The organism is Saccharopolyspora sp. NPDC002578, assembly GCF_053592695.1.
Window position 1 is genome coordinate 57,672 of record NZ_JBSFWJ010000004.1, and the last position, 57,671, is coordinate 115,342.

At 71.6% G+C, this 57,671-nt stretch carries 43 protein-coding genes, 1 pseudogene and 1 riboswitch (2 of these 45 cut by a window edge); of the genes and pseudogenes, 18 read left to right on the plus strand and 26 right to left on the minus strand.

What is annotated here, in order from left to right; all coding sequences use genetic code 11:
• From ACWD38_RS03645 to ACWD38_RS03660, 4 genes and pseudogenes are all read left to right on the plus strand, one after another.
• Positions 1 to 1,457, plus strand: the 3' portion of a protein-coding gene (locus ACWD38_RS03645; protein ID WP_450123279.1) for a CocE/NonD family hydrolase. 127 nt of this gene lie to the left of the window's left edge; only the last 1,457 of its 1,584 coding nucleotides appear in the window; its start codon lies off the left edge, out of view; its stop codon occupies positions 1,455 to 1,457.
• Entirely contained in the window at positions 1,454 to 2,413 is a 960-nt protein-coding gene (locus ACWD38_RS03650) for a R2-like ligand-binding oxidase (protein ID WP_450123280.1), read from the plus strand. The genes ACWD38_RS03645 and ACWD38_RS03650 overlap by 4 nt, the downstream gene beginning before the upstream one ends.
• A gap of 289 nt (positions 2,414 to 2,702) precedes the next feature.
• On the plus strand, positions 2,703 to 4,022 hold the full coding sequence (locus tag ACWD38_RS03655) for a PucR family transcriptional regulator (protein ID WP_450123281.1): 1,320 nt from the start codon (positions 2,703 to 2,705) through the stop codon (positions 4,020 to 4,022).
• 56 nt (positions 4,023 to 4,078) lie between these two features.
• Positions 4,079 to 5,245 (plus strand): annotated as a pseudogene (locus tag ACWD38_RS03660) (MFS transporter); the annotation flags it as partial.
• 98 nt (positions 5,246 to 5,343) lie between these two features.
• Here the strand turns inward: ACWD38_RS03660 and ACWD38_RS03665 are convergent.
• From ACWD38_RS03665 to ACWD38_RS03680, 4 genes are all read right to left on the minus strand, one after another.
• Positions 5,344 to 6,429 (minus strand): alpha/beta hydrolase, encoded by a 1,086-nt coding sequence (locus tag ACWD38_RS03665; RefSeq protein ID WP_221315897.1) that lies wholly within the window; start codon positions 6,427 to 6,429, stop codon positions 5,344 to 5,346.
• Between the two features lie 131 nt (positions 6,430 to 6,560).
• Complete coding sequence (locus tag ACWD38_RS03670; protein ID WP_450123282.1) at positions 6,561 to 8,120, minus strand: acyl-CoA carboxylase subunit beta; 1,560 nt, start codon at positions 8,118 to 8,120, stop codon at positions 6,561 to 6,563.
• Complete coding sequence (locus ACWD38_RS03675) at positions 8,117 to 14,566, minus strand: SDR family NAD(P)-dependent oxidoreductase (RefSeq protein WP_450123283.1); 6,450 nt, start codon at positions 14,564 to 14,566, stop codon at positions 8,117 to 8,119. The genes ACWD38_RS03670 and ACWD38_RS03675 overlap by 4 nt, the downstream gene beginning before the upstream one ends.
• Positions 14,559 to 16,298 (minus strand): fatty acyl-AMP ligase, encoded by a 1,740-nt coding sequence (locus ACWD38_RS03680; RefSeq protein ID WP_450123284.1) that lies wholly within the window; start codon positions 16,296 to 16,298, stop codon positions 14,559 to 14,561. Before ACWD38_RS03680 ends, ACWD38_RS03675 begins: the two co-directional genes overlap by 8 nt.
• A 550-nt stretch (positions 16,299 to 16,848) precedes the next feature.
• On the opposite strand from ACWD38_RS03680, the gene ACWD38_RS03685 reads away from it, so the two are divergent.
• Together ACWD38_RS03685 and soxR are read left to right on the plus strand one after the other, a co-directional pair.
• Positions 16,849 to 18,090, plus strand: a complete 1,242-nt coding sequence (locus tag ACWD38_RS03685; RefSeq protein WP_450123319.1) for a lipase family protein — start codon at positions 16,849 to 16,851, stop codon at positions 18,088 to 18,090.
• Between the two features lie 146 nt (positions 18,091 to 18,236).
• Positions 18,237 to 18,695 carry a redox-sensitive transcriptional activator SoxR gene (gene soxR, locus ACWD38_RS03690; RefSeq protein WP_221315898.1) on the plus strand — a complete coding sequence of 153 codons (459 nt, stop codon included), beginning with the start codon at positions 18,237 to 18,239 and terminating at the stop codon, positions 18,693 to 18,695.
• Between the two features lie 19 nt (positions 18,696 to 18,714).
• Here soxR and ACWD38_RS03695 read toward each other — a convergent pair whose 3' ends face one another.
• Together ACWD38_RS03695 and ACWD38_RS03700 are read right to left on the minus strand one after the other, a co-directional pair.
• Complete coding sequence (locus tag ACWD38_RS03695; RefSeq protein ID WP_184481273.1) at positions 18,715 to 19,398, minus strand: response regulator; 684 nt, start codon at positions 19,396 to 19,398, stop codon at positions 18,715 to 18,717.
• Positions 19,395 to 20,990 (minus strand): sensor histidine kinase, encoded by a 1,596-nt coding sequence (locus ACWD38_RS03700; RefSeq protein WP_450123285.1) that lies wholly within the window; start codon positions 20,988 to 20,990, stop codon positions 19,395 to 19,397. The genes ACWD38_RS03695 and ACWD38_RS03700 overlap by 4 nt, the downstream gene beginning before the upstream one ends.
• Positions 20,991 to 21,146: 156 nt before the next feature.
• Here ACWD38_RS03700 and ACWD38_RS03705 point away from each other — a divergent pair, with 156 nt between their 5' ends.
• Together ACWD38_RS03705 and ACWD38_RS03710 are read left to right on the plus strand one after the other, a co-directional pair.
• Positions 21,147 to 22,526 carry a cation:dicarboxylate symporter family transporter gene (locus tag ACWD38_RS03705; RefSeq protein ID WP_184481277.1) on the plus strand — a complete coding sequence of 460 codons (1,380 nt, stop codon included), beginning with the start codon at positions 21,147 to 21,149 and terminating at the stop codon, positions 22,524 to 22,526.
• A 63-nt stretch (positions 22,527 to 22,589) separates the two neighbouring features.
• On the plus strand, positions 22,590 to 23,519 hold the full coding sequence (locus ACWD38_RS03710; protein WP_450123286.1) for an alpha/beta hydrolase family esterase: 930 nt from the start codon (positions 22,590 to 22,592) through the stop codon (positions 23,517 to 23,519).
• A 41-nt stretch (positions 23,520 to 23,560) separates the two neighbouring features.
• Here the strand turns inward: ACWD38_RS03710 and ACWD38_RS03715 are convergent, their stop codons facing one another.
• Genes ACWD38_RS03715 through hisD form a run of 4 tightly spaced genes read right to left on the minus strand, consistent with a single transcriptional unit; the run spans position 23,561 to position 26,824 of the window.
• Entirely contained in the window at positions 23,561 to 23,713 is a 153-nt protein-coding gene (locus tag ACWD38_RS03715) for a hypothetical protein (RefSeq protein ID WP_184481281.1), read from the minus strand.
• Positions 23,714 to 24,346, minus strand: coding sequence for an imidazoleglycerol-phosphate dehydratase HisB (hisB, locus tag ACWD38_RS03720; RefSeq protein ID WP_266092438.1), 633 nt, complete (start codon positions 24,344 to 24,346; stop codon positions 23,714 to 23,716). It abuts the gene before it with no gap.
• On the minus strand, positions 24,343 to 25,473 hold the full coding sequence (locus ACWD38_RS03725; protein WP_450123287.1) for a histidinol-phosphate transaminase: 1,131 nt from the start codon (positions 25,471 to 25,473) through the stop codon (positions 24,343 to 24,345). The genes hisB and ACWD38_RS03725 overlap by 4 nt, the downstream gene beginning before the upstream one ends.
• A gap of 22 nt (positions 25,474 to 25,495) precedes the next feature.
• Positions 25,496 to 26,824, minus strand: coding sequence for a histidinol dehydrogenase (gene hisD / locus ACWD38_RS03730; protein ID WP_450123288.1), 1,329 nt, complete (start codon positions 26,822 to 26,824; stop codon positions 25,496 to 25,498).
• A 197-nt stretch (positions 26,825 to 27,021) separates the two neighbouring features.
• Between hisD and ACWD38_RS03735 the strand changes: the two genes are divergently transcribed.
• Both ACWD38_RS03735 and ACWD38_RS03740 read left to right on the plus strand, forming a co-directional pair.
• The gene (locus tag ACWD38_RS03735; protein WP_450123289.1) at positions 27,022 to 28,242 is read left to right on the plus strand and encodes a M14 family metallopeptidase; all 1,221 of its coding nucleotides are present in this window, start codon (positions 27,022 to 27,024) and stop codon (positions 28,240 to 28,242) included.
• Positions 28,243 to 28,397: 155 nt separating this feature from the next.
• Positions 28,398 to 29,201, plus strand: a complete 804-nt coding sequence (locus ACWD38_RS03740; RefSeq protein ID WP_343071719.1) for an SAM-dependent methyltransferase — start codon at positions 28,398 to 28,400, stop codon at positions 29,199 to 29,201.
• Between the two features lie 10 nt (positions 29,202 to 29,211).
• Here the strand turns inward: ACWD38_RS03740 and ACWD38_RS03745 are convergent, their stop codons facing one another.
• From ACWD38_RS03745 to ACWD38_RS03760, 4 genes are all read right to left on the minus strand, one after another.
• Positions 29,212 to 29,769, minus strand: coding sequence for a sugar O-acetyltransferase (locus ACWD38_RS03745; protein WP_184481293.1), 558 nt, complete (start codon positions 29,767 to 29,769; stop codon positions 29,212 to 29,214).
• 69 nt (positions 29,770 to 29,838) lie between these two features.
• Positions 29,839 to 31,251 carry a DUF222 domain-containing protein gene (locus ACWD38_RS03750; protein WP_450123290.1) on the minus strand — a complete coding sequence of 471 codons (1,413 nt, stop codon included), beginning with the start codon at positions 31,249 to 31,251 and terminating at the stop codon, positions 29,839 to 29,841.
• Between the two features lie 250 nt (positions 31,252 to 31,501).
• Positions 31,502 to 31,663 (minus strand): hypothetical protein, encoded by a 162-nt coding sequence (locus ACWD38_RS03755; protein ID WP_184481298.1) that lies wholly within the window; start codon positions 31,661 to 31,663, stop codon positions 31,502 to 31,504.
• 391 nt (positions 31,664 to 32,054) lie between these two features.
• Positions 32,055 to 32,732, minus strand: coding sequence for a DUF2848 domain-containing protein (locus ACWD38_RS03760; protein WP_184481300.1), 678 nt, complete (start codon positions 32,730 to 32,732; stop codon positions 32,055 to 32,057).
• A 99-nt stretch (positions 32,733 to 32,831) separates the two neighbouring features.
• On the opposite strand from ACWD38_RS03760, the gene ACWD38_RS03765 reads away from it, so the two are divergent.
• Positions 32,832 to 34,130 (plus strand): MFS transporter, encoded by a 1,299-nt coding sequence (locus ACWD38_RS03765; RefSeq protein WP_184481302.1) that lies wholly within the window; start codon positions 32,832 to 32,834, stop codon positions 34,128 to 34,130.
• Here the strand turns inward: ACWD38_RS03765 and ACWD38_RS03770 are convergent.
• Positions 34,102 to 34,728 carry a GntR family transcriptional regulator gene (locus ACWD38_RS03770; RefSeq protein WP_184481304.1) on the minus strand — a complete coding sequence of 209 codons (627 nt, stop codon included), beginning with the start codon at positions 34,726 to 34,728 and terminating at the stop codon, positions 34,102 to 34,104. The genes ACWD38_RS03765 and ACWD38_RS03770 overlap by 29 nt on opposite strands.
• Before the next feature lie 91 nt (positions 34,729 to 34,819).
• On the opposite strand from ACWD38_RS03770, the gene ACWD38_RS03775 reads away from it, so the two are divergent.
• Complete coding sequence (locus ACWD38_RS03775) at positions 34,820 to 35,611, plus strand: carbon-nitrogen hydrolase family protein (protein WP_450123291.1); 792 nt, start codon at positions 34,820 to 34,822, stop codon at positions 35,609 to 35,611.
• A 15-nt stretch (positions 35,612 to 35,626) separates the two neighbouring features.
• On the opposite strand, the gene nadC is transcribed toward ACWD38_RS03775, so the two are convergent.
• Genes nadC through nadA form a run of 3 tightly spaced genes read right to left on the minus strand, consistent with a single transcriptional unit; the run spans position 35,627 to position 39,107 of the window.
• Positions 35,627 to 36,514, minus strand: coding sequence for a carboxylating nicotinate-nucleotide diphosphorylase (gene nadC / locus ACWD38_RS03780; protein WP_184481308.1), 888 nt, complete (start codon positions 36,512 to 36,514; stop codon positions 35,627 to 35,629).
• Positions 36,511 to 38,106 (minus strand): L-aspartate oxidase, encoded by a 1,596-nt coding sequence (locus ACWD38_RS03785; RefSeq protein ID WP_450123292.1) that lies wholly within the window; start codon positions 38,104 to 38,106, stop codon positions 36,511 to 36,513. The genes nadC and ACWD38_RS03785 overlap by 4 nt, the downstream gene beginning before the upstream one ends.
• Positions 38,103 to 39,107, minus strand: a complete 1,005-nt coding sequence (nadA, locus tag ACWD38_RS03790) for a quinolinate synthase NadA (protein ID WP_450123293.1) — start codon at positions 39,105 to 39,107, stop codon at positions 38,103 to 38,105. Before nadA ends, ACWD38_RS03785 begins: the two co-directional genes overlap by 4 nt.
• Positions 39,108 to 39,248: 141 nt before the next feature.
• Here nadA and ACWD38_RS03795 point away from each other — a divergent pair, with 141 nt between their 5' ends.
• From ACWD38_RS03795 to ACWD38_RS03805, 3 genes are all read left to right on the plus strand, one after another.
• Positions 39,249 to 39,905, plus strand: coding sequence for an NUDIX hydrolase (locus tag ACWD38_RS03795; RefSeq protein ID WP_221316656.1), 657 nt, complete (start codon positions 39,249 to 39,251; stop codon positions 39,903 to 39,905).
• Between the two features lie 63 nt (positions 39,906 to 39,968).
• A complete protein-coding gene (locus ACWD38_RS03800) occupies positions 39,969 to 40,646 on the plus strand; it encodes an LON peptidase substrate-binding domain-containing protein (protein ID WP_184481314.1) in 678 nt (225 codons plus the stop codon).
• A 198-nt stretch (positions 40,647 to 40,844) separates the two neighbouring features.
• Complete coding sequence (locus ACWD38_RS03805) at positions 40,845 to 41,705, plus strand: hypothetical protein (RefSeq protein WP_450123294.1); 861 nt, start codon at positions 40,845 to 40,847, stop codon at positions 41,703 to 41,705.
• Between the two features lie 16 nt (positions 41,706 to 41,721).
• On the opposite strand, the gene ACWD38_RS03810 is transcribed toward ACWD38_RS03805, so the two are convergent.
• Positions 41,722 to 42,312 carry a DUF2567 domain-containing protein gene (locus tag ACWD38_RS03810; RefSeq protein ID WP_246457045.1) on the minus strand — a complete coding sequence of 197 codons (591 nt, stop codon included), beginning with the start codon at positions 42,310 to 42,312 and terminating at the stop codon, positions 41,722 to 41,724.
• 220 nt (positions 42,313 to 42,532) lie between these two features.
• On the opposite strand from ACWD38_RS03810, the gene ACWD38_RS03815 reads away from it, so the two are divergent.
• Complete coding sequence (locus tag ACWD38_RS03815; protein ID WP_450123295.1) at positions 42,533 to 44,485, plus strand: arabinofuranosyltransferase; 1,953 nt, start codon at positions 42,533 to 42,535, stop codon at positions 44,483 to 44,485.
• Positions 44,486 to 44,635: 150 nt separating this feature from the next.
• Here the strand turns inward: ACWD38_RS03815 and ACWD38_RS03820 are convergent, their stop codons facing one another.
• Together ACWD38_RS03820 and dnaE are read right to left on the minus strand one after the other, a co-directional pair.
• Positions 44,636 to 45,856 (minus strand): cytochrome P450 family protein, encoded by a 1,221-nt coding sequence (locus ACWD38_RS03820; RefSeq protein ID WP_450123296.1) that lies wholly within the window; start codon positions 45,854 to 45,856, stop codon positions 44,636 to 44,638.
• A 174-nt stretch (positions 45,857 to 46,030) separates the two neighbouring features.
• On the minus strand, positions 46,031 to 49,621 hold the full coding sequence (gene dnaE / locus ACWD38_RS03825; RefSeq protein ID WP_184481321.1) for a DNA polymerase III subunit alpha: 3,591 nt from the start codon (positions 49,619 to 49,621) through the stop codon (positions 46,031 to 46,033).
• A gap of 350 nt (positions 49,622 to 49,971) precedes the next feature.
• On the opposite strand from dnaE, the gene ACWD38_RS03830 reads away from it, so the two are divergent.
• Both ACWD38_RS03830 and ACWD38_RS03835 read left to right on the plus strand, forming a co-directional pair.
• Positions 49,972 to 51,057: an AsnC family protein gene (locus ACWD38_RS03830; RefSeq protein ID WP_450123297.1), complete on the plus strand. Its 1,086-nt coding sequence runs from the start codon at positions 49,972 to 49,974 to the stop codon at positions 51,055 to 51,057.
• 161 nt (positions 51,058 to 51,218) lie between these two features.
• The gene (locus ACWD38_RS03835; protein ID WP_450123298.1) at positions 51,219 to 51,860 is read left to right on the plus strand and encodes a DedA family protein; all 642 of its coding nucleotides are present in this window, start codon (positions 51,219 to 51,221) and stop codon (positions 51,858 to 51,860) included.
• A 5-nt stretch (positions 51,861 to 51,865) separates the two neighbouring features.
• On the opposite strand, the gene ACWD38_RS03840 is transcribed toward ACWD38_RS03835, so the two are convergent.
• The 5 genes from ACWD38_RS03840 to ileS all read right to left on the minus strand — a co-directional run.
• Positions 51,866 to 52,279, minus strand: a complete 414-nt coding sequence (locus ACWD38_RS03840; protein ID WP_184481327.1) for a hypothetical protein — start codon at positions 52,277 to 52,279, stop codon at positions 51,866 to 51,868.
• Between the two features lie 80 nt (positions 52,280 to 52,359).
• Entirely contained in the window at positions 52,360 to 53,277 is a 918-nt protein-coding gene (locus tag ACWD38_RS03845; protein ID WP_184485610.1) for an RluA family pseudouridine synthase, read from the minus strand.
• A gap of 11 nt (positions 53,278 to 53,288) precedes the next feature.
• Positions 53,289 to 53,999 (minus strand): signal peptidase II, encoded by a 711-nt coding sequence (gene lspA, locus ACWD38_RS03850; RefSeq protein ID WP_450123299.1) that lies wholly within the window; start codon positions 53,997 to 53,999, stop codon positions 53,289 to 53,291.
• Between the two features lie 43 nt (positions 54,000 to 54,042).
• The gene (locus tag ACWD38_RS03855; RefSeq protein WP_184481331.1) at positions 54,043 to 55,404 is read right to left on the minus strand and encodes an aminotransferase class V-fold PLP-dependent enzyme; all 1,362 of its coding nucleotides are present in this window, start codon (positions 55,402 to 55,404) and stop codon (positions 54,043 to 54,045) included.
• A 38-nt stretch (positions 55,405 to 55,442) separates the two neighbouring features.
• Positions 55,443 to 55,557, minus strand: a riboswitch (SAM riboswitch).
• 127 nt (positions 55,558 to 55,684) lie between these two features.
• Positions 55,685 to 57,671: the 3' portion of an isoleucine--tRNA ligase gene (gene ileS, locus ACWD38_RS03860; protein ID WP_450123300.1), read on the minus strand. Its footprint extends 1,217 nt past the window's final position; the window shows 1,987 of its 3,204 coding nt (coding positions 1,218-3,204); the start codon falls outside the window, past its right edge — the gene reads right to left on this strand; it ends in the stop codon at positions 55,685 to 55,687.

The window sequence follows — 57,671 nt, forward strand, 5'->3', positions numbered from 1 at the left end:
GCACCGCACTGCGCGCCGCGGTGTGCGAACCCGCCGACCCCGGCCCGCACCCGGTGGCGGTGCTCGTGGCCGCGTGGGGCGGCGGCAGCACGCAGAACATCATGCCCTGCCGGGCGCTCGCCTCCCGCGGCTACGTGACGGTGTCCTACGGCGCGCGGGGCTTCGGCGAATCCGGCGGCGAAGTGGAAGTGGCCGGCCCGGACGACATCAGCGACGTCTCCAACGTGATCGACTGGACGCTGGCCAACACCGAGTCCGACCCGGCGCGGATCGGCGTCGGCGGCATCTCCTACGGCGCCGGGATCAGCGTGCTCGCGTCCGCGTTCGACCCGCGGATCCGCGCCGTCGCCTCGATGAGCGGCTGGGCGGACCTGGTGGAATCGCTGTTCGGCAACAGCACCCGGCGCGCCGCGGTCGCCATGGTGCTGCGGATCTCCGGGGAGCAGAACGGGAACCTCTCCGACGAGAGCCGGGAGATGCTGGACAAGTACATCACCGGCGAGGACCGCGACGCGGTGACCGAATGGTCCCGGCAGCGCTCACCTTCGTCCTACGTGGACCGGATCAACCGTAACCGGCCCGCGGTCCTGATGCTCAACACGTGGAGCGAGACGGTGTTCCCGCCCGGCCAGCTCGCCGACTTCCAGCAGCGGCTGAGCACACCGAGCAAGCTGGAACTGATCCCCGGCGAGCACGCGGCGGCCGAGACCAGCGGACTGCTCGGGCTCCCGAACGACGCCTGGAACGACACCTACCGCTGGTTCGACACCCACCTGCGCGGCGCCGAACCCGACGGCGCCCCCGTCGTGCTGCAACCGCGCGGCGCCACCGACCGACCGCGCGAGCAGTACCCGGACTGGCGGCACATCGCGACCCGCACGGACCGGTACTTCCTGTCCGCCGAGGAAGAACTCACCACCGACGCGCCCGCCGAGTGGAGCAGCACGCTCCACAGTGGACGTGACACGATCGCGAACGGCGGGGTGCCGCTGGTGACCTACACGCTGGAGGCGCTCACCGGGAACCCGCCGACGGCGTTCCTGCCCGCGCTCGACCCGACCGCTGCCGCGCGGTGGACCGGCCCCGAACTCGCGGAACCCGAAGTGCTGCGCGGAAGTCCGCGGTTGCGGCTCACCGCAGTGCCGCCCACCCCGGAAGGCATGCTCGTCGCCTACCTCTACGACGTGGACGCCACCGGCACCGGGCGGCTCATCTCCTACATCCCCTACTCCTGGGAGGGCGCGACGCCCGGCGCGCCGCTGCGGATCGACACCGCACTGCCGCCCACCGCCTACGACGTGCCCGCCGGGCACCGGCTGTCGCTGGTCGTCGACACCGAGGACCCGCTGTTCTTCCTCGACCACAACACCGACGGAGCCCCGCTCGAACTGCGCGGGGACGCCGCGAACCCGGCGACGCTGGAACTGGCGTCGCGCGACGGAAAGGAGCTGCCGTGACCACCACCCGACACGACCGCAGACCCTCCCACCCCGACCGGGCCCGGATCAACCCGGACGCCCTGCCGTTCCGGTTGTGGGAGAAGGGGAATCGGAAGTTCTGGGACCCCGCCGCGATCGACTTCTCGCAGGACGCCGCGGACTGGCGCGGGCTCACCGACGAGCAGCGGTTCGCCGCGACCATGCTCTGCGCCCAGTTCATCGGCGGCGAAGAGGCCGTCACCGAGGACATCCGGCCGTTCCAGGCCGCGATGGCCGCCGAAGGCCGGCCCGCCGACGAGCTCTACCTGAGCCAGTTCATGTTCGAGGAGGCCAAGCACACCCAGGGCTTCCGGCGCTGGCTCGACGCCGTCGGCGTGCGCGACGACCTGCACCCGCACGTCGCCGACAACCCCGGCTACCGGGCGATCTTCTACGAGGCGCTGCCGGAGGCGCTGCACGCGCTCAGCGACGATCCGAGCCCCGCCAACCAGGTCCGCGCCTCGGTCACCTACAACCACCTCGTCGAAGGCGTGCTCGCGCTGACCGGCTACTTCCTGTGGAACACCACCTGCAAGCGCAACGGGATCCTGCCGGGCATGCAGGAGCTGATCCGCCGGATCAGCGAGGACGAGCGGCGGCACATGGCGTGGGGCACCTTCACCTGCCGCAGGCACGTGGCCGCCGACGACGCGAACTGGGAGATCGTGACGACGCGGATGGAGGCGCTGCTGCCGCACGCGATCGCGCAGATCGAGCACTCGCTGGGCAACTGGGACGACGATCCGTTCGAGATGCGGATCGAGGGGCTGTTCGAGTACGCGGCGGACCGGGCCGCGCGGCGGATCAAGGCCATCGAGTCGGCGCGCGGCACGCCGGTGGAGCGCGTCGACGTGGACCACGCGCCGGAGCGGCTGGAGGAGGAGTTCGGCGCGGAGGACGAATCGGCGCTGCGCGACAGCGCGGCCACCGGCTAGCCGGTCACTACATCGATGCGGACCACGCGCCGGGCGAACGGCGGCCGAATTCGCGCCGAGAGGACGTACCCATTGCGCGAAAGCAGCTTGCCGGGAAATAATTAGGCGAATTTCTTTCACATTGACTGGGCGTAACTGGACCCACTTTCGTATTCACTCAAATTGACGGTTGGGACGAGCGCGCCGCGATCACTAAAGTCCCTACTCGCGAGTAGGTACTTGAGGGCGGCGCAGCCCACCGGCTCTTCCTGCCGGTTCGGGCGCCCGCCTCCGGCAGGAAAAGAGGATCATGCTGACGAAGGCGATCCATCCCCAGGCCCCGGATCTGTGGGCGGCCCTGCCCAGCGAACTGGCTCCGATCCTGCGTCCCGAGATGAACAGCCTGGCCACGCAGATCCTCAGCGAGATCCAGCGACGCATCCCCGAATACGCCAGGCCGATGGACGACAAATACGTGCACGCCATCCGCCGCGGCGTCGAAGAGGCGCTGAGCCAATTCGTCGACCAGATCGCCGACCCCACCGCGCCACCGGAACGCTGCGCCGAAGTGCACCGCGCGCTCGGCAAAGCCGAAATGCACGAAGGCCGCAGCCTCGACAGCCTGCAAGCCGCCTACCGGCTCGGCGCCCGCCTCGCCTGGCGGCGCACCGCCCGCATCGGCGAACGCGCCCGCGTCGCGCCCCGCACGATGCTGCTGCTCGGCGAAGCGATCTACGCCCACATCGACGAACTCGCCGCGCTGTCGGTCGAAGGCTTCGCCGAAGCGCAGGCCCGCGCCGCCGGAACCCAGGCGCGGCGCAGGCGGCGGCTGCTGGAGCTGCTGCTGACCGACCCCCAGCCACCGCACCGAATCCTGGAAGAAGCCGCCGCCGCGGCCCGCTGGAAATGGCCCCGCACCGTCATCGTCGCCGCGTTGCAACGCGCCGACCGGCACGAACCGCACAGCAACCCGCTGGCGCGGCGGGAAGCGCTCGTCGACCTCGAATGCGCCCAGCCGCACCTGCTGCTGCCCTGCACCGACGACCCGCCCGGCGACATCCCCTGGGAACAGCAGCTCACCGGCTGGCGGATGGTCATCGGGCCACCCGTGGAGATCTCGCAGGCACCGCACGCGCTGCGCTGGGCGCGGCGGCTGCTGGAACTGTCCAACGCGGGCGTCGTGCCGCACGAGCCGGTGCTGCACTGTAAGGACCACCTCTCCAGCCTGCTGCTGCTCAGCGACGAGAACCTCACCCGGCAGATCGTGCACACCCGGCTGGCGCCGCTGGAGCAGCTCAAGCCGAAGCAGCAGGTCCGGCTGGCCGAGACGCTGCTGGCGTGGTTGCAGACCCGCGGCGGCGCACCGGAAGTGGCCCAGCGGTTGCGCGTGCACCCGCAGACGGTGCGCTACCGCCTGCACCAGCTCGAAGACCTCTTCGGCGCGGACCTCAACGATCCGCAGGCGCGGTTCGAGCTGGAGATGGCGCTGCGGGCCGCCGGGCGGCTGCTGCCCTACGGCGCGCTCACCGAGGAGCACGCCGCCGGACCGGACCGGCGGGCCACCGCACCGATGCCGGCGCCCCCGGTGGCGCCGAACGGCGCCCGGAGCGCCGAAGGCGGCCCGACGTGAGCGCGGAGACGGCGAGCGCACCGGTGCGGCAGGCACCGGTGCTGCTGGCCCTCGCCGTGGCCGGGTTCGTCACGGCGCTGGACAACAACGTCGTCAACGTCGCGCTGCCCACCGTGCAGACCGAGCTCGGCGCGACCGTCCCGCAGCTGGAGTGGATCGTCAGCGGCTACGTGCTGGCCTTCGCGAGCCTGCTCATCGTCGGCGGCAGGCTCGCCGACCTGGCCGGGCGCAGGAGGATCCTGCTGATCGGGCTCGCCGCGCTGATCGTCACCTCCGTCGCGGCCGGGTTCGCGGAGTCCGCCGAAGTGCTGATCGCGGTGCGGTTCGCCCAGGGCGCCTCCGCCGCGCTGGTGATGCCCGCGTCGCTGGCGGTGCTCGCCGCCGACATCGACCGGGAGCACCGGGACCTCGCCGCGGGCATCTGGACGGCGTCGCTGGCGGTGGCGCTCGCGCTGGGGCCGGTGGTCGGCGGCGTGCTCACCGAACACCTGCACTGGAGCTGGATCTTCTTCCTGCACCTGCCCACCGGCCTGGTCACGATGGCGCTGGTGTGGTGGGGACTGCCCGACACCCGGCCGCGCACCGGGCGGATGCCGTTGCGGCACTTGGACCCCGCCGGGCTCGCACTGTCCACAGTGGTGCTCGCGGCGGGCAGTTTCGCGCTCGTGGAAGGGCAGAGCCTCGGGTTCGGCGCCCCGCTGATCATCGGCGCGGCGGCGGTGGCGGTGGCGGGCGTGCCGGTGCTGATCGCCGTGGAACGGCGGGTGGCGGAACCGATGCTGCGGTTGTCGCTGGTGCGCAACAGGGTCTTCGGCGGCGGCACCATCGCCCAAGTGCTGTGGGGCGTCGGGGTGAACGGCACGCTGCTCTACACCTCGCTGTTCCTGCAGGACGTGCTGGAGCTGTCGCCCAGCGCCGCCGGGCTGGTGTTCGTGCCGCTGGCGGGACTGCTGGTGCTGTGCGTGCCGCTGGTGCCGCCGCTGAGCGCCCGGTTCGGCGCGCGCTGGATCGTGACGACCGGGATGGCGCTGGTGGCGCTCGGGCTGTGGCTCCTGGCGCAGTCGGACGCGCAGAGCTCGGTGTGGGGGCTGATGCCGGGGCTGCTGTCCATCGGCGTCGGCTCGGCGCTGATCACGCCGTTGACCTCGGCGGTCCTGTCGGCGGCGCCGCCCGGCACGGCGGGCGTGGCCTCGGCCATGATCAGCGCCGCGCGGGAGGCGTCCGGGGTGCTCGGGGTCGCGATCGTCGGCGTCGTGCTCTCCGCGTGGAGCGGCGCCGCGCTCGCCGGCGGCGCCACCGCGGACGCCGCCTACACCAGCGGCTACTCGGCGGGCATGCGGATGGCGGCGGGGCTGGTGCTCGTCGGCGCGGTGGCCACCGCGTTCGCGCTCGCGCCCGAGCGCTCCACGCCCAAGCGCTCGGCGAACATCGGCCAGGCGCGGTGGAGCTCCCGCTCCCAGTAGGGCCAATCGTGCAAGCCGGGGCCGTAGAAGTCCTCGGTGACGGGAATGCCCAAGTCCTTGAGCCGCGAGGTCATCACCTGCGAGGTCGACAACGCGGCGGGCTCCAGCGGGTCGGGCAGCGAGCCGGGCTCGTCGAGCGGGCCGGGCAGCCCGTTGCCGCCGGACACCCAGAGCGCGGTGCCGCGCAACTCCTCGGCGTGGTCGAACGGGTTGCGCTGCGACCAGGTCCGGTGGTCCAGCACCTCGTCGCCCCACATCGCGAACGGGTTCTCGCCCTCCCGCACCAGAATCCCCTTGATCACACCGGGCACGGCGGGTTGCAGGGTGTTGAGCAGGCCGCTGAAGGAGGCCGCCGCCTGGAACAGTCCCGGATTCCGGAAGGCGTAGGCGAACGCCCCGTAGCCGCCGACCGACAGGCCCGCCACCGCGCGCCGCTGCCCCGCGCCGTAGTGGCGCTCCAGGATGCCGCGCAGCTCCCGCAGGTGGAACGCCTCCCAATCCGGCCCGCCCGCGCCGAAATCGCTCCAGCGGGTGTAGAAACCCGCGGGGCCGCCGCTGGGCAGGACGGTCAGCACGTCCTTGTCCGCCATGAACTCCCGCACGTCGGTGAACTCCGTCCACGCCCGGTAATCCGCGTCCTCGCAGCAACCGTGCAGCAGGTACAGCACCGGCCACGTCCGGTCCGGGTTCCGCGACCACCCCTCGGGCAGCAGCAACCGCACCGGCGCGCTGGTGCCCAACGCGGGTGAGTAGATCAGCAGGTCGACGGTGCGGTCGTCGAGCCGGTTCTCCTGCAGCACCCGCGCCCCGTCGGCCACCGCCGGCGCAGGCGGGCCGCCCCGCTCCGCCGCGAGCGGCGGCGCCGCCACCGACCCGCCGAGCAGCGCGGTGCTCACCACCACCGACCACGCCACCGGCCGCCGCAACCACCGTGCACTGCGCATGCGCTGCCCTTCGCCGAACCTCACGTCGGCGCCGCCCCGGCCGAAGCCGAGGCGGCGCCCTTTCCTTGCCGCACCGGGGTTTTCCGCCGCGCCCTGCGCACGACCGGGCCCTCCGGCCCGTCGCGCGCGACCTACAACGGCATGGTGCTGTGCTTCTTCGGAGGGACCTCCTGGCGCTTGTTCGCCAGCAGCCGCAACGCCCGGCTCAGCTGCGCGCGCGTCGCCGACGGGCGGATCACGGCGTCGACGTAGCCGCGTTCGGCCGCGACGTAGGGCGTGGCCAGCGTCGACCGGTACTCCTCGACGAGCTTCGCGCGCACCGCCTCCTCGGTGCCGTTCGCCGCGGCCTCCGCGAGCTCCCTGCGGTGCAGCAGGCTCACCGCGCCGGACGCGCCCATCACCGCGATCTCCGCCGTCGGCCACGCCAGGTTCACGTCCGCGCCCAAGTGCTTGGACCCCATCACCGCGTAGCCGCCGCCGTAGGCCTTGCGCACCACGACCGTCACCTTCGGCACCGTCGCCTCGGAGTACGCGTAGATCAGCTTCGCGCCGCGGCGGATGATGCCCCGGCGCTCCTGCTCCAGCCCCGGCAGGTAGCCCGGCACGTCGGCGAACGTGAGCAGCGGCAGGTTGAACGCGTCGCAGAAACGCACGAACCGCGCCGCCTTCTCCGAGGCGTCGATGTCGATGGTGCCGGCGTTGTGCAACGGCTGGTTCGCGACCACCCCCACGCTGCGCCCGTCGATCCGGCCGAACGCGCAGAGCATGCTGCGCCCGAACAACGGCTGCACTTCCAGGAAATCGCCCTCGTCGAGGACGAGTTCCAGCACCCGGCGCATGTCGTAGGCCTCGTGCGGCTCGTCCGGTACCAGCGCGTCCAGTTCGGCCGCGCGGCCCGGATCGCCGGCCGGCTCGTAGTCCGGCAGCGAATCCTGGTTGTTCGACGGCAGGAAACCCAGCAGCGTGCGGGCCCAGTCGATCGCGTCCGCCTCGTCCTCCGCCAAGTGGTGGGCGTTGCCGGAGAGCTCGCTGTTGATCTGCGCGCCGCCGAGCTCCTCCGCGCCGGTGCGCTGGCCCGTCACCGACCGCACCACCTCCGGCCCGGTGACGAACATGTGCGCGGTGCCGCGCACCATCACCGTGAAATCGGTGATCGCGGGCGAGTACACCGCGCCGCCCGCGCACGGCCCCATGATCAACGACAGTTGCGGGATCACACCCGAGGCCAGCGAATTGCGCCTGCCCAGTTCCGCGTAGTACGCCAGCGACACCACGCCCTCCTGGATGCGGGCGCCCCCGGAATCGTTGATGCCCACCATGGGACAGCCGATGCGCATCGCCAGGTCCATGACCTTGAGCACCTTCTCCCCGCACACCTCGCCCATGCTGCCGCCGAACACGGTGAAGTCCTGCGCGAACACGCACACCGGCCGCCCGTCCACGGTGCCGTGGCCGGTGACCACACCGTCGCCGTAGGGCCGCGGCTCCCCCGGTGCGTACGACGTCCCCCGGTGCGCGGCGAACTCGTCGAGCTCCACGAAGGAGTCCTCGTCGAGCAGCAGCGCGATGCGTTCGCGGGCGGTGAGCTTGCCCTTCGCGTGCTGCTTGATCCGCGCCCGCTGATCGGCCTCGTGCACCGCCTCACCGTGCCGCCGCCGCAGGTCCTCGATGCGTTCCGCCGTGCCGGTCATGCGCCCTCCCTGGTCAACCGCGGTGCTTCCAGGTCCAGGACCCGCGCGAGGTGCGCCGTGATGACGTCCACGTTCGGCGGGTCGATCATCGAGAGGTGGTTGCCGGGAACCCGGACCACGTCGAGCCCCGGGACGATCTCGTCCCAGCCCAGCGCCTCATCGGTGCGCAGGTAGCGGGGATCCAGCGTGGTCGTGGTGGTCTCCACCTCCTGCGCGCGGTAGAGCAGCACCCGGCCGTCGAACGGCTCCGGCCGGTACCGCTCCGCGATCCGGGCGTCCACATAGGACGTATATTGGTGGTGCAGCACGCCCGCGCCGATGCCGATGTCCGATGAGGACAGTGCCGCCATCACCCGCCGCATCTGCTCGTCCTCGTCGAGTTCCGCCATCTCCTGCCACGGCAGGTCCAGCGCCACCCCGTAGGTGCGCTCGACGTGCTCGGCGAACCGCTCGTAGCGGCGCAGCACCAGTTCCGCCTGCGTGGCGCCCGGATCGGGCAGCGGCAGGATGGTGTCGATCAGGGCGACGAACTCGACCCGCTCGCCCAGCGCCGCGAACCGGCGCGCCGTCTCGTAGGCGAGGCAACCGCCGAACGACCAGCCGCCCAACCGGTACGGGCCCTCCGGTTGCCGCTCGCGGATCAGCTCCACGTAGCGCTCGGCCTTGAGCTCCACCGTGCCCAGGTCGTCCAGCCGCTCCAAGCCGAAGCACGGCTGGTCCGCGCCGAGACCCGCCACCAGCGGCTGGTACACGCTGGTCGGCCCGCCCGCCGGGTGGAACAGGAACAGCGGGCGCCGCGCACCGGACTCGCGCAACGCGCGCACCGGCCCGTCCGCGCCCTCGAAGCGGTGTCGCAGCCGGTCGGCCATCGCCGCCACCGTCGGTGCCGCGAACAGCTCCGCCACCTCCTCGCGCGAGCCCAAGCGCTCCCCGATCCGCTCCGCGACCCGCTCGGCCTGCTCCGGCGTGCCGCCCAGCGCGGCGAACTCGTCGGTCACGCCGAACTCGACCGCGCCCAGCACCTGCGCCCACAGGTGCGCGAGCCAGCGCTCCGTCGCGTCCCGCGGGCCGATCGTCGTCGGCCCCGCGGCCTCCGGTGCGGCGCCGAGGTCCAACTCCGCCGCCAAGTGCCGGGCGAGCTCGTCCAGGTTCGCGCCGCGCAGCAGCAGCGCCGCCGGCAGCTGCACGCCGAAGTCGCGCTCCACCGCGTTGCGGGCCCGGGTCGCCATCAGCGAGTCCAACCCGAGCATCGTCAACGGCGTCCGCGGATCCAGCTCTTCCGCCGCACCGCCCAGGATTCCGGCGATCTCACCCACCAGGTGCTCGGTGACGGCCCGCACCGCGGCGGCCGGATCGTCCGGCAAGGCGGCCACGTCGAACCTGCTCTCCGCGCCGCGCGCCGCGGTCGTCAGCAGCGGCCCGAACACGGGCCTGGAGCGCAGCGCCGGGAAGTGCTCCACCGCCCGGTCCGCGTCGAACCGCACCACCGCGGTCTGCGCCCGGCCCGACTTGAGCACCGCCTCCCACGCCTCCAGGCCCTCCGCCGGGCGCAGCGGGTCCAGCACCGCCGCCAACGGGGACGTGGTCGCGCCGCCGACCTCGCTCCACGGGCCCCACTGGATCGTCTCCGCCGCCAGCCCCTGCTCGCGACGCGCCCGCACCAGCTCGTCCACCCAGCCGTTCGCGGCGGCGTAGGCGGCCTGACCGGGCGAGCCGAGCAGCGCCGCCGCCGAGGAGAACACCACCCACCAGTCCAGCTCCAGGTGCGCGGTGGCCTCGTGCAACCGCCACGCGCCGCGCGCCTTCGGCCGCCACACCTCGGCCATCGCGTCCTCGTCCAGCTGCGCGATCGGCCCGTCCCGCAGCACCCCGGCGGCGTGCACCGCGCCGTGCAGCGGCATCCCGCCCTCGGTGGCGGCGGCGACCAGCCGCTCGGCGACTCCCTTCGCCGCGACGTCACCGCCGACGACGCGGACCTCGACGCCCGCGTCCTCCCAGCGCGCGATCTCGGCCGCGGCCGCCGCCGACGGGGCGCTGCGACCGCCCAGCACGACCCGGCGCGCACCGCGTTCCACGAGCCGGCCCGCGACCGCGCGGCCCAGACCGCCGAGCCCGCCGGTGATCACGTAGGCGCCGGGGCGCACCACACGACCGGGACGCGGGCGGACCGGTTCGGCCCGGTGCAGCCGCGCCACCGTCCGCTCGGTGCCGCGCCAGCGGACCTCGTCCTCCGGGGAGTCGGCGAGCAGTTCCGCCGCCAGCGACGCGGGCACCGCGCCGTCCGAATCCACCAGCGACGCCCGCAACTCCGGGTGTTCCAGCGCCAGCACCCGGATCAGCGAGCGCAGCCCCCAACCCGCGGGGTCCGATGTGGACATCCACAGCCGGACTCCCGCGTCCCGCGCGACCAGTTCGCGCACCACCCCGGCCACCACGAGCACGTGCTGCCTGCGGCGCCCCACCGGCCCGCTCTCCCCGTCGACCGCCAGCACCACGCCGCGCGGCGGGTGCTCGGCGTCCCCGGCGAGCAGGTCGAGCCCGGTTCCGGGCCTGCGGGCGTTGCCGTGCACCACGCGCTGCCCGGCGTCGCGCAACGCCCCGGCGACCTGGTCTCCGTCGCCGAGCACCAGCCAGCTGCCCGCACGCGCACCGGCGCTCGGCGGCAGCTGCGCCGACTCCCAGCGCAACTCCAGGAAGGCCTCCTCGAGCGGTCGCGGCGGGGCTTGCAGGGCACGGGCGCGGACCTCGGCGATCTCCAGCACCGGATCGCCCGCCACGTCGGTGACCAGCACCGATCCGACCGGTTCCGCTCCACCCGCGAGCAGCCGCGCGTGGCAGCGCACCTCGTCGGGCACCGCGCGCAGCACCCGCACGCCCCGCAGTTCGACCGGAACACCGATGCCGGTGCCGTCCGGCTCGACACCGCCGCCGGGGCCGATGCCCGCGGCGATCAGGGCTTGCAGGCAGGCGTCGACCAGCGCCGGGTGCGCGGTGAACCGCTCCGCGTCGTCGGCCTCGGCGGGCAGCGCGACCTCGGCGACCGCGACTCCCCCGGCCGCCCGCGCCGCGCGCACGCCCCGGAACGCCGGGCCGTAGTGCTGACCGGCCGCGCGCAGGAACCCGTAGAGCTCGACCGGATCACCGTCCACATCGGACTCCACTGCGGGCCGGTCCTGCCCGGCCCGGCTCAGCACGGCCGCCGCGTGGCAGGTCCAGCTCCCGGCGAGCGACCGGGTGTGCACCTCCACGCGCGCCGACCAGGCGTCGTCCGGCCGGAACGTGGTCGTGACCGGCACCGACGCCGCCAGCGGCAGCACCCGGTGCAGCTCCAGCGACTCCACGCTCAGCTGGACCGGTTCGACGTCGAGCACCTCGGCCGCCGCCGCCAACACCATCTCCAGGTACCCGGTGGCGGGCAGCACCGGCGTGTCGTGCACCCGGTGGTCCGCCAGCCACGGCAGCCGCTCGACACCGACGTCCCCGCGCCACGCGCAGCCGCCGTCGGGCAGGTCCACCCGCGCCCCGAGCAGCGGATGCCCCGGCAACGCGGGCGTCGAATCCCGCGCCACCCAATGGGATTCGTGCTGCCAGGACGGCAACGGCAGATCCACCAGCCTGCCGCGCCGGTACGCGGTCGGCGGGACCCGTCCCGCGGCGTGCAGCTCGGCGAGCGCCGAGCGGAAGGTCACGGTGTCGTCAGTGCCGCGGCGGCCGGTGAACACCACCACCGGATCCACCACGCCCGCCGCGGTCAGCGTCTCCTCGATCGCCGACGCCGCCACCGGATGCGGCGCCAACTCCACCACCGCGTCGAAACCGGCCTCCGCGGCGGCGCGCACCGCCTGCTCGAACAGCACCGGGCTGCGCAGGTTGCGCACCCAGTACCCGGCGTCGAACGCGGGCGCCGCGGCGGGATCCACCGTGCTGAACACCGCCGTGGCCGGTTCGCGCGGAGCGAGCCCGGACAGCTCCTCCCGCAGCCGGGCCAGCACGCCGTCCACCGCCGAGGTGTGGCCCGCGCCCGCGACACCGAGCGCGCGGGCCATCCGGCCGTCCCGCTCGACGTGCGACACCGCGCGCGCCACCTCATCGGCGGGGCCCGCGATCGTGCAGCGGCGCGGCGCCGCGCGCACGGCGACGGTCACGCCGGAGAACAGCCGCGACAGCTCCGCGGCCTCCGCCTCCGTCGCCTCCACGGCCGCCATCGCCCCGGCACCGGAAGAGTCCACTTCGGACAGCAAGCCGGACCGGGCGATCATCACCCGCAGCCCGTCGGAAACGTCCAACGCACCGGACACGACCGCCGCCGCCACCTCACCGAGCGAATGCCCGATCACCGCGGCCGGTTCCACGCCGTGCGCGCGCCACATCGCGGCGTAGGCGACCTGCAGGCCGAACAGCACCAGCTGCGTGCGCCGCACATCCCCCGCTCCGTCGTCGTCGAGCAGCGTCGCGCGCAGCGAAAACCCGCAGCGCGCCCGGTAATCCGGGTCGAGCCGGTCGACCTCGGCGGCGAACACCGGCTCGTCCGCCAGCAACTCGCGGGCCATGCCCGTCCACTGCGACCCGTAACCCGAGAAGACCCACACGACGCCCTTCGCCCGGGGCGCCCCGCGGCCACGCACGCCACCGGTGCCCGCCGCGAGGCCGCGCAGACCCGCCACCAGCTCGTCCCGGCCGCGGCCCACGACCACTCCGCGCTCCGCGTGCCGGGCGCGCCGCCAGGTCAAGGTGTGGCCGACGTCGTTGAGCGACGCCGCACGCCCCACCGGTGTGTCCAGCCAGTCCGCCAGATCCGCCGCCGCACGGCGCAACCGGTCGTCGGTGGCGCCGGACACGAGCAGGGAATGCACCCCCGGGCCGTCCGGTTCGCGGCGCCGCGACGGCATCCGCCGCCACCCCTCCAGCACCACGTGGGCGTTGGTGCCGCCGAACCCGAACCCGGACACCCCGGCACGGGCCGCGCCGGAGTACTTCGGCCAATTCCGCGGCTGCGCCACCACTTCCAGCTTCGCCTGCTCGAACGGGATGTGCGGATTCGGATTCGCGTAGTGCAGGCTCGCGGGCAACCGGCCGTGGTGCATCGACAGCACCACCTTGATCAACCCGGCGATGCCCGCCGCCGCCTCCAGGTGCCCCAGGTTCGTCTTCGCCGACCCGAGCAGCAGCGGACGCTCCTGCCCGCGACCGCCCGCGAACACCGCGCGCAACCCCTCGGCCTCGATCGGATCCCCGAGCAACGTGCCCGTCCCGTGCGCCTCGACGTAATCCACCACCGACGGATCAAGATCGGCGTGCGCGTACGCCCGGCGCAGCAACTCGGCCTGCGCCGCCGGATTCGGCGCCATCAGACCGTTGGACCGCCCATCGGAGTTCACCGCCGAACCCCGCACCACCGCCAGAATCCGGTCGCCGTCCCGGTTCGCGTCCGCCAAGCGCTTGAGCACGACCACGCCGCACCCCTCACCGCGCACGATGCCGTCGGCCGCGCCGTCGAACGCCTTGCACCGGCCGTCGCCCGCCAGCGCGCCCGCCCGGTGGAAGTTCGCCGTGATCGCCGGGGACAGCAGCAGGTTCACGCCCCCGGCCAGCGCCACCCGGCTCTCCCCCGAACGCAGGCTCGCGCACGCCTGGTGCACCGCGACCAGCGACGACGAGCAGGCCGCGTCCACCGCCATGCTCGGCCCGCGCAGGTCCAAGAAGTACGACAACCGGTTCGCCACGATGGACATCGCCGCCCCGGTCCCCGTCCAGGCGTCCACCGCCCGCAGCTCGCGCGTCGTCAACGCGCCGTACTCCGTCGACGACACCCCGACGAACACGCCCGTCGCGCTACCGCGCAGCGCCGACGGAACGACCCCGGCGTGCTCCAACGCCTCCCACGCGACCTCCAGCAGCAGTCGCTGCTGCGGATCCATCACCGCCGCCTCCGTCGGGGAGACCTCGAAGAACTCGGCGTCGAACTCGTCCACGCCGTCGAGGAAACCGCCCGCCCGCGGCAACTTCGCCAACGCCGGGTCGGCCCCGGCGAACCGCTCCCAGCGCCCCTCCGGCACCTCGCCGATGCCGTGCGCGCCGGACGACAGCAGATCCCAATAGCCCTGCGGCCCCCGAGCGCCGGGGAACCGGCACCCCACGCCGACCACCGCGATCGGCGCATCCGGCTCCGGATCGCGCGGACGGGGCAGCACATCCGGCTCCTCGTCGCCCGCGCCCGCCGACAACGCGTCCACGAGCCGATCGATCGTCGGGTGCTCCCACAGCAGCGTCGGCGGCAACCGGCGCCCCACCAGGTCCTGCACCTGACCCGCCAGCGACACCGCCTGCCGCGACGACAACCCGAACTCCTGGAACGGGCGATCGGTCACGACCTCGCCCGCCCCGATCCCCAGCAACTCGGCGATCCAGCCCACCAGCCGATCGCGGATCTCGGCGCGATCAGGCATGCGCGGCCTCCAAGTAGCGCTCCCGGCACAGCCTGCGCGCGACCTTGCCGCTGGACGTGCGCGGCACCACGTCCGGCTCCACCAGCATCAAGTCCGACACCACCACGCCGTGCTCGGCCGACACCGCAGCGCACACCATCCGCGTGATCTCGTGCTGATCGCGGTCGGCCTCCGAGACGCGGCGGGAGAACTCGGCGACGACCACCAGCCGCTCGCCGTCCTCACCGGTGGTGGAGAACGCGGCGCTGTGGTGCTTGCGCAGCGCGGGATGCGCCTGCTCCACGGTGAGCTCCACGTCCTGCGGGTAGTGGTTGCGGCCGTCGATGATGATCACGTCCTTCATCCGGCCGGTGATGAACAGCTCCCCGTCGTGGATCGCGCCGAGATCACCGGTGCGCAGCCAGTCCGCCGCGGGCAGTTCCGCGGGAGCGCCGACGAGCTCGGCGTGGAAGGTCTCCTGGTCGTCGCGGCCCCAATAGCCCTGGCCGGTGTTCGGGCCGCGCACCCAGATCTCGCCCACCGCCCCGTCCGGCAGCACCGACCTCGAAGCCGGGTCCACCACCACGATCCGCTGCCCCACCGGACGACCGCAGGACACCAGTTCGTTGACCACGTCCACCGGGTCCTGCGGTGGTTCCGCCCGGCCCAGCGCCAGCTGCTCCCGGCCGAATCGGGCGACCTTCGGCTCCGCGCCGGACCCGGTCACCGAGACGAACACGGTCGCCTCCGCCAGCCCGTAGGAGCAGCGGTGCGTCTCCGGGCGCAGCCCGCAGTCGGCGAACGCGGCGTTGAACCGCTGCAACGTCGCCGGCCGCACCGGCTCGCTGCCGTTGATCAACGAGATCACGTCGTCCAGGCGCAGCCACGCCTTCTCGTCCTCGCCGACGCGCGCCGCGCAGAAGTCGTAGGCGAAGTTCGGCGCCGCGCTGATCGCGCCCGGATGGTCCGAGAGCAACCGCAGCCAGCGACCGGGCCGCTGCAGGAACGCCACCGGATCCATCAGCACCGACGGGATCGACCCGACCAGCGGAGCCGCCACCGACAGCACCAGCCCCATGTCGTGGAACAGCGGCAACCAGCTCACCGACACCGCGTCCGGTTCCGTCCCGCCGTAGGCCTCCAGCGCCTGCCGCGCGTTGGCCAGCACGTTCGCGTGCGTCAGCTCGACACCGGCGGGGACCCGGGTCGACCCCGAGGTGTACTGGAGGTACGCCAAGTCGTCCGGGCCGATCTCCGGGCGCCGGTAGTCGTCGGCGAGCGCCGCGGGCAGCGTCTCCACCGCCGCGCAGTGGCGCGCCGCACCACCGCGGATCATCTCCCGCACCTGGTCGAACGAGCCCTTCGAGGTCAGCGCGCAACTCGGGGAGCAGCTGTCCAGCACGCGCTCCAGGCGGTCGGTGTGGCCCGGCAGGTCGGGGGTGAACAGCGGGACCGCGATCAACCCGGCGTGCACCGCGCCGAGGAAACCGACCACGTACTCCAAGCCCTGCGGCGCCATGATCGCCACCCGGTCACCCGGCTCGCAGCGGGCCTGCAGCCAGGCCGCCACCGCCCGCACCCGCTGGTGCAGCTCGAACCAGGACAACGACCACGCCACGCCGTCCCGGCTGGTGTCGAAGTCGACGAAGGTGAGGGCGATCTCGTCGCCCGACTCCTGCGCCGCCGCCACCAGCGGATCCGTCAGCAGCCGGGCCGCGTGGTCGGTGAACGGATCATCGGCCCTCGTCAGCATGAGAACTCCCTTCGCAAGATGTCCGGGATTCGACGCCGGCGGGAGGCGGACACCACCGCCCGACTTCACCGGCGAGCAAGTGAACAGAAATTGTCACGCGAGTTCCGCAGTGTCAAGGAACGACCATTCACCACCCGCACGGAGTCATTCATAGCGAACCCGCGTGACCATTTACGGGAGGATCATTATCACGACCGTGACAATCATCGATGACATCCGAAGCGGAGCCACTCAGCGCGAAATCCTCGTCACGCCGACACCCTGACCAGGTCATACACAAGTTCATACCAGATCAAGCAGCCGGGTCGATTACTCCCATCAGAGTATTGCCAAATCGTACCGGGTATTTCACATTCACATCGCAGAACAGCGCGCTCGAAGCGTTTCCGGCACCATTCCCCGAGTTTCCCGAATCCGGCGGAAGGCCGGAAAACCGGCGGTGCCTCGTTTCACCACGACGCCCGATCCGGACGCTTCGAGGAGCATCAACGGAGATCGCTCGAATGAGCTGGAGGAACGCACGTTGACTTCGAACCGCCGCACCCGCCGAATGCGGGCCGCCACCGGAGCCGCGCTCGCCGCGGCCGTGCTGGCGGTCCTGGCCGCCCAGCCGGTGCAGGCCGCAGCCCCCGGCAACCCCGACACCGGCAGCCCCGCGGCAGGACCGCTCGGCGCCGACCTGCCGCCCGGCCCGTTCGACGACTCCTTCTACCTCCCCCCGCCCGCACCACCGCAAGGACGGCCCGGCGACATCATCCGGTGGCGGCCCGCGTTCCCCGGCAGCAACGCCGCCAACGCCGACGCCTGGCAGGTGATGTACCTGTCCACCGACGCCCGGGGCGAGCGCAACACCGTCGTCGGCACGATCCTCGTCCCCAAGGGGGTCGACGCCGCCCAGGCGCACATCGTCGGATTCGGGCCGGGCACCCAAGGCCCCGCGTTCAAGTGCGCCCCGTCCAAAGCGATGGAACGCGGCACCCTCTACGACCAGCCCGCCATCAACGACGCGCTCTCCGCCGGCTACGCCGTCGCCCTCACCGACTACGAGGGATACGCGCCCGGCGAAGCCAACAAGCCCACCTACATCGTCGGCCGCTCCGAAGGACCCGCGCTGCTCGACGCGGTCCGCGCGGCGCAGCGCCTCCCGCAGGCCGGACTGTCGCCCGACGCCCAGGTCGCCCTCCAGGGCTACTCGCAAGGCGGCGGAGCCGTCATGTGGGCCGGGGAGATGCAGCCGGACTACGCGCCCGAACTCGACCTCGTCGGAGTCGCGGGCGGCGGCGTTCCCGCCGACCTCAACGAAGTGGCCGCGGGCCTCGACGGCTACGTCGGCTTCGGCTTCCTCGCGTTCGCCGCCACCGGCCTGGACTTCAGCTACCCCGACCTGGCGCTGGACTCCTACCTCAACGAGACCGGCCGGGCCGACCTCGCCGACGCCCGCGAGAACGACTGCGTGGTGGAGCTGCTCGCCAAGTACCCGTTCAAGAAGATCAGCGACTACACCCACACCGACCCGCTGCCCACCGCGGAATGGCAGCAGCGCCTCGCGGAGAACAAGCTCGGCCAGGGCCGCATCAACGCACCCGTGTTCCAGTACCACGCCACCACCGACGAGATCGTCAACACGCCGCAAGCCGAGGCGCTGCGCTCCACCTACTGCGCCAAAGGCATGGACGTGACCTGGAAGACCTACCCCAGCGACCACCTCACCGGCATCTTCGCCGGCAACGCCGACGCCGGGCGGTTCCTCGCCGACCGCTTCGCCGGAAAACCCACCACCCCCAACTGCTGACCGCGCACGTGGCGGGGATCCGGCCGCACCGGACCCCGCCACCCGCGTCCTTACCGCTGAGGTTCCGCCACCCGACCCCGACTCAGGCCAAGACCGATCCGCGAATTCTTAGACTTAAGGTTAACTCCAGGGCTACCGTGGAAGGCATGTCGAAACTCCCGCAGCTGCTCACCATCGGCGAAGTCGCCCACCGCAGCGGAGTCGCCCAGACCGCTCTGCGGTTCTACGAGCAACGCGGCCTCATCACCTCCACCCGGACCAGCGGCAACCAACGCCGCTACGAACGCGCCGTGCTGCGCAGGCTCGCGTTCATCCGCGCCGCGCAACGCGTCGGGCTCAGCCTCGAACAGGTCGCCGACGCGCTCTCCACGCTGCCCACCGACCACGCGCCCACCAAAGCCGACTGGACCCGGCTGTCCCGGTCCTGGCGCGACGAACTCGACGCCCGCATCGACGGGCTGCAACGGCTCCGGGACCGGCTCAGCGGCTGCATCGGCTGCGGCTGCCTGTCCCTGCGCACCTGCTCGCTGAACAACGCCGACGACCAGATGGCCGACTACGGACCGGGCTCCCCGCTGCTCACACCGTCCGGAGAACGCGGATGAGCACCGGTGTGACCGGCTCCTACCCGTGCTGCTCGGCCCAGCTGTAGAACATCTCCGGACGACCGACTCCGCCGTAGCGCGGATCGCGGCGCGCCATGCCGTTGTCGACGAGGTACTCCAGGTAGCGGCGCGCAGTCACCCTCGACACACCGGCCAGCTCCCCCACCGCGCCCGCGGCAGCGCCCTCCCGGTGCGCGCGCAACGCCGACACCACGGCGGCCAGCGTCTCCTCCCCCATGCCCTTCGGCAACGACGCGCGATCCACCCCGCGCAACGTGGAGAACGCCCGGTCGATCTCGCTCTGCCCGCTGGCCTCCCGATCATGGCCGAGGCTCTGGCGGAACCGCGCGTAGTGCTCCAGCTTCTCCCGCATCGCGGCGAACGTGAACGGTTTCAGCAAGTACTGCACCACACCGCTGGCGACCGACGCGCGCACCACCTTCAAGTCCCGCGCGGAGGTCACCGCGATCACGTCGGCGTTGCTGCCCGCGTTGCGCAACGCCCGCGCCACCGCCAACCCGTCCATGTCCGGCAACCGCAGATCCAGCAGCACCAGATCCACGTGGGTGTGGTCCAGGAACCGCAACGCGTCCTGCCCGGTGCGCGCACGGCCCGCGACCTCGAAACCGTCCACCCGGTTCACGTACATCTCATGGGCCTCACCGGCCACCGGGTCGTCCTCCACGACCAGCACCGAGATCACGAGGTCACCTCGGGCAGCGGGATCCGCACCGTGAACACCGCCCCCGGCCCACCGGTGACGCGCACCGAGCCGCCGTAGCGGCGCGCGCTGCGCCCCACCAGCGCCAGCCCCAGACCGCGCCCCGACCGCTTCGTGGACCAGCCGCGTTCGAACACCGCCCCGGTCGCCGCCGCAGGCACCCCCGGCCCGTTGTCGGACACCACGACCAGCAGCTGGTCCGCCTCGGAGCGCACGCTGACCTCGACCCGCGGCGACGGGACCTCCTGCGTCGCCTCCACCGCGTTGTCGATCAAGTTGCCCAGGATCGTCACCAGGTCCCGCGAACTGACCCGCTCCACCGCGCGATCATCGACCTCACTGTCCTCGGACAGCACTACCTCCACACCCCGCTCCCGCGCCTCCGCGCTCTTGCCCAGCAGGACCGCCGCCAGCACCGGCTCACCCACGGCACCCACGACCCGATCGGTGAGCTGCTGCGCCAGCTCCAGCTCCGAGGTGGCGAACGCGACGGCCTCCTCGACGCGGCCCAGTTCGATCAGCGACACGACCGCGTGCAACCGGTTCGCCGACTCGTGCGCCTGCGAGCGCAACGACTCCGAGAACCCGCGCATCGAATCCAGCTCGCCCGTCAACGCCTGCAGCTCGGTGTGGTCCCGCAACGTCACGACGCTGCCCAAGTCCCGGCCACCGCTGCGCACGGCGGAAACGTTGACCAGCAGCACCCGATCATCGGTCACGTGCACCTCGTCGCGCACCGGACTCCGCGAGGCGAGCGTGTCCACCAACGACTCCGGAAAACCCAGGTCCGCGGGACGCGCGCCCTCCGCCTCGGCCGGATCCAACCCCATCAGCTCGGCCGCCCCATCGTTGCACAGCGTCACCGCACCCGACGGCGCCACCAGCAGCAACCCCTCGCGGACCGCGTGCAGGATGGCCTCGTGGTACTCGTACATGCGGCTCAGCTCCGCCGGGGCCAGCCCGTGCGTGTGCCTGCGCAACCGCCCCGCCACCAGGTAGCTCGCCAGCCCGCCGAACAGCAGCGCGACAGCACCGACCCCGGCCAACACGAGGATCTGCCCGTTCAGCTCGGCCGTCAGCACCCGCACTGTGATGCCCACCGACACCAACGCCCGCACCCGGCCCGACTCGTCGAACACCGGCGCGACGACGCGCACCGACGGGCCGAGCGTGCCCGCGTAGGTCTCGGTGAGCAGCCGTCCCTGCTGCGCCTGCCCGATGTTGCCCAGGAACCGCTTGCCGATCAGCGCCGGATTCGGATGGGTGTAGCGGATGCCCGACGGGTCCATGATCGTGATGAAGCCGACGCCGGTGGCCGACCGGACCCGCTCCGCCAACGGCTGCAAGGTCCGCGACGGATCACGCTGAGCCAGCGAGCCACTCACTTCGGGTGATACCGCGAGCGTGTTCGCCACCCCGGCGACCTCCTCGGCCGCCGCGTGCTCGGTGCGCCGCTGCGCATCCAGGTACCCGAGCACCACACCCGCCAGCACCACCACGGCCACGACCACCACTTGCAGGACGAACAGCCGCGCGGCGAGGCTCGGTCGCCCGATTCGACGGAAATACGACATGGCGTTGTTGTTGCCCCCGCATGAACTCAATGAACACAACCGTGACGGTCACCACCTGTGAGTCCGATAGTCTCCCCGACGTACTCGTGACCCAAGACACGACCGAATGAGTGATCGCCGACCCCCGTGATCGGTACATCGCAGTAGGAGTTGACCGTGCCAAGCAAAGACGCTGCACCCGAGGCCGCCGGTGCACCGCCGAAGAAGCGGGACCGCACCCACTTCCTCTACATCTTCGTCATCGTGGCGGTCCTGGCCGGCATCGCGGTCGGATTCGCCTTCCCCGACTTCGCCACCGCGCTGAAACCCCTGGGCACCGGCTTCGTCAACCTCATCAAGATGATGATCTCGCCGGTCATCTTCTGCACCATCGTGCTCGGCGTCGGCAGCGTTCGGCAGGCCGCGAAGGTCGGCAAGGTCGGTGGACTCGCGCTCGGCTACTTCATGGTGATGTCGCTGGTGGCGCTCGTCGTGGGCCTCCTGGTCGGCAACGTGCTGCACCCCGGCGAAGGCCTGCAGCTGACCGAAGAGCTGCGCAACAGCGGAACCGAACAGGCTCCCGCCGAAGCCGAAGGGCTCAGCGGATTCCTGATCGGGATCATCCCGAACACCCTGGTCTCCGCCCTCACCGAAGGCGAAGTGCTGCAGACCCTCCTGGTGGCGCTGCTGGCCGGATTCGCCCTGCAGTCCCTCGGCGACAAGGGCGCCCCGATCCTGCGCGGCATCGAGCACATCCAGCGGCTCGTGTTCAAGATCCTCGCCATGGTCATGTGGGTGGCCCCGATCGGCGCGTTCGGCGCCATCGCGGCCGTGGTCGGCGCGACCGGCGTGGACGCCCTCAAGGGCCTCGGCGTCATCATGGGCGGCTTCTACATCACCTGCGTGCTGTTCATCTTCCTCGTGCTGGGGCCGCTGCTGTGGGCCTTCGCGCGGGTCAACGTGTTCAAGCTCCTCGGCTACCTCGGCCGGGAGTTCCTGCTGATCCTGTCCACCTCCTCGTCGGAGGCGGCGCTGCCGCGGCTGATCGCGAAGATGGAGCACCTCGGCGTCAGCAAGCCGGTCGTGGGCATCACGGTGCCGACCGGGTACTCGTTCAACCTCGACGGCACCGCGATCTACCTGACGATGGCATCGCTGTTCATCGCTTCGGCGATGGGCCAGCCGCTGTCGATCGGCGAGCAGATCTCGCTGCTGGTGTTCATGATCATCGCGTCGAAGGGCGCGGCGGGCGTGAGCGGTGCAGGCTTGGCGACGCTGGCCGGTGGCCTGCAATCGCACCGCCCGGAACTCGTGGACGGCGTCGGCCTCATCGTCGGCATCGACCGCTTCATGTCCGAAGCCCGCGCGCTGACGAACTTCGCGGGCAACGCGATCGCCACCGTCATCATCGGCTCCTGGACCAAGGAGATCGACCGCGAGCAGATGCAACGGGTGTTCAACAAGGAAGACCCGTTCAACGAGCAGAGCTTCCTCGACGAGGAGGACACCTCGGCGGCCGAGAAGCCCGGCAAGGAACCCGCCGCGGCGACCCAGTAACGAGGAGCACGGACAACAGCAGCGGGCGCGCCGCGACGGCCCGCGCCGAGACAGGAGTCGAAGATGCACCGAGCAGTGCTGAGCCTGCTGATCACCCTCGGCGCGGTAGCCGCCACCGGCGCGCCCGCCCACGCCACCACCGCACCGGACCGGCCGCTGCCGCGCACCGGCTGCGGCGACACCCCCGGCATCGAACCCGGCACCACCGCCCGCCAGGAGATCACCTCCGGCGGCCGGACGCGGGAATACCTCGTGCACGTGCCGCAGAACTACGACCCGGAACGGCCCACGCCGGTGGCGCTGTCCTTCCACGGACACACCCGCAGCGCCGAATACCAGGAAGAGCTGTCCGGGTTCTCCGAACTGGACGCCATCGCCGTCTACCCGCAAGGCCTCGTCGGCACCGACGGCGGCACGGCGTGGGAAGGCGCGCCCTACTCCGCGGACGCCGACGACGTCCGGTTCACCAGCGACCTGCTCGACCAGGTGGAGGACGACCTCTGCGTGGACCCGGACCGCATCTACGCGGCGGGCAAGTCCAACGGCGGCGGCTTCACCGAAGTGCTCGCCTGCCGCCTCGGCGACCGCATCGCCGCGTTCGCACCCGTCGCCGGCGCCTACTACCCGCAGAGCGGTGCATGCCGGCCGTCCGAACCGGTGCCGATGATCTCCTTCCACGGCACCGCCGACGACACCATCCCCTACGACGGCGACCCGGACAAAGGCCTGCCCGCGATCCCCGACTGGCTCGGCGAATGGGCCGAACATGACGAGTGCGACGCGGACCCGATCACCGAACACCCGCAGCCGCAGGTCACCCGCCAGCACTGGACCGACTGCGCGGACCGGGGCGCGCTGGTGCACTACCGGATCGACGAACTCGGCCACGACTGGCCGAGCCGCTCGTCCAACCCCGACTCCGACAAGCCCACCGTGATCGAAGCGACCCCGCTGATCTGGGAGTTCTTCCAAGACCACCCGCTGAACGCCTGACGGGTGCCCACGACGTCGCCTGGCTGCTGTTCACATCCCCGTCACAGCAGCCAGGCGATTCCTCCCGCGGCGGCCAACGCCGCCAGCACGCCCAGCACCACCGCCATCACCCGCGTCGTCCGCCACATCGCGACGACACCGCCGACGAGGAAACCGGCCACGGCCAGCAGCACGATCGGCCCCAGGTTCTGCATCTAGAGCGCGCCCTTCGTCGACGGAACCACGCCCGCGAACCGCGGATCCGGCTCGGTCGCCGCGCGCAACGCTCGTGCGATCGCCTTGAACTGGGCCTCGGCGATGTGGTGCGGGTCGCGGCCGTGGATCACCCGCACGTGCAAGTTGATCTGCGAGTGGAACGCCAGCGACTCGAACACGTGCCGGTTCAGCACGAACGGGTAGTTCCCGCCGATGGTGAACGAGTTGTACTGCTCCGGTTCCCCGGTGAGCACGCAGTAGGAACGGCCGGACACGTCGACCGCGGCGTGCGCCAAGGTCTCGTCCATCGGGATCCACGCGTCGCCGAACCGGCGGATGCCCTTCTTGTCGCCCAGCGCCTGCCGCAGCGCCTGGCCCAGCACGATCGCCGTGTCCTCCACCGTGTGGTGCGCGTCGATGTCGATGTCACCGGACGCCTTGACGTTCAGGTCGAACGCGGCGTGCGTGCCCAGCGCGGTGAGCATGTGGTCGTAGAACGGCACCGTCGTATCGACGTCGACCTTCCCGGTGCCGTCGAGGTCGAGCTCCACCAGCACGGAGGACTCCTTCGTGCTGCGTTCCACCCGCCCGACCCGGGTGCCCGGCGCGAACGCCGCCTCGGTCGCTGTCATCGCACGCTCTCCTCACTTGCCGCGTCCACCAGCGCCTTGCCCGCCGCCAGGAACGCGTCGTTCTCCTCCGGGGTACCGATGGTGACCCGCAGATGTCCGGCGATGCCGACGTCGCGGATCAACACCCCCGCGTCCAGGTAGCGCCGCCACGCGGCGTGCGCGTCCTCGAAACGCCCGAACAGCACGAAGTTGGCGTCGCTGCGCACCGGGGAGAACCCCATGCCGCGCAACGCCTCCACCACTCGGTTCCGCTCGTCGACCAAGGCCTGCACCGAGCCCAGCGTCGCCTTCGCGTGCCGCAGCGCGGCCCGCGCCGCGGCCTGGGTCAACGCCGAGAGGTGGTACGGCAGGCGCACCAGCAGCAGCGCGTCGATCATCGCGGGCGCCGCCGCCAGATATCCGAGCCTGCCGCCTGCGAAGGCGAACGCCTTGCTCATGGTGCGGCTCACGATCAGCTTCGCCGGGTACTCGTCGATCAGGCCGACCGCGCTCGGCTCGTCGCAGAACTCCACGTAGGCCTCGTCGACGACCACGATCCCCGGCGCCGCGTCCAGCACCGCGCGCAGGTCCTGCAGCGACACCGCCTGGCCCGTCGGATTGTTGGGACTCGTCACGAAAACCACGTCCGGACGGCGCTCCGCGACGATCGACGCCGCCTGCGGACCGTCCAAGCTGAAGTCCGCGCGCCGCGGCGCCGGCAACCACTCCGTGCGCGTTCCCGCCGACAGGATCGGGTGCATCGAGTACGACGGCTCGAAGCCCAACGCGCTGCGGCCCGGCCCGCCGAACGCCTGCAACACCTGCTGCAGCACCTCGTTCGAACCGTTCGCGGCCCACACGTTGCGATGCGAGACGGTCACCCCGGTGGCGCCGCTCAAGTAGGCGGCCAAGTCCTCCCGCAGCGCCACCGCGTCCCGGTCCGGGTAGCGGTGCAAGGACTCCGCGACGGCCCGAACCGACTCGGCCACCTCGGCCACCAGCTCCGGCGGTGGCGGGTACGGGTTCTCGTTGGTGTTCAACCGCACCGGCACGTCCAGCTGCGGGGCGCCGTACGGGCTGCGGCCGCGCAGGTCGTCGCGCAGCGGCAGGTCGGTCAGCGCCACGTCGGCGCCGAGCACGTCATTCATGGTTCTCTCTTCGCGGTGTGGATCAGCGGTCGAGGCCGGACGGGAAGCGGGCCGTGACGGCCTGCCCGTGCGCCGGGAGGTCTTCGGCGTCGGCCAGCGCGACGACCTCGCCCGCGACGTCCCGCAACGCCTGCTCGTCGTAGGAGATGACGTGGATGCCGCGCAGGAAGCTCTGCACGCTCAGCCCCGAGGAGTGCCGTGCGCAGCCGCCGGTGGGCAGCACGTGGTTCGAACCGGCGCAGTAGTCGCCGAGCGAGACCGGCGCGTGCGGGCCGACGAAGATCGCGCCCGCGTTGCGCACCCGCGCGGCCACCGACTCGGCGTCGGCGGTCTGGACCTCCAAGTGCTCGGCGGCGTAGGCGTCGACCACGGTGAGACCGTCGTCGACCGTTTCGACCAGCACGCAACCGGACTGCACGCCGGTGAGCGCGGTGCGGATCCGCTCGGCGTGCTTCGTCAACGGCACCTGGCGGGCCAACTCGGCGTCCACCGCGTCGGCCAGCTCCGGGGACGTCGTCACCAGCACGCTCGCGGCCAGCGTGTCGTGCTCGGCCTGGCTGATCAGGTCGGCGGCCACGTGCACCGGGTCGGCCGTGCCGTCGGCGAGCACCGCGATCTCCGTCGGCCCCGCCTCCGCATCGATGCCGATGACGCTGCGCAGGTGCCGCTTCGCCGCGGTGACGAACACGTTGCCGGGCCCCGTCACCAGGTCCGCGGGCAGCAGCCCGGCCCCGTCGGTGTCCTCGCCGCCGTAAGCGAGCAGCGCCACCGCTTGGGCACCGCCCACCGCCCACACCTCGTCCACCTCGAGCAGCGCGGCCGCCGCCAGGATCGTCGGGTGGGGCAGTCCGCCGAACTCGGCCTGCGGCGGCGAGCACACGACCAGCGACTCCACACCCGCGGCCTGAGCCGGCACCACGTTCATCACCACGCTCGACGGGTACACGGCGAGCCCACCGGGGGCGTAGAGCCCCACGCGGGCGACCGGCACCCACCGCTCCGTGACCGTGCCACCGGGCACGACCTGCGTGGTGACGTCGGTGCGCCGCTGCTCCCCGTGCACGCGCCGCGCGCGGTCGATGGACTCCTGCAGCGCCGCCCGCACCGTCGGATCGAGCCGTTCCAAGGCCCCGGCGAGCTCCGCGGCGGGCACTCGAACGCGCTCGGGACGCACCGAGTCGAACTTCTCGGTGTACTCCAGCACGGCATCGACGCCACGCTCGCGAACGGCCTCGATCACCGGCCGCACCTGATGCAGCACGTGCTCCACGTCCATCTCGGCGCGCGGCAGCGTGGCGCGCAGCTCGGCGGTGGACGGAACACGACCGCGCAGATCGGTGCGGGAGAGCATGGGCGTCCTTTCAGGGCGGACGGAGGGCGGCTACTAGCTCAATCACCAGGGTAATCGCCCTGTTCGACGCTGTCCGACGCGCGTCCGCCGATGAACGGGAAAACGGTGATCGGCCGCTTCCGACGTTAGTGGGTTGCCAACGGATCGTGACTCGGGGAGTCTCGCTTGATCACCATCCGTGATCGATCGGAGGCCCGATGTCCAGCGCACGGCGCAGAGCAACGGCGGTGGCGGCCGCCGCATCCTTGGCCCTGCTACTCCCGGTCCAGGCGAGCGTGGCCGCACCTCAAGCCGGGCCCGCTCCCGCGGCCGAGGTCACCGGCGTCTACACGGTGCCCGACACCGACAGCCGCATCCGCACCGACATCAACGCCTCCGGCGCCCAGGTGCTCGGAGCGAAGGACGGCGTGGCGACGGTGGAAGCCACGACCGCACAGGCCGAGGAGCTGCGCTCGAACGGCCTCACCCTGCAGGCCCAGGCGTCGCCGCGGGACTTCCCGCCCGGTGACGAGGCCTACCACAACTACGACGAGATGGTCGCCGAGCTCGACAAGATCACGGCCGACCACCCGGACCTGGCCGCGAAGTCCAGCCTGGGGAAGAGCTTCGAGGGCCGCGACATCCCGCTGCTCAAGATCAGCGACAACGTGGCGCAGGACGAGGACGAGCCCGAAGTCCTGTTCGACTGCAACCAGCACGCCCGGGAACACCTGACCACCGAGATGTGCCTGCAGATCGCGAACCGGCTCACCGACGAGTACGCCGACCCCGCGGTGAAGGAGAGCGTCGACAACCGCGAGGTGTGGATCGTCCCGTCGGTCAACGTCGACGGCTCCACCTACGACGTCGAGTCCGGCGAGTACCAGGGCTGGCGGAAGAACCGGCAGGACACCGGCACGGACCTCAACCGCAACTGGGACTACCTGTGGGGCTGCTGCGGCGGCGCGAGCGACGACCCGCAGGACGAGACCTACCGCGGACCGCAGGCCTTCTCCGCACCGGAGACCGCGGCGCTGGCCGAGTTCATCGACTCCCGCGTCGTCGACGGCACCCAGCAGATCAAGTCGGCGATCGACTTCCACACTTTCTCGGAACTCGTGCTGTGGCCCTTCGGGCACACCCAGGACGACGTGACCGAAGGCATGACCCAGCAGGAGTACGACCGGTTCGAGAAGGTCGGCACCGAGATGGCGGACTCCAACGGCTACACCCCGCAGCAGTCCAGCGACCTGTACACCACCGACGGCGACAGCCTCGACTGGATGTGGGGCAAGCACAAGATCCTCGCCTTCACCTTGGAGATGTACCCGTCCGGCGGAGGACTCGACGGCTTCTACCCGCCGGGTGACGTGATCGAGCGGGAGACCGCCCGCAACAACGCGGCCGTGGACATCGTGCTGCGCGAAGCCGGCGCCTGACCCGATCGGCCCCGAGGGAAAGCCCGGACGCCCGGTGGGGCTCCGGGCTTTCCCCTTGCGCGGGCCTAGGAAGCGATACGGTCGCGAACACCGGATCACGCGGGAAGGGGTTCGCGATCACCAGCGATGACGAGCTACTAGAGGAGCTGGCCGGCATTCACGGTGAACTCGACCTCCACCGCCCCAACGCCGCGCGCATGTACGACTACTTCCTCGGCGGGACGCAGAACTTCCCCGCCGACCGGAAGGCCGCCGAGCAGCAGCTGACCCTGCTTCCGGCCACGCGGGTGGGGGTCCGCGAGAACCGGGCGTTCCTGCGCCGCGTCGTGCGGTACTGCGCGGAACGCGGCATCCGCCAATTCCTCGACCTCGGCTCGGGAATCCCCACCGCGGGCAACGTGCACGAGGTCGCGCACCAGGGCCGACCGGACGCCGTGATCGCTTACGTCGACCACGAACCGGTCGCAGTCGCGCACGCCCGGCGGTTGCTGCACGGCGAGGAGCGGGTGACGGTCACCCAAGCCGACCTGTCGCATCCCGCCGACGTGCTCGACGCTCCGGGCGTGACCCGGTTGCTGGACTTCGACCAGCCGATCGCCGTGCTCGCGTTGTCGGTGCTGCACTTCGTGTCCGACGAAGCGGACCCGGCGGGCGTCCTCGCCGCTTACCAGCGGGCGTGCGCGCCGGGCAGCGTGCTGGCGGTGAGCCACGCATCGGGCGCGGGCCTGTCCGCCACGCAGGTGGTGGAAGGGCTGCGCATCTACGACCAGACTCCGACGCCGCTGAGCCTTCGGCCCGCGGAGCAGGCGCGGGAGCTGCTCACCGGCTGGTCGCTGATCCCGCCGGGCGTGGTGCCCGTGGTGGAGTGGCGGCCGGATTTCGACGTCAGCGAAGAGGTTCGCTCCGCCGTCGGGAACGGCTGGGCGGCCGTCGGGGTGAAACCGTCCGCGAGCGGATGAGCCAGGACCGCTACAGGGACTTCAGCACGCGGCACGGGTTGCCCGCGGCGAAGACGCGTTCGGGGACGTCCCGGGTGACTACGCTGCCCGCCCCGATCACGCTGTTCGAACCGATGGTCACGCCAGGGCAGACGATGACGCCGCCGCCGAACCACACGTTGTCGCCGACGGTGATGGGAGCGGCGGTCTCCCACCTCTGCCTGCGCGCTTCGTGGTCCTCCATCGGGTGCAGCGCGGTGAGCAGTTGGCACCGCGGACCGATCGACACGTCATCGCCGATCGTGATCGGGGCGCAGTCCAGCAGGATCGCGTCGTAGTTCAGGAAGCTGTTGCGCCCCAACCGGATGAGGTACCCGTAGTCGCACTGGAACCGGGGCATGATCCACGATCCGGCCCCGATTTCGCCCAGCAGTTCCGCGAGCAGGCTCCGCCGTTCGTCCTCCTGCCCGGAGCGGGTCGCGTTGAACTCGTCGAGCAGTGCCTGGCAGCGGCGTCGTTCGTCGACGAGTTCCGGATCGCCGTCCTGGTACGGCTCCCCGCGCAGCATCCGATCCTTGTGCTCACCCATGGCGCCAGGATGCCGGAGTCGCACCGCCTCGTCGATCTTGGGCGAGCACGCCGGGGTGCCTGACCGCCCTCATCGGGCGGCCAGGTCGGGTGGTTCGTGGTGCGCCCGGTTGCCGGGCCTGGGTGTTCGATCGGCATCGATCCACGCCGGCGGTGTGAACACCGGCCGTCCGGCGTCCAGCTCGATCGTCCAGCCGTGCGCGTGGGCAACCGCGTGGTGGTGGGCGCAGAGCATGACCAGGTTGTCGAGCGCGGTAGCCCCGCCGTCCGCCCAGTGGCGGAGGTGGTGCGCCTCGGACGTACCGGGCGGGTGATCGCACGAGGGGAAGGCACACGTCCCGTCCCGCGCGAGCAGGGCCGCACGCAGGTGCGGCGGCGCCGTCCTGCGAGCCCTCCCCACGTCGAGCGGGCGGCTTTCGCCGTCCAGCAGAACCGGCAACAGCTCCGCATCGCAGGCGATGCGGCGCGCCGTTTCCGCGGTGATCGGTTGACCGGTGGTCTCGATCGTCCCGCCGAACCGCTCGTCGTCCAAGGACTCCCGGAGCTGGTCGTGCGCGATGGTGATCGTCAGGTGCGGGCGCTGTCCGCCGCTGCGCGGCAGTTCGTCCGAGGCCAGCACGATCTCCACGAGACCGGCCAGCGCATCGGCGTACCGCTTGCCGGCCGTCCGCTGATCCCGACGGCCGGAGTCCTGCGGTCGAGGGGCGGCGAGCGGTTCCAACGCCGCGTGCAGTTTCGCCCCGGTCTCGCGGTCCAGCCTGCCCTTCAGCAGGGTCATCCCGTCCCGATCGGTGGTCAGGTGCAGTTCGCGGCGTTCGACCTGCCTGCGCTCGTCGCGCAGCGCGCCGTCCTGGTCGAGCAGGTACCGCACCCGCTCGGCGGCGATCTCCAGCTCGCGCGGTGAGAGCACCTTCGCCTGCTCGGCGAGGGTTTCCTCCACCTCGGCGCGCTGCACCGGCCCGACCAGCGGCGGGAGCTTCTCCATGCCGTTGACGATCACTTGGGCGTGGGCGAGGCTCGTCTCGCGTTCCCGCAGGACCCTGGCGGTCGCGGGCAACGCGGGCGGCAGCGGTTCACCACCGGGTTCGGCTCGTTCGGCCACCGCTCGCCCGACCACCACGCGGGACCGCGCGTCGCCGCGCGCGATGTTCAACAGCTCCCGCACCCACACCGGCATCGATCGCGCGCCCGCTTCGCTGTGCAGGCCTCGCCGCTCGGACTCGGCGATGAGCTCCGCCTGCCACGACATCGCGGCGCGGACGACGGATTCGGAGTCGCGGATCCCCGCGACCAGTTCATCGTCGGAGCGGGAAGCGGCAGGACGTGCCAGCCGGTCGAACAGGTTCTCCATCACCGGCCCGAGTTCGGGGCCGGGAGCGGAACCGTCGATGCTGCCGTCGCCAGCGCGACGCGTCTCTTCGCGCGGCTCCGGCACGCGCGGGGCGTCGCCCACCGGGGGCTGCGGCACGACCAAGGGCTCCATGACTCCCAGTGTTCCCAGTCGAACACAGATTCGTCATCACTTGATCGTGCTGTATCCAGCCGGAATCCGACGTCGTTCCGGCCGTCGTGGAACGGAGCACTTCGCGGGTGCGCACCTGCCGGTGCGACGTCCGCTGCTCCGGCGGCGGATGGGCGCGTTCCGGGAACGGCGCCCACGCCGTCTCAGTTCATCCGAACCGCCCTCGGGGCGGACCGTCCGGATGGTGTTGCCGCTCGGCGTCCTGAGCGGATCAGGACAGCAGGAGAACGACGACTCCCACGATGATGCCGACCAGGACCACGACCGCGGCCGTGATCATGACGGCTCGCAGCTGCGGCCGTTCTTCCTGGACCTCCGACTGCGCCCGCTCGCGCCACTGCATGAAAGTGGTGCCCTCGCCGCTGTCGCTCACGTCTGTCTCCCACTCGTCGTGTGCTGCTCCTGGCACCGTTCACGGCCGGGCGCCGTGAACTTGCAGGGAGTCACGATGCCACATCGTCCGGATCACATTCGGACCACGTGCCGGGTTGATCGCCGAGGTGCAGATGTGCCGCGTGCACCGGCGGCCGATCTCGTCGCCACCGCGGGACCACGCCGTCGCACGACACCGCGCCTGCCCGGCCGAGCATGGCGGCGAGCGGGCCCGCAGGGCAAGCGCCACGGGCCGACCGGCACCCGGCCGCGCCCGTCGAATCGAGTCGATGCGGGGCCGTCCTCCTCCGTCGAAGGCGGCTGCGCTCGACGACGGACACGATCGTGCGGCACCGGCCGGGCGTGGCGGGCCGAGCGGTCCCGCCGTCTCGCTACGCGATCGGCGCCGGCATCTGACGGACGGCGTATTCGCAGCTCACGACGTCGCCGGTCGCCGGGTCCCCCAGGTCGACCCGCCACGAATCCGCGAACTGGTCGACGGAGGTGTCCATCGGGATCGTGCCGGACAGCAGCACGGTTCCGGGCTCGGCGAGTTCGAGCTTCCGCAGCTCCTCGAGCCAGTACACCGGCGTGAGCAGCTCCCCGAGCGTGCCGTGCTGGATGCGGCGGCCACCGACGTCAGCGGTGAGGGTCAGCGAGTCGATCCGGTCGGCGACCTCGACCAGCCGCCAGGCACGCGAGCCGAGCACGTCCGGCCCGGCTTGCTTGCTCCAGGCGACGCCGTGCACCTCCAGCTCCCGGTCGGTGTGGTCGCAGGCGGCGGTGAGCAGCACGTCCTCCTCGCGCGGCCCCGCGATGATCAGCGCCCATTCCGCTTCCCCCGAGGTGCGCGCGTGCTGCACGGGGACGTCCGCGGTCTGCATCGCGAGGTACGGCGCCACGGGGTACAGGCAGGGAGTGCGCGTGGGCGCGGGCACTCCGAGTTCGGCGAGTTCGGCGACGTGCGCGGCCACGTCGTCTTGGCTGCGCCCGGCGTAGCCGGCGTTGAGCAGCGTCCGCACGGGCACCTCGACGGACGTGCCTGCCACATCGAAACGAAGCGGAAACATCAGACCCTCCCGATCAGCATACTTCTTGTATACAGTTCGTATCACTTCTTCGCCCGAACACCCAGCCGATGTGACGAACTCCCCGACAAGGAACCGCCGATGAGTCAAGCGCTCGCCGATACACCCACACGCCCGCCGCGCAAGGACCTGGTCAAGGCGTTCGTCGCCGCCCTGTCCGGCACCTCGCTGGAGTGGTACGACTTCGCCGCCTACTCGGTGGCCTCCGCCCTCGTCTTCGGCGACCTGTTCTTCCCCAGCCACGACCCCCTCTCCGGCACGCTGCTGGCCTTCTCCACCTACGCCGTGGGATACCTGTCCCGGCCGCTGGGCGGTTTCGTGTTCGGCCGGCTCGGCGACGTGCTCGGCCGCAAGCAGGTGCTGGTCACGACCCTGCTGCTCACCGGTGTCGCCACGGTGCTCATCGGCCTGCTGCCCACGCACGGCCAGGTGGGCGCGCTGGGCGCCGTGCTGCTGGTGGCGCTGCGGTTCGCGCAGGGCGTCGGCATCGGCGGCGAGTGGGGCGGCGCCGTGCTGCTCTCCAGCGAGTTCGGCGACGAACGGCACCGCGGGTTCTGGGCGTCGGCCGCCCAGATCGGCCCGCCCGCCGGCAACCTGCTGGCCAACGGCGTCCTCGCGGCGCTGGCCGCGAGCCTCACCCCCGAGCAGTTCCTGTCCTGGGGCTGGCGGGTCGCGTTCCTGCTCTCCGCGGTCCTGGTCATCTTCGGCCTGTGGATCCGGGTGAAGCTGGAGGAGACACCGGTGTTCCGCGAGCTGCAGCAGCAGGGCGACCAGGCCGCCGCGCCGTTGCGCGAGGTGTTCACCGAGGAACCGCGCGCGTTGATCTCCGCGATCCTGTCCCGCGTCGGACCGGACGTGCTCTACGCGCTGTTCACCGTCTTCGTGCTCACCTACGTCACGAAGGAGCTCGGGCTGCCGCAGAGCTGGGCCGTGGCCGGGGTCATGATCGGCTCCACCTGCCAGCTGGCGTTGATCCCCGCGGCGGGATGGCTCTCGGACCGGTGGGGAAGGCGCAGGGTGTACGCGATCGGTGCGCTCGGCGGCGCGGTGTGGCCGTTCGCCTTCTTCCCGCTGATCGGCGGGGGTTCGGCACCGATGCTGGTGGTCGGGGTGATCGTGGGCTTGCTGTGGCACTCGTTGATGTACGGCCCGCAGGCGGCGTTCGTGTCCGAGCAGTTCAGCACCCGGTTGCGCTACACGGGTTGCTCGCTGGCTTACACGTTGGCGGGTGTGATCGGCGGTGCGCTGGCCCCGCTGCTGTTCACGTCCCTGTTCGCCTACTTCGACAGCTGGATCGCGCCCGCCTGCTACCTGCTGGCGACCTGCGTGGTCACCCTCGTCGGGTTGGCGATCAGCCCGCGAGCAGCACGTGCCGCGTAGCGTCCAGGTGGGCGGTGATCGCCGCTTGAGCGGCAGCGGCGTCACCGCCGGCCAGCGCGTCGAGGATCGCGTCGTGCTCGTCGAGGACCGCTTTGCGCCTGTTCTCCGCGGAGAACAGCGCGACGATGCCCGCGCGGACCTGCCGGGCGCGCAGGCCGTCGTAGCTCTTGGTCAGCATGTCGTTGCCCACGGCCCGCACGAGGGCCGAGTGGAAGCGGTGGTCGAGGTCGATGAACGACCTCGCGTCGTCGTCGGCGCGCAGGGCGCGCTGGCGGTCGAGTTCACCGCGCATCTCCGGCACCGGGACGGTGTCGAGTTCGAGGGTGCGCCGGGCCGAGTAGCACTCCATCATTCCGCGCAGTTCGAACAGCTCGCGGATCTGCCGTCCCGCGACGGGTGCGATGTAGGCGCCGCGCTTCGGGACGAGCTGCACCAGTTCTTCGGCCGCGAGCAGCAGCAGGGCTTCCCGGATCGGTGTGCGGGAGACGCCGATGTCGTCGGCGAGCGACTGCTCGTTGACGAACTGGCCCTGCATCGCGGGATCGCTCAGCACGGTGTCCTTGAGGTGGTCGTAGGCGAGCTGGCGGCCCGAGGTCAACGGTGGCTCCTTGCGGTGCGGTCAGGTTCGATCCGGAACCCTTGCATATTTTTGGTATACAACAGTGTAGAGCCGAGGAGAGGCGGAACCCATGCGCATCGCGCTGTGCCAGATCGTGTCGACCCCGGAGCCGAAGGCGAACCTGGACCTGGTCGCCGACGGTATCCGCCGCGCGGCGGCGGCGGGGGCGGAACTCGCGGTCTTCCCCGAGGCCACCATGGCCTGCTTCGGCATCCCGCTGGCGCCGATCGCCGAGCCGCTCGACGGCCCGTGGGCCGCCGAGGTCCGCAAGCTCGCCGATGAGGCGGGGATCGTGGTGGTCGCAGGCATGTTCACCCCCGCGGCCGACGGGAGGGTCACGAACACGCTGCTGGTCACCGGGCCGGGGGTGGACGCGCACTACGACAAGATCCACCTCTACGACGCCTTCGGCTTCGCCGAGTCCCGCACCGTCGCTCCCGGCGCGGCCCCGCTGGTCGTCGACGTCGGCGGCACGCGCGTCGGGGTCACGACCTGCTACGACGTGCGCTTCCCCGGTCTGTACACGACGTTGGCCGACCAGGGCGCTTCGGTGATCGTCACCGCCGCCTCCTGGGGCTCGGGCGCGGGCAAGCGCGAGCAGTGGGAGCTGCTGGTGCGCGCTCGCGCGCTGGACAGCACGTCGTGGGTCGTGGCGTGCGGGCAGGCGGACCCGCGCACCGCGGGCGTCGAGCCGAGCGGCAAGGCGCCCACCGGCATCGGCTACAGCACCGTCGCCACGCCGGTCGGCACCGTGCACGCGCAGCTCACCGACTCCCCCGACGTGCTGGTCACCGATCTGGACCCGGCCGCGGTGGAGCAGGCGCGCGCGAACATCCCCGTGCTGTCCAACCGGCGGTTCTGAGTCCTCCGCGCGACCTCACATGTCCAGGCCGATGTCCAACGCCGGGGACGAGTGGGTGAGCGCGCCCACGGCGAGGTAGTGCACGCCGGTCTCGGCGTAGGCGCGGGCGGCCTCGAAGGTGATCCCGCCGGAGGCTTCCAGTTCGGTTCCCGGCGAGATCTCCTTGGTGCGCCGCACCGCGTCGGCGCAGTCCTGCGGCGTGAAGTTGTCCAGCAGCACCAGCTCGGCGCCTTCCGCCAGCACCTCGTCCAGCTCCTCCGCCGTGGTCACTTCGACTTCGAGGGGCAGTTCCGGCGCGTGGTCGCGGCAGGCGCGCAGCGCGGCGACCACGGACCCGGCGGCCACGACGTGGTTGTCCTTGATGAGCATCGCGTCGCCGAGCCCCATGCGGTGGTTCACGCCGCCGCCGCAGCGCACCGCGTACTTCTGCAGCACGCGCAGTCCCGGCAGGGTCTTGCGGCTGTCCCGGATGCGGCAGCCGGTGCCCTCCACCGCCCGCACCCATTCGGAGGTCGCGGTCGCGATGCCGGAGAGGTGGCAGAGCAGGTTCAGCGCGGTGCGTTCCGCGGTGAGCAGTCCGCGAACCGGGGCGTGCACGCTCAGCGCGCTCTCCCCCGGCATGATCATGTCGCCGTCCTCGCGGCTGTGCAGCACCTTGTAGCCGTCCGGGCCGAGCACCTCGTCGAGGACCGCCCGTGCGATCGGGATCCCGGCGACGACTCCGGCCGGGCGGGCTTGGAAGGCGGCTTCGGCGATGGCGTCGACGAGGACGGTCGCCTCGGTGGTGACGTCGAGGCCGTAGCGCAGGTCCTCGGCCAGGGCGGCGCGCACCAGCGTGCGGATCTCCTGGGGTTCCAGGCCGGCGGAGCGCAGGTGTCCGGCGGTCACCTCGGACAGGGTCATGCGACGCTCCTCACGGGTTCGCGGTCGGTGCGGAACAGCCAGCCGGACACGTCCAGTCGCAGCGCGACGCTGCGCCGCCAGCGTACGTCGTCGGGTTCCGGGTGGTCCCGTCGCCGGTGGCTGCCGCGGGATTCGACGCGGGCCGCGGCGGCGGCGAGCAGCGCCTGCGCCGTGAGCGCCAGGGAGGCGTCTTCCACCGCCTCGCGAGTCCGAAGTGGACGGACGACGCCTGCGCGATCCAGCGTTGCGGCGGCCTCCGCGAGCCCGTCGGCGCTGCGGCCGATCCCGGCGTGGCGGGTCATGGTGCGCTGCAGCAGGTCGCGGTCCACCACGGCCGCCGCCGGAACAGCCGGCAGCACCGGTTTGCGCGCGGTCAGGCCGCCGCGCAGGTCCCGGGCCACGGCATCGGCGGCGCGCGCCCCGACGACCAGGCCTTCGAGCAGGCTGTTCGAGGCCAGCCGGTTCGCGCCGTGCAGTCCGGTGCGCGCGACCTCGCCCGCCGCGTAGAGCCCGGCCACTCCGGTTCGACCATCCACATCGGACACGACTCCGCCGCACGAGTAGTGCGCGGCGCTGGTCACCGGGATCGGTTCCCGCAGCGGGTCGATGCCCGCTTCCCGGCACGACGCGAAGACGGTGGGGAACCGGGCGGCGAATCCGGGGATGCCCGTGGCGTCCAGCAGCACGCATCCCGCGCCCGTCTCGGCCATCCTGCGGTTGATCGCCGCCGACACCACGTCGCGCGGCGCCAGGTCCTCCAGGGGATGTTCGCCTGCCATGACCCGACGGCCGCGGGTGTCCAGCAGCACCGCACCTTCCCCGCGCACCGCTTCGGTGACCAGCGGACGGCGTCCGCGCGCGGCGTCGGGCGTGTAGAGCACGGTGGGGTGGAACTGCACGAACTCCAGGTCCGCCACGGTCGCTCCTGCCCGCAGCGCGAGCGCGATCCCGTCGGCGGTGGCCACGTCGGGGTTGGTCGTCGCCGCGTAGAGCTGCCCCAATCCGCCGGTGGCGAGCAGGACCGCCGGTGCGCGCAGCACGCCGGGGTTGCCGTGCGGGTCGAGCGCGAGCGCTCCGGCGAGCGCGCCGCCGTCGCTGCGCACGAGTTCGACGACGCAGTGCTGCTCCAGCACCGGGATCCCGCCGGAACCGACCGCGCTCGACAACGCGCGCTGCACTTCGGCACCGGTGGCGTCCCCGCCCGCGTGGATCACCCGGAACGCGGTGTGCCCGCCTTCGCGGGTCCGCGAGAGCGCGTCGCCCGCGGTGTCGAACCGGGCGCCCGCCGCCCGGAGCCCGTCGACCGCCGCGGCGCCGTCCGCGAGGATCGACCGCACCGCCTGCTCGTCGCACAGGCCCGCACCGGCGGTGAGGGTGTCCGCGACGTGGCGCTGCACGCTGTCGCCGTCGTCGTGCTCGTCGGGTCGCACCACCGCGACGCCGCCTTGCGCCCAGCCGGTGTTGCCCGCGGCGGCCGAATCCTTCGTCACCACGAGGGTCCGCAGTCCGAGCTCGCGGGCGCGCAGCGCGGCGGTGAGTCCGGCGACCCCGGTGCCGACGACGACCAGGTCCGCTCGTGCTTCCCAGGTCACTCGCCACCCCCGGGCTTGCCGATGCTGATCATCCGCTCCACCGAGCCGCGGGCGCGTTCGGCGATGCCGGCGGGCACGTGCACCTCGTCGGCTTCCTCCCGCAGGCCGCGCAGCAGGGCCGCCGGAGTGATCATCTTCATGTAGCGGCAGGAGGCCCGGTCGTTCACCGCCCGGAAGTCGATCTCGGGTGCGGCCCTGCGCAGCTGGTGCAGCATGCCGACCTCGGTGGCCACCAGCACCGATGCGGCGCCGGTCTCGCGGGCGGCGTCGAGCATCCCGCCGGTGGAGAGGATCTTGACCCGTTCCGGGGGCAGCGTCCCTTCCCCGGCCAGGTACAGCGCGGAGGTGGCGCAGCCGCATTCGGGGTGGATGAACAGGTCGGCGTCCGGGTTCGAGGCCGCGCGGTCGGCGAGTTCCGGCCCGTTGATGCCGGCGTGCACGTGGCATTCCCCCGCCCAGACGTGGACGTTGTCCCGCCCCGTCTCGCGGCGCACGTGCGCGCCGAGGAACTGGTCGGGGCAGAACAGCACTTCCCGTTCCGCCGGGATGGAGCGCACCACGTCGACCGCGTTCGAGGAGGTGCAGCAGATGTCGGTCTCGGCTTTGACCTCGGCGGTCGTGTTCACGTAGGAGACGACGACGGCGCCGGGGTGTTCGGCCTTCCAAGCGCGCAGCTGCTCCGCGGTGATGGAGTCGGCGAGCGAGCAGCCGGCGCGGGCGTCCGGGATGAGGACCTTCTTGCCGGGGCTGAGGATCTTCGCGGTCTCAGCCATGAAGTGCACGCCGCAGAAGACGATGGTCGAGGCGGCGCTCTCGGCGGCGATCCGGCTCAGCGCCAGGGAGTCCCCGGTGTGGTGGGCGATGTCCTGGATCTCGGGCAGCTGGTAGTTGTGCGCCAGCACGACGGCGTCGCGTTCTTCGGCGAGTTCGCGGACTTCCCGGGCCCACGCCTCGTCCGGTTCCACGCCCGTGTACGGAACGAGCTGTTCGGCTAACACCATCTGTTCCTCCTCAGCACCGGCACGCGCGTCGGCGCGCATGTCGGTGTTTGCCCACCGAGCAGTTTTCGCCTTACAATCGAAAACGTGCCTCATAGTAACACCGCCGATCGCGCGGACAAGGGAGATGCAGCTCACGAGGTACTGGCGGGAGTGCTGCGCGCGCACGAAGGACGGCTCCACGTGCTGCTCTGGCAGCGCGCCCAGCCGCCGCACGAGCACCGCTGGGCGCTGCCCGGCGGCAGGCTCCGCGCAGACGAGGACGTGGAGACCTCGATCCGGCGCCAGCTCGCGGAGAAGGTCGACGTGCACAAGCTGAGCCACGTCGAACAGCTCTCGGTGTTCAGCGCCCCCGACCGGGTTCCCGGGCACCGGGCGGTGGCGACCGCGTTCCTCGGGCTGGTGCCCTCCGACGTGGACCCGGAGGTGCCCGCCGACACCGCGTGGCACCCGGTCGACGAGCCCCCTGCGACCGCGTTCGACCACGAGCGCATCACGCACGCCGCCCGCGCGCGCCTCAGCGCGAAGCTGTCCTACACCAACATCGGCTTCGCGCTCGCCCCCGCCGAGTTCACCATCTCGGAGCTGCGCGGCATCTATTCCGCCGCGCTGGGCTACGAGGTCGCCGCGACCAACCTGCAACGAGTTCTCACCCGACGCGGCGCCCTGTCCCCCACCGGCCGCACCATGCCCGCCGGCCCGTCCGGTGGCCGTCCGCCCGCGCTGTTCCGGTTCACCAACCCCGGCTTGGAGGTCACCGATCCGTTCGCCGTGTTCCGCCCTCCCACCGGACGCGGGTAGCGGCGGAACCCGCGGGCCCGGTGTGCTGGCCGATGGGCGGGGAGGGGACGTAGGTTGGCGGCTGTGACCGAGACGCTCCCGCTGTTCCCGTTGAGCACGGTGCTGCTGCCCGGTGCCGACCTCCCGCTGCACATCTTCGAGGCGCGCTACCGGCAGCTGGTGCTCGACCTGGTCGAGGAAGTCGTGCCGGACCGCCGCTTCGGCGTGGTCGGCATCCGGCAGGGCTGGGAGGTCGGCGACGACAACGTCGACTCGATGTACGACGTGGGCTGCTCGGCGCGGCTGCGCCAGGTCCAGCAGCTGCCGCAGGGCCGCTACGACATCACCGCCGACGGCGGGCACCGGTTCCGGCTGCTGCAGATCGACCGGGAGGCTGCGCCGTACCTGATGGCCCGCGTCGAGTGGCTCCCGGACAGCGAGCCCGCCGAGGATCCCCGCCTCACCGGTCGGCTGGACGCCGCCGCCCGGGCCGCGCACGAGCGCTACCACGGCACCGGGCTGCGCGGAGATCGCTACGACGCCCCCGCGACGGATCTGGACCCGGCCGACCTGTCCTACGCCTTGGCGGAGGACTGCGTGCTCAGCACCGACGACCGCCAGGAGCTGCTCGCGGAGACGGATCCACTGGCCCGGTTGCGGCTGGTGCGCCGGCTGCTCGTGCGCGAGGCGGAATTCCTGCGCGAACTGCGGGCGGTGCCGGCGCCGCTGGCGGAGTTCGCGGAGCAGACCAGCGTGAACTGATCCGCGAAGGCCGCCCGGGCGCTTCGGATCACTCGCTAGGATCACCCCATGTCATCACCTGGTGGGCCGGGGAACTGGGGTTTTCCGGAAAATGGGGGTTCTCCGGAAAATGGGGCTTCGCCGGAGCACGGCGGGCACGGGGGCTGGGGTCCGGCGCAGCAACCGCAGCACGTCGGGCAGCAGCCGTACCAAGGCGGCATGCGGTACCAGGGTTTCGGCACGTTCCAGCAGCCCCAGCAGGGCCAGCAACCCCAGCAGGGCCAGCAACCCCAACACCCCCAGCAGGGCCAGTGGGCGCAGCAGGGCTTCGGCCCGCCGCCCCCGCCGAAGCGCAACCGCGGCCCCTTGATCGCGGCGGTCGCCGCGGGTGCCGTGGTGGTCGTCGCACTGGTGACCGCGGTGGTCGTCGTGAGCTCGCGGAGCGAGGAGCGCGCCGGGCCCGAACCGGTGCCCGCCCCCACTTCGGCCCCCGCGCCCCCGACTTCGCAGCCGACCTCGGCCGCCACCGCGGCCCCGCCGGAAGCGGTGGTCCCGGGCTGGCAGGCGGTGCCCGTGCCGAATCGGCACGCCGTGTACGACGCCCCGCTGGAGTGGGCGCTGGAGACTCCGGACAACGTCGTCGGCTTCGGCGAGCCGGACGACGCGGTGACCATGACCGGCGTCGCGGTGTACCAGGAGGACTTCTGCGCGGAGGTGCGCGGCAGCTACCGCGCGATCGCCGGGGCCACCGCGCGGCGCGGGCCCGATGACGCCGCGGTCGCCACCGAGACGGCCCGCAAGTTCGCCGAGCTCGCCTACGGCCCGGACGCGCGGATCGAGCTCTCCCCCGCCCAGCCGGTGCAGCTGGCGGGCGGCATCCCGGCGAGCAAGGTCGTCGCCACGGTCTTCCCCGCGCCCGGCCCGTGCGGTTCGCCCAGCGTGCTGATCAACACCCTGGCCACCAACGGCGACGGGGAGAGCTCGGTGGTGCACATCGCAGGCGCCGACCAGGGCGTTCCCGGCGCCATCACCCCGGACGTCCTGGACCGCCTGACGGCGTCCCTGCGCCCCGCGGGCTGAGCACGGCAGCCCGCTGTCAGCTGCGTCGTCCGAGGTCGTCGAAGCCGTTCCAGGAGGCGGCCAGGCCGTAGCCGAGCGCCATCGCCATGGGCTGGACGACGACGGCCCACGCGGTGGGTGCTTCCGGGGGCACGGTGAGTGAGTCGCCGACGGTGAGCCCGGTGGGCCACGGGTAGAGCTCGGCGGCGAAGGTCGTGCCCATCCGGATCGCCAGCCAGGACGACACGAGCGAGCCGAGCACGGCGGCCACCAGCAGCACCGGCCCGCGACGGCGGCGGAAGGTCCACAGCACGGCGGCCGTGACGAGTCCGGTCCCGAAGGCGACGAGCAGGAACATCGCGAGGGCGTCGAAGCCGTGGTAGCTCTCGACGATCTGCGCGGGCACCGGAGTGCCCGCGCGGCCGAGCACGCTGCCCTGCGGTGGGGCGATCCGCGACCACACCCAGCCCAGCGGCAACCCGAGCAACGCCACGAGCGACAGGGTGCTCAGCGCGGGCAGCAGGTCCGTGCGCACCGCGACGCGCGTCGCCCGGTGGGCTCGTTCGGACGGCCGCACCGGCTCAGCGGGTTCGGGTGTTTCGCTGGTCTCGACCGTTCCTGATGGCAACAGCCGCCCCTCCTGTCGTGGTGTGGCAAGCGCTGAGCACCCTAGCGGGTGATCGTCGGCACCCGGCCAGGCGCGGCGCGGGCGCCCGGCGGGCATCCTCTATTCTGCGCGGGCGCCCTGTCCCCCACCGCCGAAGGACCGAAATCACGTGGCGGGAACCTTGCCGAGTCCGGTGTTGACCGGACCCCGACCGATCGATGCACCGCGCCAGGATTCGGCTGTGCGACTTCCACTGCGCAGCGCGGTTTCCGAGTTGCTCGCGGGTTCGGCGGTCGCCGCGGTGATCAGCCTCGCCCTGCAGTTCGCGGTGGCACGACTGGGCATCAGCGAACCGAGCTTCGCGCCGGAGGCGTTGGCCTCGCTCGGCGCGGGCCTGGTGCTGTTGATCACGTTCGGCCTGCTGGCGTTCGGCCGCCACCGCTTCCCGCGGCCGGTGCGACTCGCCGGGACGTGGGCGGCGTTGTCGGCGTTCACGACGCTGGCGCTGGCGATCCCGCTGCAGGCGACGCGGTACTACTTCGGCGGTTCGTCCACCGACAACGGCTTCCGCTTGCAGTACATGACGCGGATGGCGTCGACGTGGGGCTTGTCGGACATGAACTACGCGGACACCGCCCCGTACTACCCCGGTGGCTGGTTCTGGCTCGGTGGCAGGTTCGCGAACCTGCTGGGCTGGGAGGGCTGGGCGGCCTACAAGCCCTACGCGTTGATCTGGGTGGCGGTGACGAGCGTCGTCGCGTTCACGTTGTGGAGCGTCGTGGTGCGGCGGCGCTTGGCCTTGCTGGCCGCGGTGGTGACGTCGCTGGCGGGGATGCTGCACGGCATCGAGGAGCCCTACGCGTGGCCGTCGGCGGCGTGGCTGGCTCCGATCGCGGTGCTGACCTGGCATGCGATGCGGCGCGAGCAGCGGGCACCGCGCTGGACGTTGATCTGCGTCGGCGGGTACGTCGGTTTCGCGGCGGTCACCTACACGCTGCACTTCGGCTTCGCGGTGCTGCTGATCGTGGCGATGGCCGTGGTGGCGGGCGTGTCCCGGGTGCGCCGCGGCGAGGCCGGGTGGGCCACGACGAAGCGGATGTTCCTGCGGTTGCTGCCGATCGGCATCGTCAGCGCCGTCATCTCGCTGCTGGTGTGGGCGCCGTACGTGCTGGCGACGCACGTCTTCACCGACAATCCGCGCAGCGCGGCGCTGCACTACCTGCCGGAGGACGGTTCGTTCCTGCCGGTGCCGATGACGGACGCGAGCGCGTTCGGCGCGTTGTGCCTGGCCGGGTTCGCCTGGTTGATCGTGCGCGCCCGCAGCAGCGAGGTCGCCGGCGCGATGCTGACCTTGGTTATCGCGATCTACGCGTGGTTCGGCTTGTCCACGCTGGCGCTGGTGGCGAAGACGACGTTGCTGGCGTTCCGGCTGAACGTGATCTTGGGCGTGGTGCTGGCGGTGGCCGGGGTCTTCGCCCTGCTGGAGTTCATCGGGTGGGTCCGGGACCGCGTGGACGTCGGCTACGCGGCGCGGATCACGACGTTGTCGTGCGCGCTGGGGCTGTTGGGCGCGATCACGTTGACCCAGGGCGCCATCGGGACCGCGCTGGCCACCTCCACGGAGCAGGCCTACGAGGACTACTACCCGACCGGCGACAACGCGAAGGGCGCGCGCGATCCGGAGAAGACCGGTTCGTGGGCCGACGACGTCTACCGCGAGATCTCGCGGCTCACCGGCCGCCCGCCGCAGCGGGATCTGCTGCTGAGCACGGACTACAAGCTGATGTCGTTCCGCCCGTACTGGGGTTTCCAGCAGGAGACCCCGCACTACGCGAACCCGCTCGCCGATTACGACGAGCGCGCCGCGGAGATCGAGCGGTGGACGAAGGCTCGCACCGCTCCGGAACTGGTGGAGTTGTTGCGGCGCAGCGAGTTCACCGCGCCGAACGTGTTCGTGCTGCGCAACCCGGCGAGCCCGGTGGCGTCCGAGGCGGACCGGGAGCGCGCCGCGGATCCGACGGACGAGAACGCGGGGAAGCTGGCGCTGAACTTGAAGGGCGACGCGTTCCCGCAGTTGCCGAACGTCCGGGACTACGACGTGCACTTCGACCCGGCTGTGTTCGACGGCCCGCAGTTCGAACGCCACGACGTCGGCCCGTACACGATCATCGCGGTACGCGAGAACGTGCGCTGAGCAGCGTCACCGAGCAAGACCACCGGCGGCTTCCTCGTGCGGGCGGCGTTTCCCCGTGGCTGAGCCATGAGGGGAACGATCCCGTGACGAGGAAGCCGCCGAAGTTCCGCTAGCCGGATGCCGCCGCGGTTCTCTTCGCGGAGACTCCTGTCACCGAAGCCGGATCGGCAGCTCTTCCAGGCCGTGCACGAGGGTGCTGGGCCGCCAGCGGAGTTCGGCGGGGTCCACGCCGAGGCTCAGGTCGGGGTACCGCTCCAGCAGTCGCCGCACCGCGACGCGCGCTTCGAGCCGGGCCAGCGAGGCGCCCAGGCAGAAGTGGATGCCGTGGCCGAATCCGAGGTGCCCGGTCGCGGAGCGCGCCGGGTCGAATTCCGCCGCGCGTTCGAAGCGCCGCTCGTCCCGGTTGGCCGAGCCGAGGGCCACGAGCACCAGTTCATCGGCGGGGATCTCCACGTCGCCGAGCCGCACGGGCTCGGCGGTGTAGCGCATCGTCGCCAGGTTGACGGGGCTCTCGTGCCGCAGGGTCTCTTCGATCGCGTCGTCCACGAGCGCCGGGTCGGCCCGGACTTCGGCGAGCCGTTGCGGGTTGCGCAGCAGGTCGTAGACGCAGTTCCCGATCAGGTTCACGGTGGTCTCGTGCCCGGCGACCAGCAGCAGGAACACCATCGAGATCAGTTCGGGTTCGGTGAGCCGGTCCTCGCCGTCGGCGACTTCGATCAGCGCGCTGATCAGGTCGTCGCCCGGTGCCACGCGCTTGCGGGCGACCAGTTCCGCGATGTACTCGCCGATGCTGCGCCCGGCGGAGTTCACCGAGTCGGCGTCCACGCCGTTGATCAGCGCGGTGGTCCACTGCTTGAAGTCGTCGTGGCGGTCCTCTTCCACGCCGAGCATCTCGGAGATCACCGTGATGGGCAGCGGGAAGGCGAACTGGTCCAGCAGTTCGACTTCGGCGGTGCCGGCGAGGTCGTCGAGGAGCCGCGCGGTGATCTCTTCGATGCGCGGCCGGAGGTCGTCGACGCGGCGCGGCGTGAAGCCCTTGAGGACCAGTTTCCGCAGCCGGGTGTGGTCCGGCGGGTCGGTGTTGAGCAGGTGCGATTGGAGGTCGTCGACGTATTCGACGCGGTGCGCGCCGGGTTCCACCTGGGCGTCGATGGCCTTCTTGATGCCGTCGACGCCCTTGCTGAGCCCGGGGTGGGACAGCGCCTGCCGGGCTTCGGCGTAGCGGGTGACCACCCACACGGGAATGCCTGCGCGGCTGAGGACGCGCCGGGCCGGTGCTTCGGCCCGCAGTCTGGCGTACTTCACGTACGGGTCCTGCATGAACGCGTCGTCGAGGACGGGCAGGGCGGAGTTGTCCGTGGTGGCGGGCATCGCTTCCCCTCGGGTCTGAGGCTGTCGCGGGCAAGTCAACTCGTTCCGCGCTGAGAGATCCCTCAGATTCGGCAGCGGGCGCTTGCGGACCGTCCGCACGCATTTGCCCCGAACCGCCCGAACGGGACGGAGGAGGGGCCGCCCGGCACGCGGACGGCCCCTCGGTTCACCGGCTCAGAACGCTTCGAAGCAGCCCGCGCCGAGCAGTCCCTTGAGCTCGCCCTGCAGCCCGTTCTCCGTGGACACGAAGTAGTCGCTGGACAGCGCCAGCCGCGTCACCCCGCGCGGTCCGCTGAGCTTCACGTGCACGGGGACGTCGCCGGTGTGCGCCCGCAGGGTGCGCTTGAGCTCCCCGACCAGGGACTTGTCCACTCGGCTGGCCGGAACCTTGATCACGAACGCGGGGCTGGTGCCGGGGTCGGTCTCGGCCGCGGAGATGTCGACCGGCAGCGCGTCGGAGGCGAAGACGCTGATCGCGCCCTCCCGCTCGTTGATGCGCCCCTTGACGGCGATGGCGGTGTCCTCCACCAGGCAGTCCGCGAACATCTCGTAGGACTTGGGGAAGAACAGCACTTCGACGCTGGCGTCGAGGTCTTCGAGGGTGACGATCGCCCAGGGGCTGCCGTTCTTGTTGATGCGCCGCTGGATTCCCGAGATCATCCCGGCGATCTTGCACTGGTCCTTGCCGTCCCCGGAGCTCTGCCGCTCACCGCCGACGAGGTGGGCGATGCCGGTGTCCTGGTACGGCGCGAGCAACCGCTCGGCCCCGTCCAGCGGGTGCGCGGAGACGTAGAGGCCGAGCATTTCCCGTTCGTAGGCGAGCAGTTGCTTGCGCGGCCACTCCTCGGGGGTGAACTGCAGGTGCGCCAGCGGCGAGGAGTCCTCGGAGGCCTCGTCGTCGGAACCGCCGCCGAACAGGTCGAACTGCCCGAGCGCCTCCTGCCGCTTGAGCCCGATCACCGCGTCGACGGCGGCTTCGTGGTGCTGCGACAGCGACATCCGGGTGTGCCCGAGCGAGTCGAACGCGCCTGCCTTGATCAGCGATTCGATGACCCGCTTGTTGCAGGCCACCGTCTCGGACTTGTCGAGGAAGTCGGTGAACGAGGTGTAGCGGCTCTTCTCCTCGCGGACCTTGCAGATGGAGGCGACGACGTTGGAGCCGACGTTGCGGATCGCGGTGAGCCCGAAGCGGATGTCGGAGCCGACGGCGGTGAAGTTGTTGCGGGAGTCGTTGACGTCCGGCGAGAGCACCTTCACGCCCATGCGGCGGCATTCGGCGAGGTACACGGCCATCTTGTCCTTGTTGTCACCGTTGGAGGTGAGCAGCCCCGCCATGTACTCGGCCGGGTAGTTCGCCTTCAGGTACGCCGTCCAGTAGGCCACGAGGGCGTAGCCGGCCGCGTGCGACTTGTTGAACGCGTACCCGGCGAACGGCAGGACCGTGGACCACAGCTTGTCGATGGCCTCGTCGCTGAACCCCATGCCGAGCATGCCGTCGCGGAAGCCCTCGAACTCCTGGTCCAGCACGGACTTCTTCTTCTTGCCCATGGCGCGGCGCAGGATGTCGGCTCGCCCGAGGCTGTACCCGGCGACCTTCTGCGCGATCGCCATGATCTGTTCCTGGTAGACGATCAGGCCGTAGGTCTCGGCGAGGATGTCCTTGAGCGGCTCTTCGAGTTCCGGGTGGATCGGTTCGACGGGCTTCTTGCCGTTCTTGCGGTCGGCGTAGTCGAGGTGCGCGTTGACCTCCATCGGGCCCGGCCGGTACAGCGCGTTGGCCGCCACCACGTCGCCGAACTCGGTGGGCTGCATGCGCTTGAGCAGTTCCCGCATGCCGCCGCCTTCGAGCTGGAACACGCCCAGGCTCTCGCCGCGCGCCAGCAGCTCGTAGGTGGCCTTGTCGTCGAGGCCGAGGGTGGAGAGGTCGATCTCCAGGTCGTGGTTGGTCTTCACCGATTCCAGGGCGTCGCCGAGGATCGTGAGGTTCGACAGCCCCAGGAAGTCCATCTTCAGCAAGCCGATGGCCTCGCACGACGGGTAGTCCCAGCCGGTGATCACGGAGCCGTCGTCGCGCTGCCACAGCGGGACGGTGCCCAGCAGGTCCTGGGAGGACAGGATGACCGCGCAGGCGTGCACGCCGGCGTTGCGGATCAGGCCTTCGAGGCCGCGCGCGGTGTCGAAGATCTGCGAGACGGCCTGGTCGGTCTCGATGAGGCTGCGCACTTCGGAGGCTTCGGCGTAGCGCTCGTGCTGCGGGTCGACGATGCCCGACAGCGGGATGTCCTTGGCGGCGATCGGCGGCGGCAGCGCCTTGGAGATCTTGTCCGCGATCGCGAAGCCCGGCTGGCCGTGGTGCACCCGCGCGGAGTCCTTGATCGCCGCCTTCGTCTTGATCTTGCCGAAGGTGATGACCTGGGCGACCTTGCCGCGACCGTACTTGTCGATGGCGTACTGCAGCACCTCGTCGCGGCGCCGGTCGTCGAAGTCGAGGTCGATGTCGGGCGGGGAGTCGCGCTCCGGGTTCAGGAACCGCTCGAAGATCAGCCCGTGTTCGAGGGGGTCCAGGTTCGTGATGTGCAGGATGTAGGCCAGCAGCGACCCCGCGGCCGAACCACGGCCCGGCCCGACGTGGATGCCCTGCGACTTCGCCCACCGGGTCACGTCACCGACGACGAGGAAGTACGCGCAGTAGCCCTTCTTGTCCAGCACGTCGAGTTCGACGTCGACCCGGTCCAGCACGTCCTGGCTGGGCCCGTCCGGGTAGCGGCTGGGCAGGAATTCCTCGACCTCGGCGCGCAGCTGCTCCAGCTCGGACTGGCCGCCTTCGACGGTGACGCGCGGCATCCGGTCCTGGAAGCTCCACACGTCCTCGTAGGACTCGACCATCTCCGCGACCAGCAGCGTGTTGTCCGCGGCGCCGGGGACCTCCTCGTCCCAGTACTGCCGCATCTCCTCGGCGGATTTGAGGTAGTAGCCGTCGCCGTCGAACTTGAACCGGCTGGAGTCGCTGAGCGTCTTGCCGGACTGCACGCACAGCAGCGCGCCGTGCGACTCGGCCTGGTCGGCGGTGACGTAGTGGCTGTCGTTGGTCGCCAGCGGCTTGAGGTTCAGCTCACCGGCGATCTTGAGCAGGTTCTCCCGCACCGAGCGTTCGATGGGCAGCCCGTGGTCCATCAGCTCGAGGAAGAAGTTCTCGGCGCCGAAGATGTCCTTGTAGTCGGAGGCGGCCTGCAGCGCTTCCTTGTACTGCCGCAGCCGCAGCCGGGTCTGCACCTCGCCGGACGGGCAGCCGGTGGTCGCGATGATCCCCTCGGAGAACTCGGCGATCAGCTCCCGGTCCATCCGCGGCTTGCGGTACTGGCCTTCCATGCTGGCGCGGCTGGAGAGCGTGAACAGGTTGCGCAGCCCGGTCGCGTTGCGCGCCACCATCGTCATGTGCGTGTAGGCGCCGGCGCCGGAGACGTCACCGCCCTCGCCGTACTCGTCGGTGCCGCGCTGCTTGGCCTCGCCCCAGAACACCGGCTTCTTGTGGTAGCGGCTGTTCGGCGCGATGTAGGCCTCGATGCCGATGATCGGCTTGATGCCGGTCTTCTTCGCCTGCTGGTAGAACTCGTCCGCGCCGAACATGTTGCCGTGGTCGGTCATGCCCACCGCGGGCATCTCCAGCCGCTTCGCCTCCTCGAACAGCGGGGCGACCTTCGCCGCACCGTCGAGCATCGAGTACTCGGTGTGCACGTGGAGATGAACGAAGGGATCGACGGGCACGGGGCATCCTCCTGCGCGATCGGCCGGAACGAGCGCGGACCGTTCGGCGGCGTCTCCTGGGCGCGGGCGCGCGAACCGGCCGGGGGAACCGGTCTCGGATCGCGGGTGCGCGACACCGGTCGAATCGACGGTGCGAGAACCACAGGGGACGGCCGCGGCGGTGCCGGACCGAGACAGCCTAACGCCACGGCGCGATCCACTCGGCGACCCTCCCTGGCGCGCCGCGGATCGGCTCCGGACGTGATCGATCCCGAATGCGACGAGCTCGGCGGACCGTGCTCGGGAAGTCCCGCGCCGAACTCTCCGCCCTTGCGGACGGTGATCGATCCGAGGGGGTAGCGTGGCTTGCCGTGGCTGCACCTGATCCCGTGGACGTCCGTCTGCTGACCGCCGTCGCCGAATCCGGCCGTGCGGCGGTGCACGAGCTCGCGGGACGGCTCGGCATGGACGTCCGGGACGTCGCCGCCCGGCTCGCGGTGTTATCCACGACCGGGCTGCCGATGGTGGTCGGCGTGGAGTGCGATCCGGTCGGCATCCGCAACGCCGTGGCCGCCGCGAACGCCTGGACCCAGGCCAACAGCGGTGGCTACCCGGTGTCCGGCCCGTACCCGGTGCAGAACCAGCCCAGCGGTGGCTACCAGGTGCACGGCGGCCCGAGCGGTTCCCACAGCGGCAGGCAGCAGGGCCCGGGTGGCGCTCCCAGCGGACCGCAGCCGTTCACCCCGGCCGGTCCGCCCCCGTCGTTCGGCCAGCAGGGCCAGCAGGCACCGCCGCCGCAACCGGCTCCGCAGCAGCCCGCGCCACCGATGAACACCTGGGGACCGCCGGGGTCGGCCTCGTGGGCGCGAGGGGACCAGCCGTCCGCGCCGCACACCGGTCAGCCCCAGTCCGCCGGCCAGGCCCAGTCCGGGCCTGCTTCCGGGCCGCAGCAGGCGAATCCGCAGCACCCGCAGGTGGCGAACGCGAACGCGCCCACCGCGAAGACCCCCGCGCCGGGCCGGCCCGCGTCGGCCCGCACCGGCAAGGTCGGGGGCAAGTTGGACGTGGACGGCCTGGAGGGCGAGCGGATCACCATCCAGCTCGTGGAGGTCGTCGATCCGGCCGATTTCCTGTTCACCGCCGCCGGCTACCAGCTGCAGGAGGGCGAGCGCGCGGTGGTCGTGCACACGGAGCTGACCAACCGCAGCCCGATGCCGTTCACCTCGCTGCCGGACCTGTACCTGGTCCTGGTGGCCGAGGACGGCTCCACGATCGGCAAGGCGCCGGTGTCGTTGTCCTCCCGGCCGCCGCACCGCATCGGCGTGCCGCCGGGCGAGACCGCGGGCGGCCACACCGTCTACGTGCTCCCGGACGAGACGGAACTCTCCGCGGTCCGCTGGACGCCGCGCCCCGGTGACGAGCAGCGCACCTTGACCTGGGACATCACCGACCTCTGACGGCTCTCCGCAGCGAGCGGGGCCGCCGGAGTTCCGCACCCCGGCTCCGCCGCGAGCCGTTTCCGGGTCGCCCCAGGGGCATCCCGCACGTGTTGTTCACTTCCGGTCTTTAGCGTCGGAGTCGCCCGGCAGCACTTCCGAGCCGACTCTGGGGATCGATCGTGTCCGACGCCGTCCTGGACCTCGTGCACGCCGCGATGGGGTCGCCGTGGATCTACCTGGCGCTCGTCGCGTTCGTCGCGCTCGACGCGGTGCTGCCGAGCGTTCCCGGCGAAGTGCTGGTGGTGACCTGCGGGGTGTTCGCGATGACCGGTACGCCGAACCTGGCCGGGGTGATCGCGGCGGGCGCGGCCGGCGGATTCGCCGGTGATCACCTCGCGTACCTGCTGGGCAGGCGCGCGGGCGGCGCGCTGCTGACCCGGCTGCCACCGGGATCGCGGCGCCGGAGGCCGTTCGAGTGGGCGCGGCGCGCGCTGGCCCGGCGCGGCGGCTCGATCCTGATCGTGTGCCGGTTCGTGCCGGGTTGCCGCACCGCGGCGGCGATGACCGCCGGGACGATCGGGATGCCGCTGCGCCTGTTCAGCGGCTGCGCGGCGCTCGGCGCCACCGCCTACTCGGCGTACTTCACGCTGGTCGGCTGCTTGGGCGGCGCGGTGTTCCGGGACCACCCGTTGCCCGCGGTGCTGCTGGGAATCGGTTCGGCCCTGGTGATCGCCGGTGTCGTCGAGCTGATCCGCCTCGTGCTGCGCAGGCGCTCAGCGCGGCGGGCCGAGCCGGAGCGCGTCCCCGTCGGCGTGGACTGAGCCGGTCACCGGCGGCGGCGCATCCAGCCGAGCGCACCACCGCGGTCCTGCGGTTCCTGGCGCTCCCGCCGCTGCAACGTGGGCCAGTCGCCCGCGTCACCGGCCGCGTCACCAGCGGGGTCGGCGCCGAGCACGGCGGGACCGGCGCGGCCGACGTCTTCGGCTGCGAGCAGTTCCGCCAGGCCCATCGCCCCCTGCTCGGCGGGCGCACGCTCGGCGTCCGGGCCCCGCACCTCGGATTCCGGCCCGGGGGTGGCACGGTGATCCGCGCGTTCGTCGGGCAGGCGCACCGGTCCCGTGGCCCGTTCCGATTCCACGGGACCGGAGCCTTCGGTCAGCAGCGACCCGCTCCAGGACATGCCCATCGGCGGTGTCGGCGTCTCGTCGGCGAACTCCCGACGCTGATCACCTTGGGTCATCGCCCCTCCCCCATGATCCCGGGTGTTTCCCCCAAACTACGCGATCCCGCCCGCTGCCCGGCGAAGTCGATCAGCGGGCGTTACGCGTCCTGCGCGCGCAGGGTGTCGATCGCGTCCTGCAGGTCCGCGGGGTATTCACTGGTGAACGTCACCCAGCTGCCGTCGGCGGGGTGGTCGAAGCCGAGCATCCGCGCGTGCAGCCACTGCCGGGTCAGGCCCAGCTTGCGCGCGAGCACCGGGTCCGCGCCGTAGGTCAGGTCCCCGGCGCAGGGGTGGCGCACCGCCGAGAAGTGCACCCGGATCTGGTGGGTGCGCCCGGTCTCCAGCTTCACGTCCACCAGCGACGCGGCGCGGAACGCCTCCACCGTCTCGTAGTGGGTGATGCTGGGCTTGCCGCCGCTGACCACGGCGAACTTGTAGTCGTGCCGGGGGTGCCGGTCGATCGGCGCGTCGATGGTGCCGCTGCTCGGATCGGGATGTCCCTGCACGAGCGCGTGGTAGCGCTTCTCCACGGTGCGTTCCTTGAAGGCCCGCTTGAGCACCGTGTAGGCGTGCTCGCTCTTGGACACGACCATGACGCCGGTGGTGCCCGCGTCGAGCCGGTGCACCACGCCTTGCCGCTCGGCCGCGCCGGAGGTCGCGATCCGGACCCCGGCGGCGGCGAGCCCCCCGATCACCGTCGGCCCTTCCCAGCCGGGGCTGGGGTGCACGGCGACGCCGATCGGCTTGTCCACGACGACGATGTCGTCGTCCTGGTGGAGGATCTTCAGGCCGTCCACCGGAACGGCGACGACCTCGGGTTCCGGCCGGGCCGGGGGCAGCGTGACCTCCAGCAGCCCGCCCGCCATGAGTCGATCGGACTTGCCGACCTGGGCGCCGTCGAGCAGCACTTCCCCGGATTCGGCGAGTCCGGCGACCGTGCTCCGCGACATCCCGAGCAGCTTCGCCAGGCCCGCGTCGACCCTCATGCCTTCCAACCCGTCCGGAACGGGGAGCATCCGCGATTCGCTCACGCCTGGTCCTCGCGCTTCTTGCGCACGTGCACGGTGCCGTCGTAGTCCCGGCCGAGCAGCGACATGAGGACCACGAGGATTCCGCCGCACACGATGGAGGAGTCGGCGACGTTGAACACCGGCCACACGCTGCCGTCCGGCGCGAACAGCGACACGAAGTCCACGACGTGCCCGCGCAGCGGCCCCGGAGCCCGGAACAACCGGTCCACCAGGTTGCCGCAGGCGCCGCCGAGCACCAGTCCGAGGCCGATGGCCCAGCCGGTGGAGCGCAGCTTCGGCGCCAGCCACACGATCACTCCGACGACCACGATCGCCAGCAGCGCCAGCAGCCAGGTCATCCCGGTCGCCAGCGAGAACGCCGCCCCCGGGTTGCGCACCAGCACGAGGTAGACCGCGCCGCCGAACAGCTTCGTCGGCGGCTGGTTCTCCAGCGCCGCGACCGCGGCGACCTTCGTGAGCACGTCCGCGGTGAGCAGCACCGCGGCGACGCCGAACAGCAGCGCGAGCAGCTTGCGCGGCTGCGGCGAGCGCACCGCGGTGTCCCCGGTCGCCGGCTCGGCCTGCTCCGCGGCGTCCTGCTCACCGGGGGGCTGCTGGCCCGAGGACTGCGTCGGTCCCGACGCGGCGGATCCCGGCTCGGAGGCGTCCGCTCCGCTCGTGGCGGGGTTCGTTCCGGGCCGGTCGGGGTCGGACTGCTCGGTGTTCACCCGGCCCATTCTCCCCGACCGCGGATCGGCCGCTCACAGCGGCTCACACCAGCGAGGCAGGGAACTCCCGCGGGTCGTCCACCGGGGCCCACCGCCCGTCGACCTGCTCGTAGCGCCACTGCGGCCCGTAGGCCACGAGTCCGCGCAGGGCTCGCACGATGCGGTCCACGTGCTCGACGGTGGTGCCGAGCCCGAGGCTGATGCGGACGGCGCGCTGCTCACCGGAACCGGCCAGCAGGTGCCGCACCGCGCGGTGCGCGCAGAACAGCCCGTCCCGCACCCCGATCCCGTGCTCGGCCGCCAGGGCCGCCGCGATCAGGCCGGGGTCGTGACCGTCGACGATGAAGCCGACCACGCCGACCCGGTCGTGCTCGGCGCCGAACAGGCTCAGCTCGCGCAGCCCCGGCACGCCGCGAAGTCCGCGGCGCAGGCGCTGCAGCAGCAGTTCCTCGTGCCCGGTGATCGCGTCCGCGTGGTCGGCGAGCGCGGCGCACGCCGTGGCGAGCGCGTGCACGCCCACGGTGTTCGGCGAGCCCGCCTCGTGCCGTTCGGGACCGGTGTTCCAGTCGATCTCCCCGGTGTCCGGCACCGAGCGGGTCGCGCCGCCGCCCGCCAGGTAGGGCTCGGCGGCGTCCAGCCAGTCGTCCCGGCCGATGAGCGCGCCCGCGCCGAACGGCGCGTACAGCTTGTGCCCGGACAGCACCACGTGGTCCACGCCGAGTTCCGCGATCCGCACCGGGCGGTGCGGGGCGAGCTGGGCGGCGTCGAGGACGGTCCGCGCCCCGTGCCGCCGGGCGACCCGCGCGAGCTCGGCGACCGGCCACACCTCGCCGGTCACGTTGGAGGCACCGGTGAGCACGGCGAGCTTCGGCCCGTCGGCGCAGTCGGCGAGCGCGGCGTCGAGCAGCCGCACCGCGTCCTGCGGGTCGGCGGGGATGCCGAGCGTGCGCACCCGGTCCCCTGCCCACGGCAGCAGCGCGGCGTGGTGCTCGGTGTCGAAGACGACGACGGAGGTGTCGGCGGGCAGCGCCGTCGCCAGCAGGTTCAGCGAGTCGGTGGTGTTCCGGGTGAAGATCACCGAGTCGGTGCGGCGGGCGCCGACGAACCGGCGCAGCACGTCCCGCGCCCCCTCGTAGACCCGCGTGCAGACCTGCGAGGCGAACCCGGCGCCGCGGTGCACGCTGGCGTACCAGGGCAGCAGTTCGTTCACGGCGTCGCGCACCGCGGTCAGGCAGGGCGCGCTGGCACCGTGGTCCAGGTTGGCGTATTCGATGGATCCGCCGGTGACGAGCGGGACCCGCAGCTGGGCGCCGACGACGGCGGGAACGGTCGGAACCGAGTCCACGATGGACCAGATCGGGATTCCGGCGGTCTCGTCACGGCTGGAGCGGACGGCTGACGACACGATGCCTCCTGGGGCCTCACCGGGCCCGGAGCATTCGGGGCCCGCGCTTGCCGATCGCCCTGCGCGATCGGCCAGGTCCTCACCCGGGGCACCCCACCGCGGTAGGAGGGTTGCCGGCCAGCAAACCGGGGTTTCCCGCTGGCACTCATGACCTTCGACGCGAAACTCTAAGGATCGGTCGTGCGACGCGCAACCGTCCTGCGCGAAGTGGGATCCGCGCCACGCCCGATCCGGACGGGCTCCCCTTTGTCGGAGGGGAACCCGCCCGGAACCGTTTCGCTCAGACCCGTTCGACGCCGACCGAGACGGCGACGCCGTCACCGACGCTGCCCGCGAAGCCGCCGTCGGCCGCACCGGCTTCGACGGCGTCCGCCAGCGTCTCCGCGGCGATGAACTCCCGGTGCGCGTCGACGGCCGCCAGCACCTCCGCCGGGGCGGAGACGGCGACGCGGATCCGGTCGGAGACCTCGAAGCCGGCGTCCCGGCGCGCCTGCTGCACGACGCGGACCACGTCGCGCGCGACGCCTTCGGCCGCCAAATCCGGGGTGACCGCGCAGTCCAGCACGACCAGCCCGCTGCCGCCCGGCAGCGCCGCCGCGGCCCCGTCGTCGGTGGACACCAGGCGTTCGGTGAACTCGCCGTCCTGCAGCTCCGTCCCGTCGGCCACCAGCGCGCCCGCCGGGGTGCGGGTCCAGTTCCCGGACTTCACCGCCTTGATCACGCGCTGGACGTCCTTGCCGAGGCGAGGCCCGGCGGCGCGGGCGTTCACCGCGATCTCGAACCGGCCGTGCGCGGCCACGTCGGTGGTCAGCTCGACCTCCTTGACGTTGACCTCGTCGCGCACGAGGTCGGCGAACGGCCGCAGCGACTCCGCCTCCGGCACCGCCACGACGAGCTTCGCCAGCGGCAGCCGCACCCGCAGCGTGTTCGCCTTGCGCAGCGCCAGCGCCGACGAGCACACCTGCCGCACCCGATCCATCGCCGAGACCAGCGCCGGGTCGGCGGGCAGTTCGTCGACCAGCGGCCAGTCCGCGAGGTGCACCGACCGGCCGCCGGTGAGCCCGCGCCACACGGCTTCCGCGGTCAGCGGCAGCAGCGGCGCCACGACCCGGCTGACCACTTCGAGCACGGTGTGCAGCGTGTCCACCGCGTCGGCGTCACCCGCCCAGAACCGGTCGCGGGAGCGCCGCACGTACCAGTTCGTCAGCACCTCCAGGAAGTCCCGGACGCTGCCGCAGGCACCCGCCAGGTCGAAGGCGTCCATCGCGGCCTGCACGTCGCCGACGAGCTCGTGGGTCTTGGCCAGCACGTAGCGGTCCAGCACGTGCGTGCTGTCCGTGCGGTGCCTGCCCTCGACGCCTTCGGCGTTCGCGTACAGCGCCAGGAAGTACCACGAGTTCCACAGCGGCAGCACCGCTTGGCGCACCGCGTCCCGGATGCCGCGTTCGGTGACCACCAGGTCACCGCCGCGCAGGATCGGGCTGGACATCAGGAACCAGCGCATCGCGTCGGAGCCGTCCCGGTCGAACACCTCGTTAACGTCCGGGTAGTTGCGCTTCGACTTCGACATCTTCATGCCGTCGTCGCCGAGCACGATGCCGTGCGCGGCCACGTTGGAGAACGCCGGGCGGTCGAACAACGCCGTGGCCAGCACGTGCAACGTGTAGAACCAGCCGCGGGTCTGCCCGTTGTACTCGACGATGAAGTCGCCCGGGTAGTGGTGCTCGAACCACTCGGCGTTCTCGAACGGGTAGTGCACCTGGGCGAACGGCATCGCACCGGATTCGAACCAGCAGTCCAGCACCTCCGGCACCCGGCGCATCGTGGACGCGCCCGACGGGTCGTCCGGGTTCGGCCGGGTCAGCTCGTCGATGTTCGGCCGGTGCAGGTCCGCCGGCCGCACCCCGAAGTCGCGCTCCAGCTCGTCCAGCGAGCCGTACACGTCGGTGCGCGGGAACGCCGGGTCGTCGGAGACCCACACGGGAAGCGGCGAGCCCCAGTACCGGTTCCGCGAGATGTTCCAGTCCCTCGCGTTGGACAACCACTTGCCGAACTGGCCGTCCTGGATGTGCGAGGGAACCCAGTTGATCTGCTGGTTGAGCTCGACCATGCGGTCCCGGAACTGGGTCACGCCCACGAACCAGGAGGACACGGCGCGCTGGATCAGCGCGTTGTCGCAGCGCCAGCAGTGCGGGTAGGGGTGGTCGTAAGTCTCGTGCCGCAGCAGCAGTCCGGCTTCCTTGAGGTCCCGGATGATCGGCTTGTTC

Excerpts from the sequence above, each read along its gene's own strand:
- ACWD38_RS03775 (WP_450123291.1), top strand. The coding sequence starts at position 34,820 with ATGCGCATCGCGCTGTGCCAGATCGTGTCGACCCCGGAGCCGAAGGCG.
- ACWD38_RS03735 (WP_450123289.1), top strand. The coding sequence starts at position 27,022 with ATGTCCAGCGCACGGCGCAGAGCAACGGCGGTGGCGGCCGCCGCATCC.
- ACWD38_RS03665 (WP_221315897.1), bottom strand. The coding sequence starts at position 6,429 with ATGCGCAGTGCACGGTGGTTGCGGCGGCCGGTGGCGTGGTCGGTGGTG.
- ACWD38_RS03765 (WP_184481302.1), top strand. The coding sequence starts at position 32,832 with ATGAGTCAAGCGCTCGCCGATACACCCACACGCCCGCCGCGCAAGGAC.
- ACWD38_RS03840 (WP_184481327.1), bottom strand. The coding sequence starts at position 52,279 with ATGACCCAAGGTGATCAGCGTCGGGAGTTCGCCGACGAGACGCCGACA.
- ACWD38_RS03655 (WP_450123281.1), top strand. The coding sequence starts at position 2,703 with ATGCTGACGAAGGCGATCCATCCCCAGGCCCCGGATCTGTGGGCGGCC.
- ACWD38_RS03710 (WP_450123286.1), top strand. The coding sequence starts at position 22,590 with ATGCACCGAGCAGTGCTGAGCCTGCTGATCACCCTCGGCGCGGTAGCC.
- ACWD38_RS03680 (WP_450123284.1), bottom strand. The coding sequence starts at position 16,298 with ATGCTGACGAGGGCCGATGATCCGTTCACCGACCACGCGGCCCGGCTG.
- nadC (WP_184481308.1), bottom strand. The coding sequence starts at position 36,514 with ATGACCCTGTCCGAGGTGACCGCCGGACACCTGCGCTCCGCCGGCCTG.
- soxR (WP_221315898.1), top strand. The coding sequence starts at position 18,237 with ATGTCGAAACTCCCGCAGCTGCTCACCATCGGCGAAGTCGCCCACCGC.
- ACWD38_RS03760 (WP_184481300.1), bottom strand. The coding sequence starts at position 32,732 with ATGTTTCCGCTTCGTTTCGATGTGGCAGGCACGTCCGTCGAGGTGCCC.
- ACWD38_RS03725 (WP_450123287.1), bottom strand. The coding sequence starts at position 25,473 with ATGAATGACGTGCTCGGCGCCGACGTGGCGCTGACCGACCTGCCGCTG.
- ACWD38_RS03745 (WP_184481293.1), bottom strand. The coding sequence starts at position 29,769 with ATGGGTGAGCACAAGGATCGGATGCTGCGCGGGGAGCCGTACCAGGAC.
- ACWD38_RS03845 (WP_184485610.1), bottom strand. The coding sequence starts at position 53,277 with ATGCTCCCCGTTCCGGACGGGTTGGAAGGCATGAGGGTCGACGCGGGC.
- ACWD38_RS03685 (WP_450123319.1), top strand. The coding sequence starts at position 16,849 with ATGCGGGCCGCCACCGGAGCCGCGCTCGCCGCGGCCGTGCTGGCGGTC.
- ACWD38_RS03670 (WP_450123282.1), bottom strand. The coding sequence starts at position 8,120 with ATGACCGGCACGGCGGAACGCATCGAGGACCTGCGGCGGCGGCACGGT.
- ACWD38_RS03715 (WP_184481281.1), bottom strand. The coding sequence starts at position 23,713 with ATGCAGAACCTGGGGCCGATCGTGCTGCTGGCCGTGGCCGGTTTCCTC.
- ACWD38_RS03750 (WP_450123290.1), bottom strand. The coding sequence starts at position 31,251 with ATGGAGCCCTTGGTCGTGCCGCAGCCCCCGGTGGGCGACGCCCCGCGC.
- ACWD38_RS03700 (WP_450123285.1), bottom strand. The coding sequence starts at position 20,990 with ATGTCGTATTTCCGTCGAATCGGGCGACCGAGCCTCGCCGCGCGGCTG.
- hisD (WP_450123288.1), bottom strand. The coding sequence starts at position 26,824 with ATGCTCTCCCGCACCGATCTGCGCGGTCGTGTTCCGTCCACCGCCGAG.
- ACWD38_RS03805 (WP_450123294.1), top strand. The coding sequence starts at position 40,845 with ATGCGGTACCAGGGTTTCGGCACGTTCCAGCAGCCCCAGCAGGGCCAG.
- hisB (WP_266092438.1), bottom strand. The coding sequence starts at position 24,346 with ATGACAGCGACCGAGGCGGCGTTCGCGCCGGGCACCCGGGTCGGGCGG.
- ACWD38_RS03820 (WP_450123296.1), bottom strand. The coding sequence starts at position 45,856 with ATGCCCGCCACCACGGACAACTCCGCCCTGCCCGTCCTCGACGACGCG.
- nadA (WP_450123293.1), bottom strand. The coding sequence starts at position 39,107 with ATGGTGTTAGCCGAACAGCTCGTTCCGTACACGGGCGTGGAACCGGAC.
- ACWD38_RS03675 (WP_450123283.1), bottom strand. The coding sequence starts at position 14,566 with ATGCCTGATCGCGCCGAGATCCGCGATCGGCTGGTGGGCTGGATCGCC.